Source organism: Pseudomonas sp. WS 5146, from assembly GCF_012985495.1.
GTDB classification, from domain to species: domain Bacteria; phylum Pseudomonadota; class Gammaproteobacteria; order Pseudomonadales; family Pseudomonadaceae; genus Aquipseudomonas; species Aquipseudomonas edaphica.
The window spans coordinates 1-56094 of the sequence record NZ_JAAQWL010000003.1; the positions used below are offsets into that span (position 1 = coordinate 1).

At 60.7% G+C, this 56094-nt stretch carries 54 protein-coding genes (1 of these 54 only partly in view); 22 read left to right on the forward strand and 32 right to left on the reverse strand.

What is annotated here, in order from left to right:
• Positions 1–975 precede the first annotated feature (975 nt).
• The 4 genes from aldA (at position 976) to HBO41_RS08900 (ending at position 6641) form a co-directional block, all read left to right on the forward strand.
• Positions 976–2400 (forward strand): aldehyde dehydrogenase, encoded by a 1425-nt coding sequence (gene aldA, locus HBO41_RS08885; RefSeq protein WP_169986414.1) that lies wholly within the window; start codon positions 976–978, stop codon positions 2398–2400.
• Between the two features lie 76 nt (positions 2401–2476).
• On the forward strand, positions 2477–3784 hold the full coding sequence (locus HBO41_RS08890; RefSeq protein ID WP_056860322.1) for a nitrate/nitrite transporter: 1308 nt from the start codon (positions 2477–2479) through the stop codon (positions 3782–3784).
• A gap of 1 nt (position 3785) precedes the next feature.
• On the forward strand, positions 3786–5003 hold the full coding sequence (locus HBO41_RS08895; RefSeq protein ID WP_017135452.1) for a mandelate racemase/muconate lactonizing enzyme family protein: 1218 nt from the start codon (positions 3786–3788) through the stop codon (positions 5001–5003).
• A 27-nt stretch (positions 5004–5030) separates the two neighbouring features.
• Positions 5031–6641, forward strand: a complete 1611-nt coding sequence (locus HBO41_RS08900) for a GMC family oxidoreductase (protein ID WP_099549894.1) — start codon at positions 5031–5033, stop codon at positions 6639–6641.
• A 545-nt stretch (positions 6642–7186) separates the two neighbouring features.
• Here the strand turns inward: HBO41_RS08900 and HBO41_RS08905 are convergent.
• Positions 7187–8290 carry a DSD1 family PLP-dependent enzyme gene (locus tag HBO41_RS08905; protein ID WP_099549893.1) on the reverse strand — a complete coding sequence of 368 codons (1104 nt, stop codon included), beginning with the start codon at positions 8288–8290 and terminating at the stop codon, positions 7187–7189.
• Positions 8291–8360: 70 nt separating this feature from the next.
• On the opposite strand from HBO41_RS08905, the gene HBO41_RS08910 reads away from it, so the two are divergent.
• Positions 8361–8987 (forward strand): transcriptional regulator, encoded by a 627-nt coding sequence (locus HBO41_RS08910; RefSeq protein ID WP_017135455.1) that lies wholly within the window; start codon positions 8361–8363, stop codon positions 8985–8987.
• Here HBO41_RS08910 and HBO41_RS08915 read toward each other — a convergent pair.
• Positions 8975–9355, reverse strand: coding sequence for a RidA family protein (locus HBO41_RS08915; RefSeq protein WP_017135456.1), 381 nt, complete (start codon positions 9353–9355; stop codon positions 8975–8977). The genes HBO41_RS08910 and HBO41_RS08915 overlap by 13 nt on opposite strands.
• On the reverse strand, positions 9352–10317 hold the full coding sequence (locus HBO41_RS08920) for a threo-3-hydroxy-L-aspartate ammonia-lyase (protein WP_017135457.1): 966 nt from the start codon (positions 10315–10317) through the stop codon (positions 9352–9354). Before HBO41_RS08920 ends, HBO41_RS08915 begins: the two co-directional genes overlap by 4 nt.
• Positions 10318–10490: 173 nt before the next feature.
• Between HBO41_RS08920 and HBO41_RS08925 the strand changes: the two genes are divergently transcribed.
• Both HBO41_RS08925 and HBO41_RS08930 read left to right on the forward strand, forming a co-directional pair.
• Positions 10491–11009 carry a sigma-70 family RNA polymerase sigma factor gene (locus HBO41_RS08925; RefSeq protein WP_138453395.1) on the forward strand — a complete coding sequence of 173 codons (519 nt, stop codon included), beginning with the start codon at positions 10491–10493 and terminating at the stop codon, positions 11007–11009.
• Positions 11006–11926: a FecR domain-containing protein gene (locus HBO41_RS08930; protein ID WP_169985871.1), complete on the forward strand. Its 921-nt coding sequence runs from the start codon at positions 11006–11008 to the stop codon at positions 11924–11926. Before HBO41_RS08925 ends, HBO41_RS08930 begins: the two co-directional genes overlap by 4 nt.
• 106 nt (positions 11927–12032) lie before the next feature.
• Here the strand turns inward: HBO41_RS08930 and HBO41_RS08935 are convergent, their stop codons facing one another.
• The 3 genes from HBO41_RS08935 to HBO41_RS08945 are packed head-to-tail and all read right to left on the reverse strand — an operon-like array spanning position 12033 to position 14549.
• The gene (locus HBO41_RS08935) at positions 12033–12749 is read right to left on the reverse strand and encodes an ABC transporter ATP-binding protein (protein WP_169985873.1); all 717 of its coding nucleotides are present in this window, start codon (positions 12747–12749) and stop codon (positions 12033–12035) included.
• Positions 12746–13573, reverse strand: coding sequence for an ABC transporter permease (locus tag HBO41_RS08940; RefSeq protein WP_169985875.1), 828 nt, complete (start codon positions 13571–13573; stop codon positions 12746–12748). The genes HBO41_RS08935 and HBO41_RS08940 overlap by 4 nt, the downstream gene beginning before the upstream one ends.
• Before the next feature lie 10 nt (positions 13574–13583).
• Positions 13584–14549: an aliphatic sulfonate ABC transporter substrate-binding protein gene (locus HBO41_RS08945; RefSeq protein ID WP_169985877.1), complete on the reverse strand. Its 966-nt coding sequence runs from the start codon at positions 14547–14549 to the stop codon at positions 13584–13586.
• A gap of 318 nt (positions 14550–14867) precedes the next feature.
• Here HBO41_RS08945 and HBO41_RS08950 point away from each other — a divergent pair, with 318 nt between their 5' ends.
• On the forward strand, positions 14868–15083 hold the full coding sequence (locus HBO41_RS08950; RefSeq protein WP_003173733.1) for a molybdopterin-binding protein: 216 nt from the start codon (positions 14868–14870) through the stop codon (positions 15081–15083).
• Between the two features lie 475 nt (positions 15084–15558).
• On the opposite strand, the gene HBO41_RS08955 is transcribed toward HBO41_RS08950, so the two are convergent.
• The 5 genes from HBO41_RS08955 to HBO41_RS08975 form a co-directional block, all read right to left on the reverse strand.
• Positions 15559–18909, reverse strand: coding sequence for a hypothetical protein (locus HBO41_RS08955; RefSeq protein ID WP_169985879.1), 3351 nt, complete (start codon positions 18907–18909; stop codon positions 15559–15561).
• Between the two features lie 94 nt (positions 18910–19003).
• On the reverse strand, positions 19004–20149 hold the full coding sequence (locus tag HBO41_RS08960) for a MalY/PatB family protein (protein ID WP_169985881.1): 1146 nt from the start codon (positions 20147–20149) through the stop codon (positions 19004–19006).
• A 59-nt stretch (positions 20150–20208) separates the two neighbouring features.
• Positions 20209–20802 (reverse strand): FMN-dependent NADH-azoreductase, encoded by a 594-nt coding sequence (locus tag HBO41_RS08965; protein WP_099549886.1) that lies wholly within the window; start codon positions 20800–20802, stop codon positions 20209–20211.
• Complete coding sequence (locus HBO41_RS08970; RefSeq protein WP_169985883.1) at positions 20799–21242, reverse strand: GNAT family N-acetyltransferase; 444 nt, start codon at positions 21240–21242, stop codon at positions 20799–20801. Before HBO41_RS08970 ends, HBO41_RS08965 begins: the two co-directional genes overlap by 4 nt.
• Positions 21232–21708, reverse strand: coding sequence for a carboxymuconolactone decarboxylase family protein (locus HBO41_RS08975; protein WP_099549884.1), 477 nt, complete (start codon positions 21706–21708; stop codon positions 21232–21234). The genes HBO41_RS08970 and HBO41_RS08975 overlap by 11 nt, the downstream gene beginning before the upstream one ends.
• 133 nt (positions 21709–21841) lie before the next feature.
• Here HBO41_RS08975 and HBO41_RS08980 point away from each other — a divergent pair, with 133 nt between their 5' ends.
• Complete coding sequence (locus HBO41_RS08980) at positions 21842–23209, forward strand: PLP-dependent aminotransferase family protein (RefSeq protein WP_099549903.1); 1368 nt, start codon at positions 21842–21844, stop codon at positions 23207–23209.
• A 107-nt stretch (positions 23210–23316) separates the two neighbouring features.
• On the opposite strand, the gene HBO41_RS08985 is transcribed toward HBO41_RS08980, so the two are convergent.
• The 6 genes from HBO41_RS08985 to HBO41_RS09010 all read right to left on the reverse strand — a co-directional run bounded on the left by HBO41_RS08985 (position 23317) and on the right by HBO41_RS09010 (position 29557).
• The gene (locus HBO41_RS08985) at positions 23317–24405 is read right to left on the reverse strand and encodes a nucleoside hydrolase (protein WP_099549883.1); all 1089 of its coding nucleotides are present in this window, start codon (positions 24403–24405) and stop codon (positions 23317–23319) included.
• Positions 24406–24434: 29 nt separating this feature from the next.
• Complete coding sequence (locus tag HBO41_RS08990) at positions 24435–25745, reverse strand: MFS transporter (protein ID WP_017135470.1); 1311 nt, start codon at positions 25743–25745, stop codon at positions 24435–24437.
• A gap of 278 nt (positions 25746–26023) precedes the next feature.
• Positions 26024–26656, reverse strand: coding sequence for an N-carbamoylsarcosine amidohydrolase (locus tag HBO41_RS08995; RefSeq protein ID WP_138454287.1), 633 nt, complete (start codon positions 26654–26656; stop codon positions 26024–26026).
• Positions 26657–26863: 207 nt separating this feature from the next.
• Positions 26864–27616: an Asp/Glu racemase gene (locus HBO41_RS09000; RefSeq protein ID WP_169985885.1), complete on the reverse strand. Its 753-nt coding sequence runs from the start codon at positions 27614–27616 to the stop codon at positions 26864–26866.
• A 10-nt stretch (positions 27617–27626) separates the two neighbouring features.
• Positions 27627–28427, reverse strand: coding sequence for an alpha/beta fold hydrolase (locus HBO41_RS09005; protein WP_169985887.1), 801 nt, complete (start codon positions 28425–28427; stop codon positions 27627–27629).
• Positions 28424–29557 (reverse strand): FAD-dependent monooxygenase, encoded by a 1134-nt coding sequence (locus tag HBO41_RS09010; RefSeq protein ID WP_099549879.1) that lies wholly within the window; start codon positions 29555–29557, stop codon positions 28424–28426. The genes HBO41_RS09005 and HBO41_RS09010 overlap by 4 nt, the downstream gene beginning before the upstream one ends.
• Before the next feature lie 307 nt (positions 29558–29864).
• Between HBO41_RS09010 and HBO41_RS09015 the strand changes: the two genes are divergently transcribed.
• The 5 genes from HBO41_RS09015 (at position 29865) to HBO41_RS09035 (ending at position 36362) form a co-directional block, all read left to right on the forward strand.
• A complete protein-coding gene (locus HBO41_RS09015) occupies positions 29865–30917 on the forward strand; it encodes a 2,5-dihydroxypyridine 5,6-dioxygenase (protein WP_099549878.1) in 1053 nt (350 codons plus the stop codon).
• 189 nt (positions 30918–31106) lie between these two features.
• Positions 31107–31541 carry a MarR family winged helix-turn-helix transcriptional regulator gene (locus HBO41_RS09020; protein ID WP_026013564.1) on the forward strand — a complete coding sequence of 145 codons (435 nt, stop codon included), beginning with the start codon at positions 31107–31109 and terminating at the stop codon, positions 31539–31541.
• A gap of 143 nt (positions 31542–31684) precedes the next feature.
• Positions 31685–32176 carry a (2Fe-2S)-binding protein gene (locus tag HBO41_RS09025; RefSeq protein WP_099549877.1) on the forward strand — a complete coding sequence of 164 codons (492 nt, stop codon included), beginning with the start codon at positions 31685–31687 and terminating at the stop codon, positions 32174–32176.
• Positions 32173–35694 carry a molybdopterin cofactor-binding domain-containing protein gene (locus HBO41_RS09030; protein ID WP_169985889.1) on the forward strand — a complete coding sequence of 1174 codons (3522 nt, stop codon included), beginning with the start codon at positions 32173–32175 and terminating at the stop codon, positions 35692–35694. Before HBO41_RS09025 ends, HBO41_RS09030 begins: the two co-directional genes overlap by 4 nt.
• 314 nt (positions 35695–36008) lie before the next feature.
• On the forward strand, positions 36009–36362 hold the full coding sequence (locus tag HBO41_RS09035; RefSeq protein ID WP_017135479.1) for a hypothetical protein: 354 nt from the start codon (positions 36009–36011) through the stop codon (positions 36360–36362).
• A gap of 145 nt (positions 36363–36507) precedes the next feature.
• Here HBO41_RS09035 and HBO41_RS09040 read toward each other — a convergent pair whose 3' ends face one another.
• From HBO41_RS09040 to HBO41_RS09090, 11 genes are all read right to left on the reverse strand, one after another.
• Positions 36508–37212, reverse strand: a complete 705-nt coding sequence (locus HBO41_RS09040; protein WP_169985891.1) for a YoaK family protein — start codon at positions 37210–37212, stop codon at positions 36508–36510.
• Positions 37213–37281: 69 nt separating this feature from the next.
• A complete protein-coding gene (locus HBO41_RS09045; RefSeq protein ID WP_169985893.1) occupies positions 37282–38916 on the reverse strand; it encodes an ABC-F family ATP-binding cassette domain-containing protein in 1635 nt (544 codons plus the stop codon).
• A 133-nt stretch (positions 38917–39049) separates the two neighbouring features.
• The gene (locus HBO41_RS09050; RefSeq protein ID WP_099549872.1) at positions 39050–40090 is read right to left on the reverse strand and encodes a DNA topoisomerase IB; all 1041 of its coding nucleotides are present in this window, start codon (positions 40088–40090) and stop codon (positions 39050–39052) included.
• Between the two features lie 74 nt (positions 40091–40164).
• On the reverse strand, positions 40165–41244 hold the full coding sequence (modC, locus tag HBO41_RS09055) for a molybdenum ABC transporter ATP-binding protein (RefSeq protein ID WP_169985895.1): 1080 nt from the start codon (positions 41242–41244) through the stop codon (positions 40165–40167).
• Between the two features lie 5 nt (positions 41245–41249).
• On the reverse strand, positions 41250–41936 hold the full coding sequence (gene modB, locus HBO41_RS09060; protein ID WP_169986425.1) for a molybdate ABC transporter permease subunit: 687 nt from the start codon (positions 41934–41936) through the stop codon (positions 41250–41252).
• Positions 41933–42706: a molybdate ABC transporter substrate-binding protein gene (modA, locus tag HBO41_RS09065; protein WP_262380238.1), complete on the reverse strand. Its 774-nt coding sequence runs from the start codon at positions 42704–42706 to the stop codon at positions 41933–41935. Before modA ends, modB begins: the two co-directional genes overlap by 4 nt.
• Before the next feature lie 113 nt (positions 42707–42819).
• Entirely contained in the window at positions 42820–43884 is a 1065-nt protein-coding gene (locus HBO41_RS09070) for a nitronate monooxygenase family protein (RefSeq protein WP_017135486.1), read from the reverse strand.
• A 280-nt stretch (positions 43885–44164) separates the two neighbouring features.
• Positions 44165–45217 (reverse strand): bifunctional DNA-binding transcriptional regulator/O6-methylguanine-DNA methyltransferase Ada, encoded by a 1053-nt coding sequence (gene ada / locus HBO41_RS09075; RefSeq protein ID WP_169985897.1) that lies wholly within the window; start codon positions 45215–45217, stop codon positions 44165–44167.
• 75 nt (positions 45218–45292) lie between these two features.
• Complete coding sequence (alkB, locus tag HBO41_RS09080; RefSeq protein WP_169985899.1) at positions 45293–45958, reverse strand: DNA oxidative demethylase AlkB; 666 nt, start codon at positions 45956–45958, stop codon at positions 45293–45295.
• A gap of 3 nt (positions 45959–45961) precedes the next feature.
• Positions 45962–46120 carry a hypothetical protein gene (locus HBO41_RS09085; protein WP_017135489.1) on the reverse strand — a complete coding sequence of 53 codons (159 nt, stop codon included), beginning with the start codon at positions 46118–46120 and terminating at the stop codon, positions 45962–45964.
• Between the two features lie 26 nt (positions 46121–46146).
• Positions 46147–46449, reverse strand: a complete 303-nt coding sequence (locus HBO41_RS09090) for a DUF1883 domain-containing protein (protein WP_003173824.1) — start codon at positions 46447–46449, stop codon at positions 46147–46149.
• Between the two features lie 213 nt (positions 46450–46662).
• Between HBO41_RS09090 and HBO41_RS09095 the strand changes: the two genes are divergently transcribed.
• Both HBO41_RS09095 and HBO41_RS09100 read left to right on the forward strand, forming a co-directional pair.
• Positions 46663–47013 carry a hypothetical protein gene (locus HBO41_RS09095; RefSeq protein ID WP_065929976.1) on the forward strand — a complete coding sequence of 117 codons (351 nt, stop codon included), beginning with the start codon at positions 46663–46665 and terminating at the stop codon, positions 47011–47013.
• A gap of 210 nt (positions 47014–47223) precedes the next feature.
• Complete coding sequence (locus HBO41_RS09100) at positions 47224–47454, forward strand: hypothetical protein (protein ID WP_017135491.1); 231 nt, start codon at positions 47224–47226, stop codon at positions 47452–47454.
• Positions 47455–47463: 9 nt separating this feature from the next.
• Here HBO41_RS09100 and HBO41_RS09105 read toward each other — a convergent pair whose 3' ends face one another.
• The gene (locus HBO41_RS09105; protein ID WP_017135492.1) at positions 47464–47748 is read right to left on the reverse strand and encodes a hypothetical protein; all 285 of its coding nucleotides are present in this window, start codon (positions 47746–47748) and stop codon (positions 47464–47466) included.
• Between the two features lie 144 nt (positions 47749–47892).
• Complete coding sequence (locus tag HBO41_RS09110) at positions 47893–48081, reverse strand: hypothetical protein (protein ID WP_017135493.1); 189 nt, start codon at positions 48079–48081, stop codon at positions 47893–47895.
• 308 nt (positions 48082–48389) lie between these two features.
• Here HBO41_RS09110 and galU point away from each other — a divergent pair, with 308 nt between their 5' ends.
• Both galU and gorA read left to right on the forward strand, forming a co-directional pair.
• Positions 48390–49229, forward strand: coding sequence for a UTP--glucose-1-phosphate uridylyltransferase GalU (gene galU / locus HBO41_RS09115; protein ID WP_003212579.1), 840 nt, complete (start codon positions 48390–48392; stop codon positions 49227–49229).
• 97 nt (positions 49230–49326) lie between these two features.
• Positions 49327–50685, forward strand: a complete 1359-nt coding sequence (gene gorA, locus HBO41_RS09120; protein WP_099549865.1) for a glutathione-disulfide reductase — start codon at positions 49327–49329, stop codon at positions 50683–50685.
• Here the strand turns inward: gorA and HBO41_RS09125 are convergent, their stop codons facing one another.
• A complete protein-coding gene (locus tag HBO41_RS09125) occupies positions 50686–51693 on the reverse strand; it encodes a DNA-binding protein (RefSeq protein WP_099549864.1) in 1008 nt (335 codons plus the stop codon).
• 170 nt (positions 51694–51863) lie between these two features.
• Here HBO41_RS09125 and HBO41_RS09130 point away from each other — a divergent pair, with 170 nt between their 5' ends.
• From HBO41_RS09130 to ahpF, 3 genes are all read left to right on the forward strand, one after another.
• Positions 51864–52796: a site-specific integrase gene (locus HBO41_RS09130; protein WP_017135496.1), complete on the forward strand. Its 933-nt coding sequence runs from the start codon at positions 51864–51866 to the stop codon at positions 52794–52796.
• A gap of 133 nt (positions 52797–52929) precedes the next feature.
• The gene (gene ahpC / locus HBO41_RS09135; protein ID WP_010210361.1) at positions 52930–53493 is read left to right on the forward strand and encodes an alkyl hydroperoxide reductase subunit C; all 564 of its coding nucleotides are present in this window, start codon (positions 52930–52932) and stop codon (positions 53491–53493) included.
• Between the two features lie 127 nt (positions 53494–53620).
• Positions 53621–55186 (forward strand): alkyl hydroperoxide reductase subunit F, encoded by a 1566-nt coding sequence (ahpF, locus tag HBO41_RS09140; protein WP_169985901.1) that lies wholly within the window; start codon positions 53621–53623, stop codon positions 55184–55186.
• 105 nt (positions 55187–55291) lie between these two features.
• Here the strand turns inward: ahpF and gloA are convergent, their stop codons facing one another.
• Complete coding sequence (gene gloA, locus HBO41_RS09145) at positions 55292–55813, reverse strand: lactoylglutathione lyase (protein ID WP_169985903.1); 522 nt, start codon at positions 55811–55813, stop codon at positions 55292–55294.
• A 193-nt stretch (positions 55814–56006) separates the two neighbouring features.
• Between gloA and HBO41_RS09150 the strand changes: the two genes are divergently transcribed.
• Positions 56007–56094: the 5' portion of a DUF4946 domain-containing protein gene (locus HBO41_RS09150; RefSeq protein WP_017135499.1), read on the forward strand. It continues 449 nt past the right edge of the window; only the first 88 of its 537 coding nucleotides appear in the window; its start codon is at positions 56007–56009; its stop codon lies beyond the right edge, outside the window.

Here is a 56094-nt window from a genome sequence, read left to right on the forward strand (position 1 = left end):
GCATGCCCGCAATCCGCCAGTGATTTGGGGGGCCGCCGCGATGGGCCATCCTTGGCCCAGCGCGGCTAAACCGGCATCCCTGCCGGTTTACCCCCCAAATCCCTGTCAGATTCCGGCCATCGTGTTTGACGGGGCGATTTCAGATCAAGATCAAAAGCGCAGATCAAAAGACCGCTGACTTCGTCATCGAAAAGGATGTAAGGGCCGGAGCAACTGCAACAGCAACAGCAACAGCAACAGCAACAGCAACAGCAGAGCCATACTCTGTCAAAGGTGGGAGCTGGCTTGCCTGCGATGGCATCAACTCGGTGTGCCTGATGTACCCAGGTGTCTGCATCGCAGGCAAGCCAGCTCCCACAGAAAAGCAGTTCTTCAGTGTATTCAGATAGGCTTTTGCCTTGCACTTGATCTGGCTCTTGCTTCAACCACTCAGGTCGGCTTTCAGGCCGCCGTGCTGTAGATCTTGATCTTGATCTGAGACGCCCCGTTAACCACGATGGCCGAACGCAGGCTTGAATCCGTGGGTAACCCGGCAGGACGCCGGGTTAGCCGCGCTGGGCCAAGGATGGCCCATCGCGGCGGCCCACGGATTCAAGCCGGAGTGAGGGCACACCGAGCCTAAGCGAGGTGCCGAGTGGTGGGGCACAGACCTTTTGGTTACTTTTGGGGCGTTTGCCAAAAGTGACCCGCTGTAAGAGCGGAACCAATAGAAGCCGTTACCGCAGAAATGGATATGTACACCGACAAACCGCTATCGCAGGCAAGCCAGCTCCCACAGTTGACCGTGTGCAGCTTGCCTGATCATGGCCGCTTTGGCTGTGCTTTTGCTTCAACCACTCAGGAGATATATTCCCGCTACAGACACACAAACCTTCATTTTTCGCACGTTACCCCATCCAATAAGTCGTTTGCCCGCCCCCCTAACAACGACAAAACTGCATGTCACTCGCAAAACAACAACGTTGGGCAAACCACATGCAATTCGAGCGCAATTTCTATAACGGTCAGTTCGTCGAACCCGCCAGCGACGCCCTGATCGCGGTCTACAACCCTGCCAATGAATCCCTGGTCGGCCATGTCAGCGCCGCCACCGCCGGTGAGGCCATCGCCGCCGTCGACGCCGCCGCCCGCGCCCAGAAAACCTGGGGCACGCTCACCAGCATCGAACGCGCCGAGCACCTGCGTGCCTTCGCTGATGCCCTGGACAGCCACGCCGAAGCCATCGGTACGGCTTTGGCCAGCGAGTCCGGCAAGAGCGTCACTGACGCCAGCAACGAAGCCCGCTACGCCGCGCAAATTACCCGTTACCACGCCGAATGGGCGCGCCGCATCGAAGGCGAAATCATCCCCAGCGATACCTCGGACGAAAACCTGTTCCTGCACCGCGAGCCGATTGGTGTGGTGGCCTGTCTGATCCCGTTCAACTACCCGGTCTACACGCTGTTGCGCAAGATCGCCCCGGCGCTGATCGCGGGTAATACCGTGGTGGTGCGGCCCAGCAACAACACGCCACTGTCGGCGTTTGAAATTGCCAAGGCAGTGGTGACAGCCGGTATTCCAGCCGGTGTGATCAACATCCTGACCATGAACCACGCCACCGCCGCCAGCGTCTGCACGCACAAGGCCGTCGGCCTGATCACCCTCACCGGCAGCGTGAACGCCGGGCGTATCGTGCTGGATTACTGCAAGGCCAATATCGCCAAACCATCCCTGGAATTGGGCGGCAAGACCCCGGCAATCATCGAACCGGATGCCGACCTGGAAACAGCCGCCAGCGCTATCGTTGCGTCCAAGATCACCCACTGCGGTCAGCTGTGTACGGCGGTGGAACGCGTGTATGTGCACGAAAGTATTTATGAGCCATTCCTCGCTTTGCTGAAAGCCAAGATCAGCGCGGTGAAGTTCGGTGACCGTTCCACGGACGAAAGCCTGATGGGCCCGTTGGTCAACGCCAGCTCGCAAAAGAATATCCACGCCATGGTCGAGCGCGCCGTCGCTGCCGGTGCTGTACTGGAAACAGGTGGTGTGCTGCCAGCCGGGCCGGGCCATTTCTATCCGCCGACCTTGCTCAGCGGTTGCCGCCAGGACATGGAAATCATTCAGGAAGAAATCTTCGGCCCGGTGTTGCCGGTGCTCAAGTACCGCGACATCGACGAAGCGCTGGCCATGGCCAACGACCATCAGTTCGGCCTGTCATCGGTGCTCTACACCGAGAACTACCGCACGGCAATGAAAGTGGCGAATGCCATCGAAGCCGGAGAGTTGTACGTCAATCGCACGCCGGCAGACCCGTATCAGGGTTTCCACGCCGGCTGGAAACGCTCAGGGCTGGGCGGCGATGACGGTAAGCACGGGATGCTTGAGTTTACCCAGACCCGCCTGGTGGTCATGAAGTACTGATCCACGCGCACCTGTTGCACCTTTAATAAAAACAATTATCAGGGCGCCCGCGCAGCGGGTGCCTGAGGTCCACATGATGTCCAAGCCTGCACCCGTTGCCCAGGTTTCCGTTGCCGTGCCCGCGGCAAACGACACTGCCAGCCGTTATTTCCAATTGCTGTTGCTGGTACTCGCCGCCGGCGCGATCTACCCGATCCTCTACCTGCGCCAGGTCTACCAGACCACCATGCTCGACGTGTTCCAGATCAACCACAGTCAACTGGGCTACCTGTACTCCATGCTCGGCACGATCTTTTTGCTTAGCTACCTGCCCAGCGGATGGCTGGCCGACCGTTTGCCGCCACGCTTTTTGATCTTCTTCTCGCTGGTCGCCACCGGCGCACTGGGCCTGTGGTACGCCAGCGTGCCGTCAATGACCGGCCTGATGATCATTTTCGGTTGCTGGGGCCTGACCACTGGCCTGACGTTCTGGGCCTCGGTGCTCAAGCGCGTGAAGATGATTGCTCATCAGAGTGAGCAGGGGCGGTTCTTCGGCATTCTCGATGGCGGTCGCGGGCTGGTGGAAGCCTTGCTGGCGACCGTGGCCCTGGGCCTGTTTGCCTATGCCACCGAAACTCAAAGCCAGTCGGCGGCCCAAGGCTTCAAGCACGTGGTGTACCTGTACTCGTTTATCTGTATAGCCATTGGCTGCGGGCTGGTACTGCTCAAAGATCCCAAGTCTCTGGCCGAGACGCCAGCGGTAGAGAAGGGCAAGTTCAACCTGATCGCCGACCTGACCACCCTGGTGAAAATCCCCGAGCTGTGGCTGGTGACCGCCATTGTGTTCTGCGGTTATCACATGTTCTGGGCTACCTACAGCTTCTCCGACTACTTGCAAGGCAGCGGCATGACTGCGGTGATGGCCGGCACCATCACCACCATCAAACTGTGGATGCGCCCCATCGGCGGCATCGGCGGCGGCTGGCTGGGCGACAAGTTCTCGAACATCTCGGTGCTGATCGTCGCGCTGGTGCTGGTGACCCTGGCGATGGTCGGGCTGATCGTGTTCCCGGCGCTCAACAGCCTCGGCCTGCTGATCGGCACGGTGATCTTTATCGGCCTGATGACCTATGCGATTCGCGGTCTGTACTGGGCGATTCTCGACAGCTGCGACATTCCGCTGCGAATCACCGGCCTGGCCATCGGCATCGTCTCGGTGGTGGGTTACCTGCCCGACACCTTTATCCCGCTGATCAATGGCTACCTGACCGATACCTACCCAGGCAAGGCCGGTTACAACCTGTATTTCGGCTACATCGCCTTTATCGGCGTGCTCGGGACGCTTGCGGCCCTGACGCTGCGCGCTCGAATCAACCGTAAAAAATTCAACCAGACAGGTGCCTGAGATGAAAATCGTCGCCCTTGAAACCCATATCGTTGCCGTCCCACCACCGCATATCGGTGGCATGTATTGGCTGTTCGTCAAACTCAAGACCGACTGCGGCATTGAAGGTGTCGGTGAGATTTACGCCGCCACCTTTGGTCCCAAGGCCATGCTGCCGATCATCGAGGATGTGTTCGAGCGCTACCTGCTCAACCACGACCCGCACCACATCGAGCGGTTTTTCCGCCAGGCTTATTCGAGCGGTTTCACCCAGCGCCCGGACCTGACCATGATGGGCGTGGTCAGCGGCCTGGAAATGGCGTGCTGGGACATCATCGGCAAAGCCGCCAACAAGCCGGTCTATGAGCTGCTGGGTGGCAAGGTCAACGAGCGCCTGCGTTCCTACACCTACCTGTACCCGGTCAACAGCAAGGGCGAGTACGACTACGACGACCCGGACCTGGCCGCCGAGTGCGCCATCGAGAATATGAACAAAGGCTTCACTGCCGTGAAGTTCGACCCGGCCGGCCCGTACACCGCGTACTCCGGCCACCAGATTTCGCTGGAAGTGCTGGAGCGTTGCGAGACTTTCTGCCGCAAGATCCGCGAGGCGGTGGGCGACAAGTGCGACCTGTTGTTCGGCACCCATGGGCAGATGGTGCCGTCATCGGCGATCCGCCTGGCCAAGCGTCTGGAGAAATACGACCCGCTGTGGTTCGAAGAACCGGTGCCGCCTGGCCAGGAAGACGCGATGGCCCAGGTCGCGGCCAAGACCAGCATCCCGATTGCCACCGGCGAGCGCCTGACCACCAAGTACGAGTTTTTCAAACTGCTGCAGGCCGGCGGCGCGTCGATCCTGCAAATGAACGTGGCGCGTTGCGGCGGGCTGCTGGAGGCGAAGAAGATCGCCAGCATGGCAGAAGCCTATTACGCGCAAATCGCGCCGCACTTGTACAACGGGCCGATCGGCGCGGCGGCGAGTTTCCAGCTGGCCACGTGCACGCCGAACTTCCTGATCCAGGAAAGCATCATGACCTGGGGCGGTTTCCACGCCGAAGTGCTGACCAAGCCGCTGCAATGGGAGGACGGCTACATCATCCCGTCCACCGAACCGGGCCTGGGCGTGGAGCTGAACATGGACGTGGTGCGCAAACACACGCCGTACACCGGCGAGCGTTTGCACCTGCAGATGGCGCCGACGCCAGCTGACGTCAAAGACACTTCGCCCGCCAAGGGCTGATAAAAACGACTTACGCGGTAACCGTGAATGACATATGACTACATCATCGCCGGCGCGGGTGCTGCCGGCTGCGTTCTGGCCAACCGGCTTTCCGCTTCGGGCGAATACTCGGTGTTGCTGCTGGAAGCCGGTGGCAAAGACAGTTCCTGGTGGTTCAAGATCCCGGTCGGATTCGCCAAGATGTATTACAACCCGACCTTTAACTGGATGTACTACAGCCAGCCGCAAAAACACTTGGCTGGCCGGGAAATCTATGCGCCGCGCGGCAAGGTGCAGGGCGGTTCGGGTTCGATCAACGCCATGATCTACGTGCGCGGTCAGGCCCATGACTTCAATGACTGGGCGGCCAACGGTAACGACGGTTGGGGTTTCAAGGATGTACTGCCGTACTTCCGCAAACTGGAAAATCACCCGCTGGGCGACACCGAGTACCACGGCGGCAGCGGCCCCATCAGCATCACACCGATGAAGGGCCAGACCCACCCGATTTGTGACGTGTTCCTCAAGGGCTGCGAACAGCTCGGCTACGGCCTCAGTGATGACTTCAATGGCCCCCATTTCGAAGGCGCGGGCTTGTATGACGTCAACACCCGCAATGGCGAGCGCTGCTCAAGCAGCTTTGCGCATTTGCATCCGGCGCTCAGTCGCACGAACCTGACCGTGGAGTTGCATGCACTGGTTGATCGTGTGCTGTTTGATGACCAGCAACGCGCCAGCGGGATTCGCGTGTCCCAAAAGGGCGTGGTGCGCACCTTTAAGGCACGCAAGGAAGTGATCCTTTGCGCGGGTGCCGTCGACACGCCGAAGATCCTGCAACTGTCCGGCGTGGCCGATCAGCAACTGCTGGCTGAACACGGCATCCCACTGGTCAAGCACCTGCCGGCCGTAGGTGAAAACCTGCAGGACCACTTGTGCGCCAGCTACTACTACAAGGCCAATATTCCCACCCTCAATGACGAACTCAGCTCTTTGTTCGGCCAGCTGAAACTGGGCCTGAAATACCTGTTCACTCGCAAGGGCGCGTTGGCGATGAGCGTCAACCAGGCCGGTGGTTTCTTTCGCGGCAACGACCAGCAGGCGGACCCGAACCTGCAGTTGTACTTTAACCCGCTGTCGTACCAGATTCCGAAAAACAACAAGGCCAGCCTCAAGCCCGAGCCGTATTCCGGTTTCCTGCTGTGCTTCAACCCGTGCCGGCCGACCAGTCGTGGCACCATCCGCATCGCCTCGAACAACCCGCGGGATGCGGCGTTGATCGATCCGAACTATCTGAGTACGCAAAAGGACATTGACGAAGTCATCCAGGGCAGCCGCTTGATGCGCAAGATCATGCAGGCACCTGCGCTCAAAGGCATCACGGTGGCCGAGGTGTTGCCCGGCGCGGCCGTGCAGAGCGACGAGCAGATGCTGCAATACTTCCGCGAAAACAGCGGCTCGATCTACCACCTGTGCGGCTCCTGTGCGATGGGCTCGGACCCGCAGGTGTCGGTGGTGGACAAGCGCTTGAAGGTGCACGGGTTGCACGGCTTGCGCATTGTGGACGCGTCGATTTTCCCGAATGTGACCTCGGGTAACACCCATGCAGCGGTATTGATGGTGGCGGAGAAGGGCGCCGACCTCATACTTGAGGATGCCTGAATGTGGGAGCTGGCTTGCCTGCGATAGCGAAGGTCAGCTGGCCCATTTATTACTGGAAGACCGCCATCGCAGGCAAGCCAGCTCCCACAAGGTCTGTGGCAGCCGCGTCGAGCTTGATTTGAAATACAGCCAGAATTGTGGGAGTTGGCTTGCCTGCGATAGCGTCGGGTCAGTTGGCCCATTTGCTACTGGGAGACCGCCATCGCAGGCAAGCCAGCTCCCACAGTGTCTGTGGCAGCCTCGCAGAGTTTGAATTGAAATACAGCCAGCTCCTACAGGGTCTGTGACAGCCGCGTCGAGCTTGATTTGAAATACAGCCAGAATTGTGGGAGCTGGCTTGCCTGCGATAGCGTCGGGTCAGTTGGCCCATTTGCTACTGGGAGACCGCCATCGCAGGCAAGCCAGCTCCCACAGGGTCTGTGGCAGCCTCGCAGAGTTTGAATTGAAATACAGCCAGCTCCTACAGGGTCTGTGACAGCCGCGTCGAGCTTGATTTGAAATACAGCCAGCTCCCACAGGGGCTATAGCAGCCCTTGAAAGGTCGACTACCAGCCGCGCAAGCGTTCCCAGCGTTGCACTTCACCGTTGTGCAACACGGCGTTATAGTTGCCGAACTGCGCCCCCGTGGCGCAGGCATGATTGGGCAGAATACGCAGGCGCGTACCGAGCGGAAATTGCGTCACCACATCCACGCCGCCCGCTTCGAACCGCGCCACGCCATGTTCCTGGTTGGCGCTGCTCAACAGCAAGCCGTCGATCAACTCCCCGTGCTCATTGCACACCTGGCCATAACCAAAGTCGCGTTTTTGCGCTTGCGTGCCGCGATCCCGGCTCATGGCCATCCAGCCGGCATCGGTGATGATCCAGCCTTTTTCCGCTTGATGGCCGATCACTGTGGTCAGCACGCTCAAGGCCAGTTCCTCGGTGCGGCATACGCCGATGTTGTGCATCACCAGGTCAAAAAACGCATACACACCCGCGCGCAGTTCGGTCACGCCTTCAAGGCTTACGGCCGACAACGCGGTAGGCGTGGAGCCGACACTGACCTGATCGCAGGCCATCCCGGCGGTACGGATACGTTGCGCCGCTTCAACGCAGCGTGCGCGTTCCTGTTCGGCGATGGCCTGCAACGCTTCAGGCGTATCCAGGCCGTAGCTTTCCCCTGCGTGGGTCAATACGCCGACGAGGCTGTCACCGAGCAGTCGGGCGATGTCGAGCAATAACGCGTCCTGCGGCTTGACCCCGGAACGGTGGCCGTCGCAATCAATCTCGATCATCACGGCAAAGGTTTCACCCTGCTCGCCGCCGAAATCGACGATGGCCCGGGCGCCGGCGAGGCTGTCGGTGATCAGCGTCAGCGCGCAACCCCGGCGGCGCAGCGCCAGGGCCTGGGGCAGTTTGTGCGGGGCCATGGCGACGGCGTAGAGGATGTCCTGGATGCCCAGCTCAAAGAAATATTCGGCTTCCTTGAGCGTCGATACGGTGATGCCACGGGCACCGGCCGCTATCTGCGCGGCCACCACTTCGGCGCACTTGTGGGTTTTGACATGGGGGCGCAAATGCACACCCAGGCTGTCGGCACGCTGTTGCATGCGCTGGATGTTGCGCTGCATTTTCACGCTGTCTAGCAATGCTGCTGGGGTGTCCATGGTTAACGCTCCACAAGGGCGGACAGCGTCCAAATTGACGGCCTGTCCAGGACTGGATATGTTGTCTTGCATGAAAAAGACCTCTCCCGAAGAAACCACCCTGATCAGCCAGCTCGAACAGATTGCCGAAGGCTTGAGCAAAACCTTCAGCCCGTTCTGTGAGGTCGTGCTGCACGATTTGCGCGACCCGCAGCAGGCGATCCTGGCGATCCATAACAACCTCTCCGGGCGCTCGCCGGGCGACCCGACCACCGAGTTGGGCCTGGCGCGGATTGCCGACCCCGACTACCCGCAGATCATTGCCAACTACCGCAACCAATTCAGCGATGGGCGCCAGGTCAAAAGCACCTCGATCGGCATCAAGGACACCAGTGGCAAGTACGTCGCGGCCTTGTGCATGAACGTCGATCTCTCATTGTTTCGTGGCCTGCAGGGCATGCTTGAGCAATTTGGCTCGGTCACTGGCGACACCCTTATTGAATCCCTGGAGCCGTCCGGCGCCGATGTGATTCGCACCCGCATCGACCAGTTCGCCGCACGCCTGGCCACCACCCCGCGCGCGCTCAAGGCGGCGGATCGACGGCTGTTGCTGCAAGAGCTCAAGGACTCGGGCTGCATGGACATTCGCCGGGCCATGGAGACCGTGGCCGCGCACCTGGGCGTTTCACGGGCGGCGGTCTACACCTACGCCAAGTAGCGCGCCACAGCTTCAATCTCCACCAGATAACCGTGGTGCAACTCGGGCACCGGCACCACCGCGCGGGCAGGGCGGTGCTCGCCCAGCGCGGCGGCGTAAATACGGTCGAATTGCGGCCAATGCTGAACCCCGGCCACATACACCGTGACCTTCACCAGATCCTGGGGCGAGCCGCCGGCGGCTTTCAAGATGGCCAGCAGGTTAGCCAGCGCCAACTGGGCCTGTTCGGCAAACGATGCTTCAAGGTTGTGGCGCCCCTGCGGGCTCACCGGTAATTGCCCGGAGATATACAGCGTGTCGCCGTGGCTGACGGCCTGGGAGTAATGCCCGGCGGGCGCCGAGGCGGCCTCGGTGTGGATGATGTTCATGACGCCTCGCTGAGCAACGCGGCGTAGCGCGCGATGTCGACATTGCCACCAGTGACGATAATGCCCACGCGCTGGCCCTTGAACCGCTCGCCCAGCTGGCGCAACGCCGCCAGGCCCAGGCAGCCGGTGGGTTCGACCACCATTTTCATGCGTTGCATAAAGAACTTCATCGAGGCCACCAATTGCGCGTCGGAGACGGTGAGGATGTCGGTCACCTTGTCGCGGATGATCGGGAAGGTGTAGTTGCCCAGGTGTTGGGTTTGCGCACCGTCGGCGATGGTCGCCGGGGTGTCGATGTGCACGATGCTGCCGGTCTGGAATGAACGCTGGCCGTCATTGCCTGCTTCGGGCTCAACGCCAAACAGTTGGCAATCGGGTGCCAGCGCACGGGTCGACAACGCGGTGCCCGAGAGCATGCCGCCACCGCCCAGGCCGACGAACAGGGCGTCCAGAGGGCCGGTGAATTCCAACAGTTCCTTGGCGGCCGTGCCTTGGCCGGCGAGGATGTGTGGATGGTCATACGGTGGGATCAATGTCATGCCGTGCTCAACTGCCAGGGTGCGGCCTATCTGCTCACGGTCTTCGGTGAAGCGGTCATACAGCACCACGCTGGCGCCATATTCCCGGGTCGCGGCCACTTTGGCGGCCGGCGCGTCGGTGGGCATCACGATGGTCGCCGGCATGCCGAGCAATTGGGCGGCCAGCGCAATACCCTGGGCATGGTTGCCGGAAGAGAACGCCACCACCCCGGCCTTGCGCTGGTGTGCGTCAAACTGCGACAGGGCATTAAACGCACCGCGAAACTTGAACGAGCCAGCGCGTTGCAGGTTTTCACACTTGATGAATACCTGGGCACCGGTTTCAGCGTCGAGGGTGCGTGAGGTAAACACCGGCGTTTGATGGGCAAAGCCTTGCAGGCGTTGGGCGGCGGCGACGACATCTGAATAGTCAGGCAATTGCATGGGCGTACCTCGTGGGCGGAGTTGGATAAAATATCCATATCAAGACAAATAGTAAAGACCGGCTTGTCACCCAGTGCATAAACGCAATGTTGAAAAGAGCGTGGTGATCAGCAGCGATATTAAATAGAATGAATCTCATTTGAGACTCACTCGCGCTGCGCAGGTTGCTTTTCATGACTGATGCTGTTGCCCCGACCCACACTGGCGAAATGACCCTGTCGCGTTTGTACCGCGACCATCGCAGCTGGCTCGAAAGCTGGTTGCGGCGGCGCCTGGGCAATGCCTGGGATGCGGCGGACCTGAGCCAGGACACCTTTGTGCGGGTGCTGGCCAGTGCCCAGCCGATTGCGCAGATGCAGGAGCCACGGGCGTATCTGGTGACGGTCGGCAAGCGTTTGCTGGCCAACTTTCATCAGCGCCGCAGCCTTGAGCAAGCCTATCTGAAGGCGCTGGCGAATTTGCCCGAAACCTGCGTGCCGTCGCCCGAGCAACGCTGGCTGGTGCTGGAGACCTTGCACGCTCTGGATGAGTTGCTCGACGGTTTGCCGCGGGTGGTGCGGCGCGCGTTTCTGTGGAGCCAGTTGGAAGGCCTGGGTTATCGCGAAATTGCCGAGCGGCTCGACGTCTCTGAGCGCACGGTCAAGCGCTACATGGCCCAGGCCTATGAACATTGCCTGTTGGTGGCCCTATGAGTCACGAGGTTGCGCGTGCTGCGGCGCAGTGGTTGGCGTTGTTGGAGTCCGAAGCGGCCACCGAGCGTGACCACGCCAATTTGCAGGCTTGGCGCGACAGCCACCCTCAGCACGAACAGACCTGGCAGAAAGCCCAATCGCTGCGCCAGCGCTTGCGTGACTTGCCCCAGGCCGTGGCGATGGCCAGCCTCGACCGCCCGCAACCGGGGCGACGTGCGTTGCTCAAGCGGGCCTTGGGCGTAGCGGCGCTGGTGCCGACCGCCTGGCTGATCAGCCGTCAGTTGCCCATCGAGGCATGGCGGGCTGATTTGCACACCGCCACCGGCGAGCGCAAACGCCTGCCGTTGGCCGATGGCAGCAGCTTGCAACTCAACACGGCGACGGCGGTGGATGTTGACCTGGCACAGCGGCGCATCACGCTGGTGGACGGCGAGTTGGCGCTGACGGTGCCGGTCGCGGCAGCGATCAGTGTGCACACGCGCTACGGCCAGGTAGAGGTGAGCCAGGCTGAAGTGTGCGTACGGCAATTGGCGTCCGGCTGCCGCGTGTCGGTGTTCAAGGGCGCGGTGCAGGTGCGTGATCTGGCCGGGCAATTGACGACGTTGGACAGCGGTCAGCAAGCCTCGTTAAAGCCTCGCGGGCTAAGTGCCAGGGCGGCGTTTGATGTGCAGCAACTGGGCTGGCGTGACGGTGTATTGACCGCACAGAACCAACCCTTTGGGGATTTCCTGCGTGAGCTGGAACGTTACCGCCCTGGCGTGTTGCGCTGGGACCCGAGCCTGGAAACGCTGCGGGTCACCGGCAGCTTTCGCCTGGATGACACCGACCGCATCCTCACACTGCTGGCCCAGACCCTGGGGTTTGAGGTGCGAGCGCGCACGCGGTATTGGGTGACACTCAGCCGAACCCTGGCTTGACGCTTCACGCTGGCCATCAGGCTCCTAGTGGCAGAGGCTCGCCACAACAGGTGGGCTTGGCATAACAGTCCTGCTTGCCACAGGAAGTTAATCCATTTCCAGGGACCTAAATCACATGCGCGCGCTGCAATTCGGTCAAAGACTGTGCCTTGAGCTGCGCCAGCGCCGGGTCACGCCGGTCCCTTGGGTGTGGCAGGTCGACTGCCAGTTCCCGGCGAATACTGCTCGGCCGGTTGTCCATCACCAGCACCCGGTCACTCAAGTACAGCGCCTCGTCGACATCGTGGGTCACCAGCAGCAAGGCAATCCCATGGTGCTCGGCCAGTTGCAGCAGCAAGTCCTGCAGTTTCATGCGGGTAAAGGCATCCACTGCGCTGAACGGCTCATCGAGCAATAACACCTGCGGGCGTGAATACAGCCCGCGTGCAATGGCCACGCGTTGCGCCATTCCGCCGGACAAGGCTTTGGGCAGCGCCTGGGCGAAGCCGGTGAGGCCGACTTCTGCGATCAACTGGGTAACCCAGGCCTTGTCATAGTGGTTGTCATCGCGCAAACCGATGTTCTGTTCCACCGTCAGCCAGGGCATCAGCCGTGGTTCCTGGAACACAAAGGCAACTTCGCCTTCGGGGCTGCGCAGTTCGCCCTGGAAGTCGGTCTCCAGGCCGGCGACGATGCGCAACAACGTGCTTTTGCCACAACCGCTGGGCCCGAGCAGGCTGACGGTTTCGCGCGGTTGCAGCGCCAACTGCACGTTGTTCAGCACCGTAATGCCGGCAAAGCTTTTGCGCGCCACGCGAAGCTCCAATAACGCTTGCATACTCATTGCTCCGCGCCTTCGCCTGTGAAGGTGTCGCGCCAGGCCAGGCAGCGTTTCTCCAAGGCTGCGAGCAGGCCATCGCTGAGCTTGCCCAGCAGTGCCAACACGGTAATGGCGGCCAGCACGATGTCTGGCCGTGAGGTTTCCCGACCATCGCTGAGCAAGTAACCGAGACCCTTGGTGGCCGCGATCAGTTCGGCCGCCACCAAGAACATCCACGCCAGGCTCAAGCCGCTGCGCAGCCCCGTGAACAGGCCGGGCAGGGCGGCGGGCAGCAGAATCCGGCGCACCAGGCGTGCTCGGCTGAAACCGTACATTTGCCCGACTTCCACCAGCTTGCGGTCAATATTGCGAATCGCCGCGACACCGCTGAGGTACACCGGAAAGAACGCGCCAATCGCGATCAGCACGACCTTGGAGGTTTCATCGATACCCAGCCACAGCAGCAACAGCGGCACCCAGGCCAGGCTCGGAATCGAGCGCAGCCCGGCGAAGGTCGGTTCCAGATACGCTTCGGCTTCACGGCTCAACCCCACCCAGGCGGAAAACACCAGGGCCAGGCTGGCACCGATGGCAAACCCCGCCAGTACCCGCAGCAGGCTGGCGCTGATGTGTTTCCACAACGCGCCTTCGGCCAGGTCGGTGAGGGTCACTGCGATGTCGCTGGGGGCCGGCATCTGGTAGGACGGCAGCCAGCCGATGCGTACCACGCCCTCCAGTACCAGCAGGATCAGTACCGGCAGCACCAGGCCCTTGAGCCGTTTTGGCCAGGCGCTTCGGTTGATCACCACGGGTGCCGGTAGCGGCAGTGATTGGCTTTTATCGGTCATCACGCCTCCCTTAAGGCTTGGGCAGGGTTTGGCCAAACGAAGTGTCGATCAACTGATCGATCACGGGGTCGACATCCACGCCACGACGGACTAATTCCTCGGACACCAGGATCGGCGCGGCGGCCTTGGATGACGCCACGTCCCTGGCGCTCAGCAGCGGGTTGCTCAAGTCGGTGCGCGACAATTGCAGCTTGGCCACTTCCAGCGGCAAGCCGGCTTCGTCTGCGAGCAATTTAGCGAATTCATCCGGGTGCTTCACGGCCCAATCACGCGCCTTCTCATAGGCCCCGAGGACCTTGGTGATGGTCTGCGGGTGCTGTTTGGCGTATTGCTCGGTGACGCTGATTACGCCGTAGCTGTTGAAGTCTTTATTGCGATACAGCAAGCGCGAACCGGCCTGGATTTCACTCGCAGCCATGTGTGGATCAAGGCCGGCCCAGGCGTCTACGTCGCCTTTCTCCAAGGCGGTGCGGCCGTCGGGATGTTGCAAATGCACCAGCTCCACATCATCCTTTTTCAGCCCCGCCAGTTGCAGGCTGCGCAGGGTGAACAGGTACGGGTCGGTGCCTTTGGTGGCGGCGATTTTTTTGCCTTTGAGGTCTGTGACGGTGTTGAGCGGCGAGTCTTTGCGCACCACCAGTGCGGTCCATTCAGCACGACTGTAGACGTACACCGATTTGATCGGGCTGCCATTGGCGCGGCTCAACACCGCCGACAAGCTGGCAGACGAGGCAAAGTCGATGCCGCCACTGTTGAGGTATTCCAGCGAGCGGTTGCTGCCTTGGCTCAGCACCCAGCCGACCTTGGTGTGGGGAAGCGCCTGTTCGAGCCAGCCAAAATGCTTGAGCACCAGGCTCACGGGCGAATAGTAGGCGTAATCGAGGTTGACCTGGGCGGGGTCGGTTTCGGCGGCAAAGGCCTGGGGTTGCAGGCACAGGGCGAGGGCGCAGGCACTCAATAAAGCAAAGGGTTTCATGGAACAGCTCCAGACAAGGCGTTGAGAGAAGGCTTTTCTTATATTCAGAAAATTGAAATGGCATGTTCCATCATGCTTTAAAGGAATATGCAGTCTCTGTGCCACCTTGTGCGCAGCGTCTTTACGCGGGTTTCTATGGATGCGGCTGTAGCGGGAGAGGGCAAAGTGTTGAATGGCTGTTGGCAGGCGAACACCTCATATATACCTTTATCGTATAAATAAAGACTTATATATTCCTTTTAATGTTGGTGCCGATAACGCATTTTGAGGGCCTGCGCATTCGTGCGGATTGACCCAACAGCCAAAAGGAAAGCCGACATGACCATTAAAGCGATCAACGTGCGCAACCAGTTCAAGGGCGTGATCAAGGAAATTCTGCTGGGGGAAGTGGTGTCCGAAATTGATGTGCAAACCGCGTCCGGCATCGTCACATCAGTGATCACCACCCGCTCGGTGCGTGACCTGGAATTGAAAGTGGGCAGTGAAGTGATTGCCTTTGTGAAGTCGACTGAAGTGTCGATTGCCAAGCTGTAAATGTGTTCGCAAGTGTGAGAGCTGGGGTGCCTGTGATGGGGGGCTTTTGGCGGGGTACATATCCGTTGTTGCGGTAACGGCTGCCTATGGTTCAGCTCTTACAGCGGGTCACTTTTGCAAGGACCGGAATGCCGGCCCAGTCAAAAGTAACCAAAAAGTCTTCGCCCCAACACTCGGTGCCTCGCTATGGCTCGGCATGCCCGCAATCCGCCAGTGATTTGGGGGGGGCGATTTCAGATCAAGATCAAAAGCACAGATCAAAAGACCGCTGACTTCGTCATCGAAAAGGATGTAAGGGCCACTGCAACAGCAAAGCCATACTCGGACTAATGTGGGAGCTGGCTTGTCGAATCGTCGCACCGCTGCGATGCCATCAACTCTGTGTACCTGACACACCGAGGTGTCTGCATCGCAGGCAAGCCAGCTCCCACATTAACCAGCTCCCACATCGATGTGTGGGAGCCTGCCCAATGCATCAGTTGATGTGCGGCCCACCACCGCCCGGCGGGTGCGGCTGCGGTTTGTCCGGTGGCGCATCGCTGGGCAGGTTCTTTGGCGGTGTGTTTGGGTCTTCGTAGTGCTTGTGCAAATCCCCATCCAGCCGATTGCTCGAGGAGCCGCCTTTGCTCGGCGTCTCCTCAAAGTGCTGCCATTCCGATTGCTGGAAGCGAAAGATGCTGTCATCGGTCGGCGTGTCGCGGCCGTGATAGTGGTGGATTTCGTAGTGGGCGTACTCGACTTTTTCCGCCCAGTCGTTTTGCAATAGACCGTCGTTGGCCAAGCCGCGATACCAATCGTTTTCCGCGTTGGTGGCCTTCTGCTTTTTGTTGTGGTCGACAAAGTAGCCGATGATCCCGCCCACCACCGCCAGCACCACGCCGACCAGAAACAGCGGCCCGGTCAATGCCGCTGCGGTGCCTGCGCCAAACAGTGCCGCCGCCCCGAGGACCCCGGCCGAGGCACCGAACGCGCCCCCGGCTACTTGCAGGCCACCGGCGGCCTGAGCCAGCGGGTCTTTGCTGTCGACGCCGCTCTTGATCGCCAAGGCGCCGAGCACGATATCGGCAAACCCTCCGACGATGTCCGTGGCCGGGCCGAGCACCTTGATCACGGAACCGGCGATTTTCGCAGACTTGGACGCGCCCAACTTGGCCGCACCGGCGGCAGCCAGGCCGTCGTCCAGGTGCGTGGCCAGGCCATCGGTGGCTTGCTTGACCGCCGTATCGCCTTCGCCAAACAACTTGCCGATGCCGTCGTACTGACTGTCAGGCACCGCATCCAGCGCCGCGGAGATTTCCTTGCTGACCTTGGCGTCGATCTCGCCGCCGGGGCCAAAATCCAGCATTTTGCCGGTCACGCCTTCCTTGCCCCAGATTTCCGGCAAGGTTTTGTCCAGGCCCAGGAAGTCCACCAGGCCGCCCTTGCCCAGGGTCTCGCCGATCTTGTCACCCAGGCGCACGAAGTGGCTGGAGCCACCGGCAAAACTCAGGAAGTCCTTGGCGATGCTCATGCGCTGCGCCGGGGTTTCGCCGAGTTTGCCGCCTTTGCCCACCAGTTGGTAAATCGCCGAAAACAGCGTCACACCCGCGCCAAGGGAGCCCAGGATGCCTTTGCTGTTAAGGGTGTTGAACACCTCACCGAGCATGCCGCGATCCGCTACCGCAATATAGGGTTTGCTCAGGGCCTTTTTGACGTCGGCTTCGCTGATGGTGCCGCTGTTCTTGTAGACCTCGCCGAGTTCTTCCAGGGCCTTGGTGACACCGGCCGATTTCTCCTTGCCTTGCAGCCCCTCGTTGAGGAACTTCTCCAGGGTTTCCTGGGTGCGGCGCGGCAGGTCGAGCAGGTTGCCCTTGAGCACGCCCTTGAGCAGGCCGAACAAGTCTTTGGTCGCCAGCTCCTTGTTGTCGTCGGAGATTTTGCTCGGGTCCGAGAGGATCGCATTAAGGTCGGTGGTCAAGCCGTCGGCCTGGATATTTTGCGCGGCCTTGCTGGCGGCTTCGGGGTCGAACAGCGACAGCGAGGTGAGGGTGTCACTCAAGTCCTTTTGTGCGTCGCTGGCCTTGCCCTGGTTTTGCAGGTCTTTGAGGTACAGCACGTAGTCGGGGTTGGCGGTGAGATCGAGCAGCTTCTGCTTGACCTCATCCTTGTTGGGCAACTTGTTGAGCGCGTCGTCCATTTTCGACTTGTAGTCAGCCTGGATGGTCGGGTCGTTGAACAGCTCGCCGATCTGCTTTTGCACGGCCTTGCCGTCGATGATGTCGTGCATGTCGGCCGCGCTCAGCTCGGTTTGCTTGTCATCCGACTCGCGCCAGGTGGTGTTGAACGGGCGTTTGGCTTCTTCATAGCCGGTGATGCCATGGCCATTCTGGTACGCGGCCTGGGCTTCCAGGGCGCGCACCAGCTTGGCCCGTGGGTCATCCTTGGGAATCGAGCCGTCCTTGACGCCAGCGCGGTAGGTGTCGATCAGTTGGGTGGTGGCCAACTCACTGACGCTCATGGTCGGCGACTTGTCGTCCTTGGGGTCCGAATGCACGCCGGTGTCCATGTTCAACACATCCAGGTCATCAGCCTTGGGCAGGTTGTGCTTGGTGCGGGTGTCGTCGATGGAACTGGCGCTGAAGGCTTCCCATTTGGCCAGCACGTCATCATAGAGCTGTGGGCTCAGTTCCTTGGAGACGATGACCTTGCCTTCGCTGGTTTCATAGCGGATCAGGCCGTCGCCCAGTTCATCGGGAGAGCCGAAGGTGATGTCGGTGTTTTTCAGGAAGTCATTCGGCCCGGCCAGCTTATAGCCGGCGTCTTCACTGGTGTGGATCTTGGCCCAGGTGTCGTTGGCCGTGGCCACGCTTTTGAACAGCTCGGGGCTGACGTCGGCAGACACCACCACCTTGGTGCCGTCCTGCAATTCGTAGGTGAGGACGCTGTCTTTCTGGTCGTTGTTCCAGCTGAAGTTCTTGTAGTCGTTGAGCCCGGGCACGGGCGTGTTGGCGTCGGCCAGTGCTGCACCGTTGTTCAGTTCGCCTTCAATCACGGCTTTTTTGCCGGGGTCGGAGTACACCGTATTAAGGCCCGCCAGGTAGTCGAACAACTTGGGGTTGTCTTCACGGGCGACGACGACTTTTTCGCCGTTGCTTTCGTAGCGGATCAGCCCGGGACCCACTTCGTCAACCGGGCCTACCGCAGTGCCGCCGTAGGGTGGCCATACTTCGTTGTCGGTGGCGCGACGGTAACCGGCATCTTCACTGCTGGAGAGGCCGGAGAAACTTTCATAAGCTTCCTTGGCCTTTTGGAAAGCCTCGGGGTTGTCACGCTGGCTGATCACGAACTTGCTGCCGTCCTGGGTCTCGTAGCGGATCACGCCAGGGCCGGTTTCATCGGGCGGGCCGAGGGCTTTGTAATCGGCCAATGCACCCGGCGCAGTGCCTTCGGCGCCCAGGCTCTGATAACCGGCGTTCTGGCTGGCGACCACGCCAGAGAGCGACTTGAAGTCCTGGCTGACCTGCTTGAACAGCTCCGGGCTGTCGTGCTCGCTGACGATGATCTTCTTGCCGTCCTGGGTTTCATAACGAATCAGCCCAGGACCCACTTCATCGGGCGGGCCGATGGCCTTGTAGTCGGCCAGGGCAGCAGGCGGCGTGGCGTCTTTGGCCGCGAGTTCATAACCGTCTTTTTTGCTCGCATCGAGCCCCGATGGCGACTTGTCATGGGGTTCGACTTTTTTATGGGCGCTGTTCTTGAGCAGCACAGCAAATGCTTCGCCCGATGTTGATAGAGTGCGCGGAAGGCTTTTGGGCTCGGACGAGCGATCAAGCGGCTGGGTCGACATGCCATGGAACTCCTGCTGTTGCCGGTGGGACGGGTCGGCAAAAACAGTAACAGCAGGGGTTCGGCACTCGTTGCGAAACGTTGTGAAATGCGTTTTAGCGGTGACGCAGTGCACGTTCCATGCGCTGCAAACCCTCTTCGAGCATCGATCGTGGGCAACCGAAGTTCAGGCGCACGAATTGCTGGCTGTCATCGCCGAATTCGATGCCTGCGCTCAGGCCGACCCTGGCCTGCTCCAGGAAGAACTGCTGCGGGTCGGCAAGGCCCAGGGCGCTGCAATCCAGCCAGGCCAGGTAGGTGCCTTGTGGCGCGTGCATCACCACGCCGGGCAAACGGGTTTGCACGGCGTGCAGCAGGTAGTCGCGGTTGGCTTGCAGGTACTGCACCAGCGCATCCAGCCATTCGCTGCACTGGCTGTAGGCGGCGCGGGTGGCTTCCAGGCCCAACGGGCTGACGCTGTCGACCATGCCGCAGCGGGCATTGTTGAAGCGCTCGCGCACCTCGGCATTTTGCACCACGGCAAAGCAAGTCTTCAGGCCGGCGACGTTATAGGCCTTGCTCGCCGACATCAGGGTGATGGTGCGTTGGGCGATCTCGGGGCTGAGGCTGGCGGTGGGAATATGGCGACGGCCGTCAAAGCACAGCTCGGCGTGGATTTCGTCACTGATGATCAGTGCACCGTTCTCCACGCAGGCGTTGGCCACGGCCAACAGTTCTTCACGCGCAAAGACCTTGCCCACTGGGTTGTGCGGGTTGCTCAGCAGCAGCGCACCGGCACCCTTCAGCGCCTGGCGCATGGCGGGCATGGGCGTCATGTACTCGCCGTTGATCAACTCGAACGGCACTTCGATACGCGGCAGGTTCCAGTGGCCCGGTGCCAGGCGAATCGGCCGGTAGTTGGGGGTTTGCAGCACCACGGGCTGGCCCGGCTGTACGAACGCATGCAGGGCCATATTGAAACCAGGCTCGACACCGGGCAGGAACAGCAACTCTTCAGGCTGTACGCGCCAGGCGTACTTGGCCCACAGGTCCGCGATGATGGCTTCGCGCACATCCGCGCCAGCCACGCTGTAGCCGAGCACCTGCTGGTCGAGGCGTGCGTGCAGGGCTTGCAGGACGGCGGGTGGCGCGGCGATATCCATGTCGGCGATCCACATCGGCAGAACGTCTTGCGGGTAACGGTTCCACTTGGTGCTGCCGGTGCCTTGGCGGGGGTGGATCGTGTCGAAATCAAAGCTCATGGGTGGCTCGTATCAGGGAGGCAGGTGCAGGAATGGCGCTGATTCTAGCGCCATTAATTTTATAGGCCAGTGCTGATTGCCGCCGATAGCTGCAGGTGTGCCTGTTCCACGGCCCGAGCGACCGCTTCTTCACCGCGCACCATGGCGCCCAGGTAGACGAAATCCACCGAGTGGATGCCCACCGTAGACAGGATGGTGGTCATGTAAGGCGTGAGAAAGTCCGGTTCATGCCCCTTGCGCGCATTGCCGCTGCTGACCAGCACGAAGGTGCGGCGGTCCTTGAGCAGGCCGACTTTTTCGAACTGCGCATTGATGGTAAAGCTGCGATGGATGCGCACCACATGGTCGATCCAGACCTTGAGCGCCGCCGGTACGGTGAAGTTGTGCACCGGCGTGCAGAGGATCAACAGGTCGCAGGCTTCCAGTTCGACGATCAGCTGTTCCGACAACGCCGTGGCGCTGCCACTCAAGCCGCCAGGCGTAGTGAGTGCATTCGCGTATTCACGGGTCAGCGGCGCCAGCGCCTGGCTGCCGTAGTCGCGTTCGATGACCTCTGCGCCAGGCACCAGGTCGTTGAGCAAGGCACGGGCCAGCTTGAAGGTCTGCGCGGCCTTGCCGTGGGGGCTGAAGCTAAGGAGCAGGGCGCGGGTCATTGGCTCAGGTCCTGGGAAAAGTGCATGCCTCGCGGCAGCAGGCCTTGGCGGAAATAGAAACGCTGGGCCAGGGCCATATGCAGGCCGGTGTCCAGCACCAGGTAACGATAACCGCGTGCGCGGGTTTCTTCGCGGACGCGGTCGAGCAACTGCTCGCCCAGGCGTCGGCGCTGCAAGGTGGCTTCTACCACCAGGTCATCGACGTAGATGAACTTGCCGTACAGGGTGTTTTCCGTCAGGCGGTAGCCGGCCAGGCCAATGACTTTGCCGTGTTCGCGTGCGGCCAGCAGATGATAGCCGTTCTGGCGCTGGCGTTGAACCTGCGCGGCGAAACTGGCGGCGTCGGTCAGGTGCGGGCGCAGTTGCTGCATCACGGCGAAGCTTGCGAGGCAGTCGGTCTCGGTTTCCACCAGGGCGAACTCAATGGGCTCATTGCTCATCAAGGTTCTCCAGATGGGCCTTGATCGCCTCCGGTACTTTACGAAAACTGATGGCCACGCGGTTCAAGGCGTTCATCAAGGAAATGGCCAGGGTCAGGTCGGCGACTGCCTTCTCGTTGAACACCGCTGCCACGGCGGCGTAGTCGGCATCCGGCACGTGGGTTTGCGCCACCTGGGTGACCACTTCGGCCCAGGCCAGGGCGGCTTGTTCACGCACAGTGAACAACGGCAAGGCTTCACGCCAGGCGGCCAGCAGCATGATCTTTTCCAGGCTTGCGCCTTGCTTGAGCAGGCCGCGGGAATGGGAATCCAGGCAATAGGCGCAGCCGTTGAGCTGCGAAACCCGCAGGTACACCAGTTCAATCAGTTCTTTCTCCAGGCCACAGCCATGCACATAGCTGTGCACGGTGCCCAGGGCCTTGTAACCAGCAGGGGCGGCGTTGCCGTAATCGAGACGGTGTTTCATGGGTAATCCTTGGGTTGCGTTAAGAGATGCGCCATTTTCGGTGGTGGCCGGGTTGCTCGACAGGGGCATGATTGGACAAGTGGGTTGGGACATGATCAGACTCCACCTTGTCGTCCTGCCGAGCCCCCTTGTGATGTCGTCATTGCCCAAATATCAGGAAATCTACCGCCGCTTCCGGCTGGCCATCGACCAGGGCCAACTCGGCCCCGGTGATCGGGTGCCGTCGGTGCGCAGCCTGGCGCTGGAACTCAAGATCGCCCGCGGGACCGTGGAGGCGGCTTACCAGTTGCTGGTCAGTGAGGGGTTTTTTGAGGCGCGTGGGCAGGCGGGCACCGTGATTGCGCGGACATTGCCGCAGGTGGCGATGAAGCCCCAGCCCGTCGCACCACCGCCGACATCGGCGCCGCCAGCCTTGCAAATGGGCCAGCCGGCGCTGGATGCCTTCCCGCGCAAGCTATGGGCACGGCTGGTCACCCAGCAAGTGCGCCGCACCGACGCCGACAGCCTGGCCATGGGCGATGTGCGCGGCGCCCAGGCGTTACGCGTGGCGATTGCCAGCTATCTCGCGTTGTACCGAGGCGTGGAGTGTACGCCCCAGCAGGTATTTATCTGTTCGGGGTATGCCGGCTCCCTGACGCTGTTGTGCGATGCACTGCAAATGGCCGGGCAACGTTGCTGGTACGAAGACCCGGGCTATGTGCATGCGCGGCAGTTATTGAGGCATCAAGGGGTTGAGCTGGTGCCGGTACCGGTCGACCGTGAAGGGCTGGATGTTGAGCAGGGCATCCAGCGTGATCGGCAAGCACGGCTGGCGATTGTGACGCCGGCCCACCAGAGCCCGCTGGGTGTGGCGTTGAGCCTGACGCGCCGCCAGGCCTTGCTGGCCTGGGCGCAGAAGCAGGGCAGTTGGGTGCTGGAGGATGATTACGACAGCGAGTTTCGCTACCAGGGCCAGCCATTGGCGGCGCTCAAGAGCCAGGATGTGCACGACCGAGTGATCCATGCCGGGAGCTTCAGCAAAATGCTGTTTCCGGGCTTGCGCCTGGGCTATCTGGTGGTGCCGGCAGCCTTGGTGGAGGTGTTTGGGCGCAGCGCCGAGGCCTTGCAGCAGCGCGGTGCGCAGTTGTTGCAACTGACCGCGGCGGATTTTCTCGAGCAGGGCCATTTCACCCGGCACTTGAAAAAGATGCGTCAGTTGTATGCGCTGCGAAGGGGCTTTTTGGTCGCCGCGTTACAGGCCCATTGCGCGGATTTTTTACGCGTGGATGAACAGGCCGGGGGGATTAACCTGTTGGCGCGGTTGCGGGTGCCTGTTCCGGATCAGGTAGTTGCCATGGCAGCCAATGAGGCGGGGTTGGCGGTTAACGCATTGTCAGCGTGGACTCTTGAGTCGGGAGGTGGGCAGGGGTTGTTGATGGGCTTTACCAATGTGGCGACGGCCGCACAGGCCAATGAACTGGCATTGAGGCTGCTGCAGATACTGCGGGCATGTCACCCGTAAAGTGTGGGAGCCGGCTTTTTTGGGGGCGCTTCGCACCCCAGCGCAAGCAAGCTTGCTCGCCACGGCAAGCCCGCCCACACATTTAGATCGTGTTCAGCTTTAAAACGTCAGGGTTTTACGGGGGTTGGCAAGGTTACAAGGTTGACGTAGCCATCCCAGAACTTCTGCTGATCGACACCAAACACCACCTTGGCTTTTTGCGTGCCCACCGGCGCGCCTTTTTTGTAGCCCAGCGCCCGGCCGTAGTCGGCGCCAAACGTGGCGTCCACATCCACCCACAGGTCGCGAGACTCAGTGACAATCTCCGGGCTCACCAGAAACAGCGCCGGCAAGCTGTCCCAGGTAAAGCTGTGGTAGCTCGGGTCTTTGTCGAACAGCGGCCCGAACTCGTGCTTGTAGAGATCGGCAATCGCACCTTTGTGGGCTATCACGCGCTGGTACACCGACTTGTCGAAGGTGACTTTCTCACACACATCGTTGGGGAAAATCACGTGTTCGATGGGTGAGCGCAACACAATCTTCGCGGCCTCCGGGTCGAACCACCAGTTGAATTCCGCCGCCGGCGTGGTGTTGCCCGGAATCTCCAGGGCACCGCCCATGTACACGATGCGCTTGATCAGCGGCACGATATCCGGCGCCGAGCGAATCGCCAGGGCGATGTTGGTCAGCGGGCCGACGGCCAGAATGGTCACCTGGTGCGGGTTGGCCCGCACGCTTTGCACAATGAACTGCGCGGCGGTTTCACTGCGCAGCTGGGTGTGGGTGGCCAGGCCATCCGGTGGCGCGACCAGCTGCGCGGGTGAAGTCGGGCGCGGGTTTTTGAACGCGCCCGGCCAGCCTGAACCAAACAGGGCTTTTTCTGCCTCGTAGGTGGCGTAGTCATGCAGCAACGGGTAGGCGGCGCCGGAGTAGACGCCGACCTGTTTTTCCACACCCATGCGCTCTACGGCCTTGAGGGCGTCGACCTGTTCCTGGTCGACCCAGGCATTGCCGCTGACCAGGGTCATGCCCAGCAGGTCGATGCGTTTTTGCGCGTGCAACTGCGCGAGCATGATAAAGGCCTGGCCGTCATCATTGAGCACGTTGAAGTCGGTGTCGAAGATGACTTTTTCAGGCGCGGTTTGCGCTGCCTGTGCCGTGCCGGCACACAGGCCGACGGCGACAAGCAACGCGCAGCTTTTAAGAAAACCTTGCATGGTGATTCATCCGCAAAAAATTGTTGTTATTAACGGTTCACCAGTTTCGCCGGCAAGGCGATGACCAGGAAGCTGCTGAGGATCAGGCAGCCGGCGAAAAACCACAACGCACCCGCACTGCTGCCGGTGACGTCGATGGCAACTCCCATCAACGAGTTGCTCACTAAGCCTGCGATATTCGCCACCGAACAGGCCAGGGCAAAGCCGGTCGCCGCTGCGGTGCCTTTGAGGAAGGTTGCCGGCAGGCTGAAAAACACCGGCACGGCGCCGATGATCGCGGCTGAGGCAATGGCGAACAGCAACACGGTGGCGACCACGCTGTGGGTAAAGAACGTGCTGGTGGCCATGGCCGCCGCACCGATGAAGAACGGCACGATGATGTGCCAGCGGCGTTCGCGGTGTTTGTCGGAGCTGGCGCCGATCAGCAGCATGCCCAGCAGCGCCGCAACGCTGGGCAATGCAGTCAGCACGCCGATATGGAAGGTGTCGGTCACTCCGGCATTGCGGATGAAGGTCGGCATCCAGAACCCCATGGCATAGGCGCTGAGCAGGATCGAGAAGTCGATACCGCCGAGCATCCACACTTTGAGGTTGAAGAAGCCGTCACGGAAGCTGTGCTTGCTGCCGGTGGCGCCGGCTTCGTCCTTGCGCAGTTCGCTTTCCAGCAAGGCCTTTTCTTCGTCCGACAGCCATTTGGCCTGTTGGAAGGTGTTGGGCAGCGCCCAGAAAGTCAGCACGCCGAGCAAGACGCTGGGCACCGCTTCGATCAGGAACAGCCACTGCCAGCCACGCAGGCCGCCCATGTTGTCGAAGTGGCCCATGATCCAGCCTGACAGCGGGCCGCCGATGACGCTCGACAGCGGCAGGCCGATCATGAACAGCGCGATGATGCGCCCGCGTCGGTGCGTCGGGAACCAAGTGGTCAGGTAATACAAAACCCCCGGCAAAAACCCGGCTTCGGCGGCGCCAAGCAGAAAGCGCAGGATGTAGAACTGGGTGGTGGAAGTGACCAGCATGGTGCAGGCCGAGAGCAGGCCCCAGGTGATCATGATGCGCGCGATCCAGATCTTCGCGCCCACTCGTTCGAGTACCAGGTTGCTGGGCACTTCAAAGATGATATAGCCGACGAAAAACAAGCCGGCACCCAGGCCGAACGCGGTTTCGCTGAAGTGCAACTGGTCGAGCATCTGCAACTTGGCGAAACCTATGTTGATGCGGTCCAGGTAGGCGGCCAGGTAGCAGAAACACAGGAACGGAATCAGCTTCCAGGTGATCTTGTGGTAGAGCGTGGTAACGGGGTCGGCGACCGTGGTCGCGGGCGCTGCATTCGCAATGGGCATTGGGGTGTCTCCTGGCGGTGACTTATGGTTTTTATACAGCCGCTTTTTTCCAGCACTTCGGAGTGCTGTAAAAGCGACATCCAAAGGCAGTGTCAGAAGACTGAAAGCTGCACCGGCTTTTTAATGTGGGAGCTGGCTTGCCTGCGATAGCGGTGGATCAGCAACAATTATGCTGCATGACACTCCGTCATCGCAGGCAAGCCAGCTCCCACCGTTGGGCGGGGGCGGCTCACAGTTTTGTGCAAGACCGCGCTCTATGGCGCAGTTCTTCGTAACCTTTATTGCTCCCTGAACTTGCTCATCGCCTCCTGCTTGCTCACGACATCGCCATACTTGCTGTCGATGTCGAACAGGTTGGCTGCATGGGGCGCCGGGTGTCGGTCGCCGACGCATTCGCGCACGACAATGGTGCGAAACCCATGCTGCACCGCATCCACGGCCGTGGCGCGGATGCAGCCGCTGGTGGAACAGCCGGCCAGCACCACAGTGTCGATGCCCTGGGCGTGCAGCATCGGGGCCAGGCTGCTGCCGAAGAAGGCGCTGGCGTACTGTTTGGTGATCACCACTTCATCCGCCTGGGGCAATACCTCGAGGCAGAACGCTGCGAGCGGGTTGCCCTCGACCATGTCTTTCATCACCGGGGCTTTCTTAACCCAGATACCACCATCGGCGAAATGGCCGGGATGGTAGCGGATATTAGTGTGCACCACCGTAATTGCGTGCCGGCGAGCGGTGGCCAGCAATTCGACACTTTCAGCTACGGCCACCACTACTTCGGGGGCATACAGCGGCGCGCCTTCGGTGGTGTAACCCTGCATAAAGTCGATCATCAGCAGCGCAGATTTTTTGCCGAAGCCGATGCGATTGCCCCAGACGCCCTGGTAGTTGGCGTCGGCGGATTGGTTGTTCATCTTCTCAATCCCTCATTTTTGTGTGGCGAGCGAGCGTGTTGTGGTGAGCAAGCTTGTTGTGGCGAGCGAGCTTGCTCGCGCTGGGCTGCGAAGCGGCCCCAAAAAAGCGGGAGCGCTGCGCACTCCAGCGCGAGCAAGCTCGCTCGCCACAACAAGCTCATTCACTACATAAGCTCGCTCACTACATAAGCTCATTCACCACGAGTGTCAGTAAGCGCCGGACAGCAAGGCACCGGCACCGGGCACGATAGGTTCCAGGTCCAAGGCCTTGAGCATCGCGTAGGTGGTGGCGATGGCGGCGGTGAGCACCGGTTTGCCGGTTTGCGCTTCAACCTTGGCCACCACCGGCAGCGACTGCATCTGCACGCAGGCAGAGAGCACGATCACGTCCACCCCTTCCAGGTTCATGCCGGCGACGATGGCCGGCAGGTTGGCCGGGTCGTGGCGCGCCACTTCGAGGTTGTCGGGGATCTCCAGGGCGCGCCAATCCACCACGTCAAAGCCTTCTTCGCGGATGTAGTTCACCACCAGTTCGGTCAGCGGCTTCATGTACGGCGCGACGATGGCAATGCGCTTGGCGCCCATCACTTTCAAGCCTTCGATCAAGGCGCCGGCGCTGGTGATCACCGGCGCGTTGGCGTCGTTATCGGCGGTGGCTTGACGCAGGCGCTGTTCGGAGTTGCGGTGATAACCCAGGCCCATGGCCATGATCGCCACCAGGCAGGCATAACCCAGCACGTCGACCTTGGCGTCGGACAGCTCGATGGCGCAGCGGTCGGACTCGCCGTCCATGGCCGCCAGTTCTTCCTTGCGCACCTGCTTCATGCGCATGCGGCTGGAGTGAAAGGTAAAGCGTTCGGGGCGGATCGCCTGGCGCGCGTTAAGCATCGCCGGGATCTCGGTTTCCATGGTGGTGTTCGAACTCGGCACGATCTGGCCGATACGGTAAGGCTTGAGCATGGTGGTCCCCTTATTGTTGTGTGAGGAAGCCGTCGAGGGCGGCAAAAAAGCCTTCAAGGTCATCCCACGGAATCATGTGCCCGGCGTTCGGTACACGGGCGACCTGGATAGCGGGCTGCAGGTCCTGGATTTCGGCGATGTCTTCATCCAGGATCACGCCGCCGCGCCCGGCCACCATCAACAGGGCAGGGGCCTTGAGCTTGGGCAGGTGCTGGTGGAAGTCGACCGTGTGGAAGTCATTGAAAGCACGCACGATGGCGGGCTCATAACAGGTGTGCAGCCATTCGGCGCGCAGCTGCAGTTGCTCGACGGTCCAGGTGGCGCAGAAGGCGCGCATCGCGTCAGCGTCCATGCCGACCCGCGATTGGCGGATCGAGTCGACGTACCATGGCAACTTGCTCGGGTATTCACGGCGGCCAGGCCCGGACACTGGCGGGTCGATCAGCACCACGCGGTTGACGCCCTGTGGATGCTTGGCTGCACTGTGCACGGCAAATCGCGCGCCCATGGAGTGGCCGACCAGGTGGTAGCTATCCAGCTCAAGCGCATCGGCAAACGCGCAAATGTCCTCGGCGCAGGTGTCTGCGCTGTAGTCCAATTGCGTCCCTGTGGACGACAAGCCGCGCCCGCGCACATCCAGCACGTAAGTGTCGAACCGGGTGCCAAGACGCTCAGCCACAAAACCCCAGGTAATCGCCGGGCTGGTGATGCCCGGGATCAAAATCAGCGCCGGGCCTTTGCCGCCGTAGCGCAGGTAGTGCTGGCGAATACCATTGGCTTGCACATTGGCGCCATACAGGAAGGTACTCACGCGGCCACCCCCGATTTCAGTTCCTGGGCGTACAGGTCATAACCGTAGACCCAGGCCGGGTCTTCCTGGGTGCGCAGCCAGGTGTTGGCGTTGGACACCGCTTGTACGCGGGACGCACGTTCCTTGCGGTTGGCTTCGTAGAGCTGGAAGGCGGTGCGGTAGTCGCTGATACCGGTTTCCTGCAAGCAGCGGGTGAGCATGGCCGCGTCTTCGATGGCCATGCCGGCACCCTGGGCCATATGCGGTTTCATCGGGTGGCAGGCGTCACCCAGCAACACCAGGCGGCCACGGCTCCACAGCGGCAACGGGTTACGGTTGCGCAGCGGCCATTTGGTCACGCTTTCGGTGGACTCGATCAGCGCCTGCACGGTGGGGTGGTAGCCTTTGAAGGCGTCAAACATCTCTTCGCGGCTGCTGTCGACAAACGCGCCCTGGAAGTCCCATTCGGCATGGGGCACGCCGGTCACGTAGTAGTACTCGTCACGCTTGCCGGTGGTGTAGTAGACCATCATGTGGCGGTCCTCGGTCCACCACTTGATGCAGTCTTCGAACTTCAAGTCGTACTTGGCCAACTGGTCGCCACGGATCAGCGCACGGTGCGCGACCCAGCCGCTGTACAGCGGTTTTTCCACGCCGAGCAGCTCTTCACGGATCCTGGAGTTGATGCCATCGGCGCCGATCACGATATCGGCGTAGGTCACTTCGCCGTCGGCAAAGGTCAGGCGCACTTGGGTATCGGTTTCTTCCAGGGTTTCCAGGCGCTTGTTGAAGTGCAGGGTGCCGGGTTTGAGGGTCGACATCTGCAATGCATGCAAGTCGCCACGGTGCACGGTGATGTAGGAAGCGCCGTAGCCGGTGAGTGGAATACGCGAGAGGTAGTCACCGCTTTCGCCGCAACGGCTGAACCAGTGCTCGGGGTGCGAGCCCATCAGGTCCAGCTGTTTTTCAATGCCCATGCGGCGGAAGATTTTCATGATGTTAGGCCCCATGTGGATGCCTGCACCCAAGCGGGAAAACTCCGGCGCCTGTTCATAGATATCGACATCGAAACCGGCTTGCTGCAGCAGTGTGGCCGCCGCCGCGCCGCCCAGGCCGGCACCGACGATGGCGATTTTTTGTGTGCTTCCCATGGGGCGTGAACCTCTCTCTTTTTGATTTTTGGCGGCATCTGTCCGCAAGGTTTTTAAAGTGTATACGCTCATTTTTTGAAATGGGAAGCCCACGTTCACAATTTTATTTTTTGGCCGTATTTATCCTGTGTAACGGGTTTAGGCCTTTATCTGTAGTGGTTGTGTGGTTTGGTAACGTTTTGGTGCGCTACTTGCAGTTCGTCTTCAATTCGGGTCTTATCGTTATTAATTGGCGTATACGCTATAAAAATGCACTGGAGTGAAGCGCGGTGCTTGAACTTGGTGCAGCCCCACAGGAGACAGGAAAATGCCGGTAAGCGATTGCGAACTGACCCAGATGTTTGAGCACGTGTTGAAACTCTCGAAGGTCGACCCGACCCAGAGCGTCGCCGTGCTCAAGAGCCATTACTCGGACCCGCGCACTGTGCGTGCTGCGATGGACGCGGCGCAGCGCCTGGGGGCCAAGGTGTATGCGGTGGAACTGCCGTCGTTCAACCATCCCAAAGCCATGGGCAACGACATGACCGCCTACTGCGGCGACACCGCGCTCACCGGCAATATCGCCGCCCAGCGCGCGTTGGAGGCCGCCGACCTGATCGTCGACACCATGATGCTGCTGCACTCGCCGGAGCAGGAGCAGATCCTCAAGACCGGCACGCGTATCCTGCTGGCGGTGGAACCGCCGGAAGTGCTGGCGCGCATGCTGCCCACCGAAGCCGACAAGGGGCGTGTGCTGGCGGCCGAGCAGTTGCTGAAGAAGGCGCGCTCGATCCACGTCAAGTCCCGCGCGGGCAGTGATTTCCGTGCAGCGCTGGGCCAATACCCGTCGGTCACCGAGTACGGTTTTGCCGACGAGCCTGGGCGCTGGGACCACTGGCCGAGTGGTTTCCTGTTCTCCTGGCCCAACGAAGAAACCGCCGAAGGTGTGCTGGTGCTGGATATCGGTGACATCCTGCTGCCGTTCAAGACCTACACCCGCGAGAAGATCACCCTGGAGATCGAGAAGGGCTTTATCACCAAGATCCACGGCGGTTTCGAGGCCGAGTACCTGCGCGATTACATGAAGTATTTCAATGACCCGGAGGTGTACGGCATCTCCCATATCGGCTGGGGCTTGCAGCCAAAGGCGCAGTGGACGGCCATGGGCTTGCACGACAAAAACGATGGCATGTGCATGGATGCGCGGGCGTTCTACGGCAACTTCCTGTTCTCCACCGGGCCGAATACCGAAGTGGGCGGCACGCGCAAGACGCCATGCCATATGGATATTCCGCTGCGTAATTGTGATGTGTACCTGGATGATGAGGCGGTGGTGATCGGCGGCGATGTCGTTGCACCGCAAGCGTCCCTGGCACGCTGAGTTTTCAAGTGTGGGAGCTGGCTTGCCTGCGATAACGGTCTGGCAGGCACATCACGGCTGGCTGATCCGGCGCTATCGCAGGCAAGCCAGCTCCCACAGTTTGAGCGTGCACCTTTAGTTTGAGGCTTGAGTCCGTTCACTATCCCCGCCATCATGCCGACCATCGCTAATCACTCACCGAGCCACGCCGTGCCTGATTCCTACGTTTTCTCTGAACAAGTTGGCCACCTGCTGCGCAAGGCCTACCAGCGCCACCTGGCGATTTTTCAGCAGAATGTCGGCGACTCACAACTCACCGCCGTGCAGTTCGTCACCCTGTGTGCGCTGCGCGATCACGGTGCAAGTTCCCTCACCGAACTGGTCAAGGCCACGGCCGTCGACCAGGCGACCATTCGCGGTATCGTCGAGCGGCTCAAGGCCAAGGCGCTGATTACCCTGGAACCAGACCCCCAGGACAAGCGCAAGGTGGTGGTTGACCTGTCGCCAGCCGGCGCCGAACTGGTCGCGCAAACCGCGCCGCGCGCCGCGCAGATCAGCGAGCTGACCATGAGCAACCTCAACCCCGCCGAGCGCGTGGCGGTGCTGTTTCTGCTGCGCAAGATGATCGACGACCCGCAGGAATAAACCGGCGCTGGCATCGTTTTTGCTCTGAGTTCATGTAGTAGTCACTTCACGTGCCAAGTGTGTCGCGAGGCCCCAACTCCGCGGCGCTTTTTTTTGGCTGTTTCGTGTAGTGATTGCTTCATCAACTGATACAGGCGAAGCGAATGATCAGCCCACCCATCACCGTTACCCTCAAGGTCAACGGCCACATCCGCGAAGTCAGTGCGATGGCGGATACGCCGCTGCTGCTGGTGTTGCGCAATGACTTGCAGCTTAACGGCCCCAAGTACGGCTGCGGCCTGGGCGAGTGCGGTGCGTGCACCGTGATCATCGATGGTGTGGCGGCGCGCTCGTGCGTGTTTCCGCTGGCGGGTGCAACCGGGCGCGAGATTGTCACCCTTGAAGGGCTCGGCACACGCCAGGCGCCGCACCCCGTGCAGCAAGCCTTTATCGAGGAGCAGGCGGCACAATGCGGTTATTGCCTCAACGGCATGATCATGACGGCCAAGGCGTTGCTCGACCGCAACCCCAACCCCAGCGAAGCCCAGGTGCGCAATGAGTTGTCGGGCAACCTGTGCCGCTGCGGCACCCATATCGAAATCCTGCGCGCCGTACTGCGTGCAGCGCACCTCTTGAGCGTGGAAGGCCGACCATGACTGATAATTCCCGTGACCAATGGCTGGCCAAGTCTGGCGTCTTATTGATTGTCGATGATGTACTGCCACCTTCAGGCCCGGTGGCCAAGGGCGGCACACCGACCGTGAAACCCAAGGAACTGGGGTTGTTCATTGCGGTAAACGATGACGGCCTGGTGTATGCCTTTAACGGCCATGTGGACCTGGGCACCGGCATTCGCACGTCGCTGGCGCAGATTGTGGCCGAAGAGCTGGACCTGAGCACGGAGCAGGTCAAGATGGTTCTGGGCGATACCGAGCGTGCGCCCAACCAGGGTGCAACCATCGCCAGCGCGACCTTGCAGATTTCGGCGATCCCGCTGCGCAACGCGGCCGCCGAAGCACGGCGCTTTTTGCTCGCGCGCGCAGCGGGACGCTGGGGCGTGAGCACGGGCAGCCTCAAGGTTGAAGCCGGGGTTGTCCACACTGCCGATGGGCGCACCACGACCTACGCAGAGTTGGTCAGCGGCCAGCATGACCAGTTGCGCATCAGCGGTGACGCGCCGTTAAAACCTGTTGCGGATTATCGGCTGGTCGGCAAGGGCGCCGCGCGCGTGGATATTCCCGGCAAGGCCACCGGCGAGTTGACCTATGTGCACGACATGCGCGTGCCGGACATGCTCCATGGTCGCGTGGTACGCCCGCCGTATGCGGGGCTCGACTGCGGTGAGTTTGTCGGCAACAGTTTGTTGAGTGTGGATGAAGCGTCCATCGCGCATATCCCCGGCATTGTCGCGGTGGTGGTGATTCGCGATTTTGTCGGTGTAGTGGCGATGCGCGAAGAACAGGCGATCAAGGCCGCCCACGAACTCCAGGTGCACTGGAAACCGTGGAACAACGCCTTGCCGGACATGAGCGATGTCGAGCAGGCCATTCGCGACAACCCACGGGTACGCCGCACGGTGCTCGATCAGGGCAACGTCGACGAAGCCTTGGCGGGCGCCAGCCAGCGCATGCCGCGCAGCTATTTGTGGCCGTACCAGATGCATGGTTCGATCGGGCCTTCGTGCGGCGTGGCGGACTATCAAGCAACCGGCAGCCGCGTGTGGTCGGGCAGCCAGAACCCGCACCTGCTGCGCGCAGACCTTGCGTGGTTGCTGGAATGCGACGAAGCGCTGATCGACGTGATCCGCATGGAAGCCGCCGGCTGTTACGGGCGCAACTGTGCGGACGATGTGTGCGCCGATGCCTTGCTGCTGTCGCGCGCGGTGGGCAAGCCGGTGCGCGTGCAACTGACCCGCGAACAGGAACACCTGTGGGAACCCAAGGGCACCGCGCAGTTGATGGATGTTGACGGCGGGCTCAATGCCGACGGCAGCATTGCCGCCTATGACTTTGAAACCAGCTACCCGTCCAACGGCGCGCCGACCCTGGCGCTGTTGCTGACTGGCCGCGTGGAGCCGGTGGCGGCGATGTTCGAGATGGGCGACCGCACCTCGATCCCGCCCTATGCCATCGACGATATGCGCGTGACCATCAACGACATGGCACCCATCGTGCGCGCCTCGTGGATGCGCGGCGTATCGGCGTTGCCCAACACCTTTGCGCATGAATCCTACATCGACGAACTCGCGTTTGCCGCAGGCGTCGACCCGGTGGAATACCGCCTGCGTTACCTCAAGGACGAGCGCGCCATCGAGCTGGTCAAATCCACCGCCGAACGTGCCAACTGGTCACCGCGCACGGCGCCGATGCAAACCGCCAACCAAGACCACCTGTTGCGCGGTCGCGGCTTTGCCTATGCGCGCTATATCCACAGCAAATTCCCCGGTTTCGGCGCGGCGTGGGCGGCGTGGGTGGCGGACGTGGCGATCGACAAGCACACCGGTGATGTGTCGGTGACGCGGGTGGTGATCGGCCATGACTCGGGAATGATGATCAACCCGGCGGGCGTGCAGCATCAGATCCACGGCAATGTGATCCAGTCCACCAGCCGTGTGCTCAAGGAGCGGGTGACCTTTGAGGAGTCGACGGTGGCGAGCAAGGAGTGGGGCGGCTACCCGATCTTGACCTTCCCCGAAGTGCCCAGGATCGACGTGCTGATGATGCCGCGCCAGGACCAGCCGCCCATGGGCGCCGGCGAGTCGGCTTCGGTGCCGAGTGCGGCGGCGATTGCCAATGCGATCTATGACGCCACCGGCATTCGTTTTCGCGAGCTGCCGATAACGCCCGAACGGGTATTGGCGGCGCTGAATGCAGGCAGCCTTGGCGAACCTGCCAAGTCGCCGGAAAAACGCAGGAAGTGGTGGTTCGGTGCGCTGTTTGCCACCTTGGGCGCAGTGCTGGCCACCGCTTGGCCGTTTCACCCTGAAATCGCACCGATTGCGCCGCCCGGCGCGGGCACCTGGTCCAAGGCCACCCTGGAACGCGGGCGCTTGCTGGCGGCTGTCGGCGATTGCGCGGTGTGCCATACCGCGCCGGGTGGCGCGACCAATGCCGGCGGCCTGGCGATGCAAACGCCGTTCGGCACGCTGTACAGCAGCAATATCACCCCGGACGTGAAAACCGGCATCGGCGCCTGGTCCTACCCGGCATTCGAGCGGGCGATGCGTGACGGCATTGGCCGTGACGGACGCAACCTGTACCCGGCGTTTCCCTACACGGCGTTTCGCAATATCAATGATGCCGACCTGCAGGCGTTGTATGCCTACCTGATGTCCCAGGCGCCGGTCAGCCAGGCGCCGACGCCGAATGCCATGCGCTTTCCGTTCAATATCCGACCATTGATGGCCGGCTGGAATGCACTGAATCTGCGGCGTGGTGAAATCACCCCGCAGCCTGAGCGCAGCGAGCAATGGAATCGCGGCAATTACTTGGTCAATGGCCTCGGGCACTGCGCCGCGTGCCACTCGCCGCGCAACCTGATGGGTGCGCAGAAGGGCGGCAAATCCTTTCTGGCCGGGGGCATGGTCGATGGCTGGGAGGCGCCCGCATTGACGGGCTTGTCCAAGGCACCGACGCCGTGGACCGAGGACCAGTTGTTCAACTACCTGAGCACTGGCTATTCCGATGCCCATGGCGTGGCGGCGGGCCCGATGGGGCCGGTGGTGAGTGAGTTGTCAAAGCTGCCCAAGGCCGATATTCGTGCGATGGCGGTGTACCTGGCGTCACTTAATGGCGAGGCCACTGCCGAGGTGCAAACGGTGGCGACGGCGCCGCTGCCCAACCCCAATGGCCGACGTGTATTCGAAGGCTCATGCAAAGCCTGTCATGCCGATGGCCTGGGGCCGAAGCTGTTCGGGGTGAGCCCGTCATTGGCGACCAATACCAATGTGTTCAGCGACCAGCCGGATAATTTGATCAAGGTGATTTTGCAAGGTATCAGCAGCCCGGCGACCCGGGACTTGGGGTATATGCCGGGCTTCAAGGACAGCCTGTCGAATGGCCAGGTGGCGGATCTGGTCGACTACCTGCGCGGGCAATTTGCGCCGAATGCGCCGGCGTGGAAAGGCCTGGAACAAAAGGTAGCGCACTTGCGCGCTAACCCCGGCACGCACTGACAGAACGCGGTTAAAACTGTGGGAGCTGGCTCTGCTGTTGCTGTTGATCTGGCCCTTGCATCCTTTTCGCCGGCGAAGTCAGCGGTCTCTTGATCTGCGTTTTTGATCTTGATCTGAAATCGTCCCCCCAAATCACTAAAAATAACCAGGCAAAAAAAAGCCCGCGGGAGAGCGGGCAGAAGGGATACTTCTTAAAAATGAGCCTGCCGACTATAGGTGCCAGGCGCCCCTTTTACAGTGAAACAAAATTCATGCACGCATCAGACAATCACCGGAGAGTGGTAGAGTCGCATTTTTTTCAAGGAAGCGATGGCATGCGAAAGCTGGTAATTGGCGCATTGACAGTGGCCGCACTGTCTGGCTGTGCGGGCTCGAAGATGAAGGACGCGCGCAGCGGCCAGCCCTACAAGACCCTTGCGTCGGACAAGGCCACATTGGTGGTTGCCCAATGCATCCAGTTCGGCTGGCAGGACGAGGCCGTGTTCGGCGTGGATGCCGGTGGTTTCAAAGAGCCGCTCGAAACAGGCGGTTTTACCGTCTACACCACGGGCGGTGACTACTTTGCCGATGTGCGCGTAGCCGGTGGCGGCTCCAGCGTCAAATACTATGCCGCCCAGGACACGATGCCGGCCAAGCGGCGGTTGGCCGCACTGGCCACCTGTCTGTAGGCTGTCTCCTTAGCATTTTTCGGAAATGCCCGGCGGGACAGCCGCCGGACATTGGCTTATTATTCCTCCCGCTCGCTCGACGCGATGGCTCTTTACCAGTACACGGACGTCGAGGCCTGATCGTCGAGCGGGCCTCGTTTCCTTCCTATCGCGGCATGTAGCCCAAGTGCCAGCGCCGGGGAATCTTCAGTGACACCAGCCCCAGCACGGCGGCCAATGCGCCACTCACCAGCAGCGCCTTGAGCCCGAGCTGGTGCTCCAGCACCGCGCCGATCACGGCGCCCACGAACATGCCGACCCACGGCACCAGTTGCACCCGCCAACCGTTACGCCGCTCCCCCAGTATCCAGCGCCCCAACCCGCGACCAAAACGTGAGAGCGCGCCGGTCACATAGGTCAGGCCCACCGGCAACCCGTTGACCTCTTCCACGGCCGCATTGAGCATGCCCATGGCCAGGATCGCCGCCAGCAGCGCCGGCAACGTATCGTCGAAGGGCCACAGCGCCGCGCCGCACAACAAGGCGGCGATGCACAGCAGCAAAGGCAGCGCATGCCGGCGGCTGAAGCGGCTGACCACCACCCCCAAGGCGTTGCCCAGCACAAATACCGCCACCAGCAACAGCAGGCGCCCGGTCAGGCCCAGGTCACCGGCGCTGATTGCCACCGCCAGGCGCGTGGTGTTGCCGCTCATGAATGAAACAAAATCCCCGCTGGCCATAAAGCCAATCGCATCGGTCATGCCCGCCAGCACCGACAGGCTGGCCACCAGCATCAATCCGACCCGCCCGCGCCAGCGTTGGCGATGGGCAAGCGCTGCATTGGCATAAAGCCTTTGGGACGTAGGCAACATAGGATCGGGCTCCGCGGTGAGATTATTCGGCCACTACCGTAGGACGCTTTGGCGGTGCATGCAATGACCTCAGACACTTTCCAGTCGCCAGCCGGTGTGCTGCCAGATCAAGTGGTGGGTCGGCCGGATCGCGTTAATGAACGCCTCGTCATGGGACACCGCAACAATGGCCCCGCTAAACCCGCGCAGCGCCTGTTCAAAGGCCAGTACCGATTCCAGGTCCAGATGGTTGGTGGGCTCGTCCAGCAATAGCAGTTGCGCCGGGGCATCGCGCCACAAGGCGATCGCCATGGCGGCTTTCAAGCGTTCGCCACCGCTCAGTTGGCCGGTGGGCTGGGTGACGCGCAGGGCGTCCAGTTGCAACAAGGCCAGGCGCGTGCGCAGCTCGGCTTCGGCCAGGGGCGTGTCGAGCAGGTTGAGTTGTTCGACGATGGAGCGCTCATCCATCAGCAGCGCCAGGTGCTGATCGATATACGCGGCGGGTATCGACACCGTGCAGGCGCCGCTGACCGCTTGCCATTGGCCGGCCAGCAGCTTGAGCAGCGTGGACTTGCCGCAACCGTTTGGCCCACGCACGGCCACGCGTACCGGGCCGTTCAAGTTGAGCGTCAGGTAAGTGGCTGGCTGGTGTGGGTCGAGCCACGGCAGTTGGGCATTTTCCAGGGTGAGTACGTGGCGGCCGTTGGGCAAGGCCGAGCCGGGCAGGGCGAGCAACGTGGGGGTTTCATCGACGACACGCGCATAGGCTTGGCGCACCTGCCCATCCAGCTCATTTTTATAGGCGTGGTGAGCGCTGCGCACCGTGCTGACGATTTCCGTGGCTGCGCCTTTCCAGCGGGCTTTGGTAAAGCGATCAACGTTGGCGGTTTCGGCATGCTTGCGTGAGCGTGCGGCATTGCGTTGCAGGCTGTCGTGATCCTTTTGCAGGCGCTTGCGCTCGCGGCTGCGTTGCAGGCGAGCATGCTCAAGTGCCATGGCGGCAGCGTGTTGTTCGGTATCGCGCTGCTGGCGATAGGCAGCGTAATTGCCGCCATACACACGCATGCCAAGGGGCGACAGTTCGACGATACGCGCCAGGGTATTGAGCAGCTGTCGATCATGGCTGACCACCACCAAGCCGCCGCGCCAGTTGCTCAAAACCCGCAGCAGCCACTCGCGCCCATGGCTGTCGAGGTGGTTGGTGGGCTCATCCAGTACCAGCAGATCCGGCGCGGCCAATAGCGCACCGATTACGACAACCCTGGCCAGTTGGCCGCCACTCAGTTGAGTGGCTGGGGCTTCAAAACCGAGTGCGTGTAAACCCGCGTCATCAAGTGCGGCACGCAAGCGTTCGGCAAGGTCCCAGCGATCGTCAATCAGCTCAAGGTCACCGGCCCAGGCCTCGCCTCGGGCCATGCGCTCAAGCGCGGCCAATGCCTGGGCAGTACCGGTGATCTGCGCAAGGCTTGCTCCCGGTTGCAGCGTCAGGCTCTGTGCGACGTAGGCTACGCGGGCCTTGCCATCGAGCGTCCCGCAAGAGGGCGCAAGTACGCCGGCCAGCAAGCGCGCCAGGATACTTTTGCCGCGACCATTACGGCCGACAATCCCGGTGGGTGTGTAATCAATGGACAGGGTGAGGTCGTCCAGCAAGGTTTCGCCATTGGCGAACTGGAACGACACGTGTTGCAGGGAAACCAATACGGGCAGGCGTTTGACGTCAGTCATCAGCACCTCCAAAAAAATGTCGAACAGGCCAACAAGCGCGCCAGGCGGCTCGTTGCAAATACATTTCGGAAGGCTTAGTTGTTCACGTCGGCGCTCATCCCGTGAGTCAGAAGGGACCCGCAGGCTAACTCAGCTAGGCGTGCTTGGGCAAGTCGGCGGCCAATTGCTCCAGGAACATCGCCAGCGCGACTTCTTCGGCTTTAAGGCCTTTGCGCATCCGTGGCTTGGGCAGCTTGGACAGCTCGCCCAGGCTGAAATGCTCCAACACCGCCGGGTGGATATAGCACTTGCGGCACACTGCTGGCGTATTGCCCAACTGCTTGGCAACATCCTTGACCATCGCCACCACATGCCGCTTGGCATCGGATTCGGGCTGCCATTCCAATTCGCGCAACACCGCCAGGGCCATCGCCGTGCCGGCCCAGGTACGGTAGTCCTTGGCGGTAAAATCGGCGCCGGTGAGGCTGTGCAAATAGGCATTCACGTCGTGGGAACTGACGGTGTGGCGCTCGCCGTCTTCGTCCAGGTACTGAAACAGATTCTGGCCCGGGAGTTCAAGGCAACGCTTGACCACCGTGGCCAGGCGCCGGTCCTTGACGCTGACCTGGTGCTCGACGCCACTCTTGCCGCGAAACTGGAACTGGATTTCGCTGCCCTTGATGTCCACATGGCGGTTGCGCAGGGTGGTCAGCCCGTAGGATTTGTTGTCGCGGGCATATTGGGTGTTGCCGACGCGGATCAATGTGGCGTCCAGCAGCATCACCACGGTGGCCAGGACTTTTTCACGGGTGAACCCAGGCGCGGCGATTTGCGCTTCCAATTGTTTGCGTAATTTGGGCAAGGCCTTGCCGAACTCTTGCAGGCGCGAGTATTTATCGGTGTCGCGCACTTCGCGCCAGCGGCTGTGATAGCGGTACTGCTTGCGGCCCCGCGCATCACGGCCGGTGGCTTGCAGGTGGCCGCGCGGGTCGGCGCAGATCCACACGTCGGTGTAGGCCGGTGGCACGGCCAACGCATTCAGGCGCTTGATTTCATCGGCATCGGTGATGCGCTGGCCTTTGGGGTCGACATACTGAAACGTGCCGCGCAGTTTTTTACGGCGGATGCCGGGTTGGGTGTCGTCAACATAATGCAGGTCGCGGGGCAGGTCGGCAGGCAGCGCAGAGTCGGGCATGGTGCAAGTTCCTTGGCAACAGATCAGGCCGGTATACCTGATTGACCACAGGGTTTTGCGCGCGTGCCAAATACTTACGCCAGTACCGCCACCGCCTTGATTTGCGCCCACAACACCTGGCCCGGATGCAGGTGCAGTTGGTCGCGGGAAAATCGGGTAATCCTCGCCAGCAGTGGCGTACCGCCGGCATCCAGGCGCACCAGCACGTGGGCGCTGTTGTCCGCCGCTATTTCCTGGGTGACCGTCACCGGCAAGCGGTTGAGGATGCTGCTGGCTTCTTCGGCGTGCAGGCTGAGGCTGACGTCGCGTGCTTGCACCTTGACCCGCAACGGTTTGCCCAACGCCAGCGGTGCATGAGCCACACGCATTTGCAACGGGCTGTCGGGCAATTGCAGGGTGAGCAGTTGATAGTGTTCATCGTAGGCAATCACGCTGCCATTGATGACCACGCCGGCGTCATCGCCGAGTGCCATCGGCAAGTCCAGGCGAGCCAGGGTTTCGCCAATGGGGCCGCTGGCCAGCGCCTTGCCGTCGCTTAATAGCACGATGTGATCGGCCAGGCGCGCCACTTCATCCTGGGCATGGCTGACGTACAGCACCGGAATATCCAACTCATCGTGCAGGCGTTCGAGGTAGGGCAGGATCTCGCTTTTGCGCTTGCTGTCCAGGGCCGCGAGCGGCTCATCCATCAACAACAACTGCGGGCTGGTGAGCAATGCGCGGGCGATGCCGACGCGCTGGCGTTCGCCGCCGGACAAGTGCTGCGGGTGGCGTTCAAGCAAGTGGCCGATGCCCAGCAGTTCGGCGGCCTGGGCCATGTCCACACGGCGAAGCGGGCGGGCAATACGCTTGAGGCCGAACTCCAGGTTGGCACGCACCGACAGGTGGGGAAACAGACTCGCTTCCTGGAATACATACCCCAGTGCGCGCTTATGCGGCGGCACAAACACGCCGTTACGGCTGTCTTGCCAGACCTCTTCGTTGACCTGGATAAACCCGTCTTCAGCGCGCTCAAGCCCGGCGATACAGCGCAGGCAAGTGGTCTTGCCTGAGCCGGAATGCCCGTAGAGCGCGGTCACGCCACGGCCGGGCAGGTGCAGGTCCACGTCCAGGGCGAAGCCTGGGTACTTCACGTTCAGGCGTACATCAATCATGGCGGTCAGCTCCAGCCCATCTTGGTTTTACGGCTGGAATAGAGCGCCAGCAATACGAGAAAAGCGAACACCACCATGGAGCCGGCCAGCCAGTGCGCCTGGGCATATTCCATGGCTTCGACGTGATCGTAGATCTGCACTGAGACCACGCGGGTTTTGTTGGGGATATTGCCGCCGATCATCAGCACCACGCCGAACTCACCGACGGTGTGGGCAAAGCCAAGAATCGAGGCGGTGATAAAGCCGGGGCGGGCCAGGGGCAGGATCACCGTGAAAAACGTGTCCCATGGGTTGGCACGCAGCGTCGCCGCCACTTCCAATGGGCGCGTGCCGATAGCGGAGAAGGCATTTTGCAACGGCTGCACCACAAACGGCATGGAATAGATCACCGAGCCGATCACCAGCCCGGCGAAGCTGAAGGTCAGGGTGCCCAGGCCCAGCCATTGGGTCAACTGGCCGAAGTAGCCGTTGGGACCCATGGTCAACAACAGGTAAAAGCCGATGACCGTCGGTGGCAACACCAACGGCAACGCGACAATCGCGCCTATGGGGCCGCGCCACCAGGAGTGGGTGCGCGACAGCCACAGGGCGATCGGAGTGCCGATGATCAGCAGGATCACAGTCGTCAGTGACGCCAGTTTGATGGTCAACCAGATGGCGGAAAAATCGGCACTCGACAGCGGCATATTCAGTTAGCCAGCTCGTAACCGTAGGACTTGATCACCGCAGCGGCTTTTGGCCCCTTGAGGTATTCAACCAAGGCTTTGGCGGCAGCGCTGTCCTTGCCTTTATTGAGGATGACCGCGTCTTGTTTGATCGGGTCGTGCATGGCCGCCGGCACGATCCACGCCGAACCGCTGGTGACCTTGCCGTCCTTGTAGATCTGCGACAGCGCCACAAAACCCAACTCAGCGTTGCCGGTGGACACGAACTGGTAGGCCTGGGTGATGTTCTGGCCTTCGACCAGCTTGTCCTTGACCTTCTCGGTGAGGCCTTCTTTAGCCAGCACTTGAGTGGCCGCCAGGCCGTAAGGCGCCGCTTTCGGGTTGGCGATGGACAGGTGTTTGAAGTCGTTTTTCTTCAGCACCTCGCCTTTGGCATCCACGTAACCTTCTTTGGCCGACCACAGCGCCAGGGTGCCGACCGCGTAGGTGAAGCGCGAACCTTTGACCGTATCGCCTTCGGTTTCAAGTTTTTGCGGGGTGGTGTCATCGGCGCTGAGGAACACTTCGAACGGCGCACCGTTCTTGATCTGGGTATAGAACTGGCCGGTAGCGCCGTAGGCGGCTACCAATTTGTGGCCGGTGTCTTTTTCGAAATCGGCAGCAATCGCCTGGATCGGCGCGGTGAAGTTGGCGGCGACAGCCACCTGGACTTCATCGGCGTGGGCTGAGCCAAAAGTAAAAGCGGCAATCAGGGTGGCCAGGGCAGTAGGGGCCAGGCGTGAGGCGCGGATCGTCATGAAGCAGCTCCTTGGGGGTTGTACGGCTTGTTATAGGTAGAAGGCTTTACCGCTATGTATGGGAATATATAGCGGTTGGCCATTGCCGGTACAGTGCAAAGTTGCCCCAAGTGTCAGTGGCGCTTGAGCTTGGCCAGCACCTGTTCGGCCAACTGGCGGGTCAAGTCACACGTAGAAATATCTCTACCCAGACGCAGCGCCTGGCCTGCCCACAGGTTGCTGAAGCCGGCTTCATCCTTGGCCTTGAGCGGCATCAAGGCGCCGCCGGCAGTGGGGAATGCGGGGGCAGACGGGTTGATCGCACCGAGTTCGCGCATCACCCGGTTGACGATGCCGCGCGCCGGGCGGCCGGTGAACAGGTTGGTCAGCGCGGTTTCGCTGGCCTGGGCATGGCGCAAGGCATAGTGGTGGGACACGCTGACATTGGCTTCGGGAGTAAACAGGTACGCAGTGCCGATTTGCACGGCCGAGGCACCCAGGGCCAATGCCGCGACGATGCCGCGTGCATCGCCAACGCCGCCTGCGGCGATCACCGGCACCTTCACCGCGTCGACAATTTGCGGCACCAGCGCCATCAAGCCGATTTGGGTGTCGAGGTCGTCACTGAGGAAAATCCCTCGGTGCCCACCGGCTTCAATGCCCATCGCGATGATTGCATCGCAGCCATGCTGTTCGAGCCAAATGGCTTCTTCAACGGTGGTGGCCGAGGACAGCACCTTGGCGCCGGTGGCTTTTACCCGGTCGAGCAAGGCTTTTTCCGGTAGCCCAAAGTGAAAACTCACCACCTCGGGGCGAAACTCTTCGACGACTTTGCAGGCGGCCTCGTCGAACGGCGCACGGTTGGACACCGGTGTTGGTGCATCAAAATCAGCGCCCAGCTCGCGGTAGTAGGGCTCCAGCAACGTTTTCCAACGGTGGTCACGCGCGTTATCAGCTGCTGGCGGTTGATGGCAGAAGAAATTGACGTTGATCGGGCTCGCGCTGGCCTGGCGAATGGTGTTCAAGGCATCGCGCAGTTGCTCGATGCTCAGCGCTGCGGCGGGCATCGAGCCCAAGGCGCCGGCTTGATTGGCGGCGATGACCATCGCTGTGGTGGTGGCGCCGGCCATCGGGGCCTGGATGATAGGCACGTCGATGCCCAGCAGGTCGAGAATTCGGGTGTCTGGCCAGGTGCTCATGGGATGCGTCTCCAGCGTGAATAAGACTTTGCGCTGTTTTAACAGGGCCATTGGCACCCGGCCAGTCTGTTTTATTCACTGGACGAGGGAGTAATTTCGTGCGCTGCCATGCGTCGATGGCGTGCCCCAACACCGCATGGATGCGCCCGGCGTTCGCGTTGTCGCCTGCGTGGCCTTGAAAAAACGCCTGGAACGCCGGGTACGGCGTGAGGCTGTCTTTGTGACTGACATTCGAAATGTATCAGGCTAACGATGTGGCGCTGGTGTGTATCGGTGTTCGCTAGCGTTTCACCGACTGTTCGCGCTCCAGCAGTTGCCGCTTGCGTTCTACGCCCCAGCGGTAGCCCGACAACGCCCCGTCACTGCGCACCACGCGGTGGCAGGGAATCGCCACCGCCAGGCTGTTGGCGCCACAGGCCTGGGCCACCGCGCGAAACGATTTGGGTGCGCCGATCTGCACAGCAATCTGCGCGTAGCTGGCGGTGCTGCCCACCGGGATGTCGCGCAGCGCCTGCCACACCCGTTCCTGAAAGGCGGTGCCGCGCAGGTCCAGGGGTAAATTCAACCCCAGGGCAGGGGCTTCGATAAAACCCACGACCTGGGCGATCAACTGTTCGAACTCATGATCTGCGCCGACCAGTTCGGCTTTGGGGAACTGGTCTTGCAGGTCGCGCAGTAAGGTGTCCGGGTCATCGCCCAATAAAATCGCACACACGCCGCGTTGGCTTTGCGCCACCAGAATCGCCCCAAGTGAACATTGGCCCACGGCAAACAAAATCGTGCTGTTGGTGCCGCCGGCTTTGTAGTCGCTGGGCTTCATGCCGAGCAGTCGGTTGGCTGATTCATAAAAGCGGCTGTTGGAATTAAAGCCCGCGTCATACAACGCATCGGTCACTGAATGCTCGCCCTTGAGGCCGTGGCGAACTTTGCGCGAACGCAGGGCGCTGGCATATCCCTTGGGCGTCAGGCCGGTCACCGCTTTGAATATGCGATGAAAATGGAATGAACTCAGCCCGGCGCCACTGGCGAGTGCTTCCAGGCTGGGCGCGGTTTCGGCCTGCTCGATCTGCCGGCACGCCTCGGCCACCCGTTGGGCGTGGAGGGCCGCCAATTGAGTCTGGTCGCCGGCCGCGCGTTTGCTTGGGCGATAACCCGCCGCTTCAGCCTGGGCAGGGGTGTCGAAGAATTCGATGTTCTCCGGGCGTGGCAATCGCGAGGCGCTGCTGGGGCGGCAATACACGCCGGTGGTTTTAACGCCGTAGACAAACACGGCGTCAGCCTTGGCATCACGGGCGACGATGGCGGCCCAGCGGGGGTCTTGTTCGGTGGTCATGGCCTGCACTCTTGACGGATCACGGCCAGATTAACCGCGTTGCAGATGGCCGGCACTCTGAAGCTTGCGGTCAAATTAGCCAGCGGTGCGAAAGGTCAGGTTGATGCGCTGCGGGCCCATGACCGGATGCACGCCCTCTTTAATCGGCATCACCCCATGAAAACGCAAGCGATCAACGCCGCCCCAGACCACCACGTCGCCGTGGAACAGTGAAACTTTTTGAGTTTTGCTGCTGCGCTCATGGCCGCCAAACAGGAAGATCGCCGGCAGGCCCAGAGAGACTGAAACCACAGGGGCGCTATAGGCGCGTTCGTTTTTATCCTGATGCAGGGACATCTTGGCGCCCGGCACATAGCGGTTGATCAGGCAGGCATCCGGGGCAAATGCGCTGAAGCCAGCTTCGGCTGCGGCAAGCGTGGCCAGTTCACGCAACGTTTCGGGCATAGCCGGCCAGGGCTGCTGATTGCGGGGGTCAATCGGGCTGTAGCGGTAGCCGGTGCTGTCGGTGGTCCAACCCAATGTGCCGCAACTGCTGAGTGCGGCCGACATGGTGAAGCCGCCGGGTGTGACCATTTGTCGAAACGGCGATTGGGCCAACACCCGTCGCAGTTCAGGCAGCAGGCGTTCAATCCATGGCAGGGCGAAGCCCCTGAGTACGTAGGACTCTTCGCCAATCTGCTCGCGCCCCGCCGGTTGCTGCAAGGCATCCTCAGCGAACAGATCAGCCGTCGGGCCTGGCATGGGTTACAGGGCCTTGCTCACGGTGATGTCGGTGATTTCATCGGTGGCATCGTGGATTTTTGCCAGGGCTTCTTTGGCTTCTTCAACGCTTCCCGATTGCAGCAGGGCGAATTCAAAGCGACGTTCGCCATTGAGCTTGTACTTCATAACGTATTTAGTCACAGCGGTTTTCCTGTCGAGGGTTCGGCTCAGCTCAGTTTGGTGCTGGTGCGGCGAACAATGCGAATCTTGTGGGACAACGCAGGTTTGCGGGTCACGCTGATGGCGCGGCGCGTGACCACATCCAGGGTAATGTTCCAGAACCCGGTGCTGGGTGCGGTGATTTTTGCCGGGAATTTGTCGAACGCGCCGCCGTGGTAAGTGTGGCGGCCACCGTTCTTGAAACTGCGGAAATTGGCATCGCTCATCAGGCGAATGTTGCAGGTCTGCGAGCATTCGATGACAACGATGTCGCCCTCGTTGAGGTGCTCGCGCTGGTGGATGAATTTCATGGGGGTGTCTCCAGAAGGGCTTTTTCTGAAAAATCAGAATGATACGTAGGTTAAGATAGAGTTTATCAGCCCTGACGCGATTATTATCGGGTCGTCGTCGACGACTTCGACAATTTAAAACAGTTATTTCCCAAGTTTTCAGAGATAAATCCCACATGGGCGGGAGAAATTTCCTCTCTTCGCGGTCGTAGGGTCTTTATCGGAGGTTTAAGTATGAAGTGGAGTGTGTTGGTTCTGGCCTTGGCGTTAGGTGGATGTGCTTCGGTTGCAGATATCAAGCAGACCCCGCCAACCCTGGTGGTTATTTCAGGCAAAAAACCGCCTGAATATGCTGCCTGTGTGGTCCGAAAACTGGAGGCGACGCGTCGGCCGCCGCAGATTGAGCCGCATAAGGACGGTGTACAGGTGATTGTTCCGCAGAAATTCTCGGCCGACCCATCGGCGATCTTCGAGATCGAAGAGCGCTCCAGCGGCAGCAGTATCAAGCTCTATGAAAGCATGTCAAATGTGCCGATTCGCCCAGGCGACATCAAGAAAGCCGGGGAGGATTGCATCTCCGGCTGAGCCTTTGGTTTATCCGCGTACTGAACCCGATAAAAAAGCCTGACCCTGCGGTTGCAGCGTCAGGCTTTTTTTTGCGTTTATTCGGGTGTTGTCGCTTGTAGAGGGAGTGCTGATCGGGCAGGGCATCCGTTAAACTGTCGGCCATTCAATGCAAAGATGCCGCTCAAACTTTGAGTTTGCGCGGCATTAGTCCTTCCTGGAAAGCCCGTCATGAAACGAGAACACGTCAAAGCCCGACATGCCGAAGGCCAAATATCGGCCACCCATGTTATCCAGAACCCCGCCGACCTGGGCGAGTGGATCGTATTTTTCAAGAAGAGCGGCGGCCGCAGTTACTTTCTGGTCGACGATCAGGATGAGGTTGAGTCATTCCCGCGCCTGGATGACCTGATCGAGACCTTGCGTGGCCTGGGGCTCAAGTTCGCCGAGGTTCATCTGTAGTACGCAGTATTACTTGCACACCACGACGACGCTGCGGCTCTTGAAGTTGCCTACGTCTTTGCCCAGGGTCTTGTCGCTCTCCTTGAGTGCCGGCGTACCTTCGGTGCCGACGATGCGGTAACCGGTGCCCGCACACGAAGCGTCAGCTTTTTCGTAGCAACTGGCCCATGAATTGGCCTCGCCCGAGCAGTCGATGGTCAGGCCTTGCTCGCCGTTTTTCAGGTAAGTGTCGGACGTGGTGGTGCAGCCGGTCATCAGCGCCAGGGCCGCAGTCAGTGCCAGAATCTTGTTCATGTGTTGGGTCGTCGTCGAGGGTGTAGGAGGGGCGCAGACACTGTCGTGGGGCGTTCGTAGCAAGATTATAGCGAACGGCCATCAAGGTACAGACAAACACAAAAAAGCCCCGTTGACCGGGGCTTTGTGCGCAAGCAATGACGCTTACTTTTTGTCCTTGGGGCGCTTGCTCGATGCGTGGCCGGCTTCGTCCACAAACACTTCAGCCACCGCAACGGCCATGCTTTCGCTCGCGAATACCCCGGCGACGCTGTCGCCGTGGAAGTTGATCAGGTGCCAGCCGTCCGCACGCTTGGTGATCAGGTAGCCGTTTACGCCTTTTGGTTCTGACATCTATCAATCTCGTAGTCTGGTTCAAGCCAGTAATGATAGCGCCAATTGGCCCCGAGGCGCGCAAGTTGTTGCAGGTCAGTGCCCTGCCGCGAAAAGCGTGCTAAAACCATTGAGGCGCTCGTAAGCAAAGGGGCGATGGCTGGTTATGTCGCGCCCTGAGTGAATGCTCTTCGTAGGATCAGCGGAACTTACGCGCACATTTTTTCTCTATGTTGACATCGCAACGCCAGCAGGACCCATTGTAAGGTGACTGCGGCCTGATTAGACTGCGCCGAATTCCGTACGCACAGCCCTTTGTAAGGACTTATATGATCAAGAAATGCTTGTTCCCAGCAGCCGGTTACGGCACTCGCTTCTTGCCAGCGACCAAAGCCATGCCCAAAGAGATGCTGCCGGTGGTGAACAAGCCACTGATTCAGTACGGCGTCGAAGAGGCACTGGATGCCGGCTTGAACGAAATTTCCATTGTTACCGGCCGCGGTAAGCGCGCGCTGGAAGACCACTTCGATATCAGCTACGAGCTGGAAAACCAGATCAAGGGCACCGACAAGGAAAAATACCTGGTCGGCATCCGTAAACTGCTCGACGAGTGCTCGTTCTCCTACACCCGTCAAACCCAGATGAAAGGCCTTGGCCACGCCATCCTCACTGGCCGCCCGCTGATCGGTGACGAACCGTTCGCCGTGGTGCTGGCTGATGACCTGTGCGTCAACCTGGAAGGCGACGGCGTACTGACCCAGATGGTCAAGCTGTACCAGAAATACCGCTGCACCATCGTTGCGGTTCAAGAGGTCGACCCTCAGGAAACCAACAAGTACGGCGTGATCGCCGGCGACGATATTGGTGATGGCCTGATTCGCGTGCGTGACATGGTTGAAAAACCAGCGCCGGAAGATGCGCCGTCGAACCTGGCGATTATCGGTCGTTACATCCTGACGCCGGACATCTTCAAGCTGATCGAAGAAACCGAGCCAGGCAAAGGCGGCGAGATTCAAATCACTGACGCGCTGCTCAAGCAAGCCAAAGATGGCTGCGTGATCGCCTACAAATTCAAAGGCCGTCGCTTCGACTGTGGTGGCGCTGAAGGCTACATTGAGGCCACCAACTTCTGCTACGAGCACTTCTACAAGACCGGTAAGGCTTACTGATTCACGGTAGCCCGCCCAAAAAGCCACCTTCGGGTGGCTTTTTCGTTTTTCAGCCCCATGTAAGTCGGTATGCTGGTGCCCTGCCGAGGAGAGTGAAATGGCCTACGATTTTGATCTGTATGTAATTGGCGCCGGTTCCGGCGGTGTTCGCGCGGCGCGCTTTGCCGCAGGCTTTGGCGCTAAAGTGGCGGTAGCTGAAAGCCGTTACCTGGGCGGTACCTGCGTGAACGTTGGCTGCGTGCCGAAAAAACTGCTGGTGTACGGCGCGCATTTCGCCGAAGACTTTGAGCAGGCCAGCGGTTTCGGCTGGTCGTTGGGTGAAGCGAACTTTGACTGGGCGACCCTGATCGCCAACAAAGACCGCGAAATCAACCGCCTCAATGGCATCTACCGCAACCTGCTGGTTAACAGTGGCGTGACCCTGCACGAAGGGCACGCGCGTTTGGTTGATCCGCACCAGGTGGAGATCAATGGCGAGCGCTTTACGGCCAGGCACATCCTGATCGCGACGGGCGGCTGGCCGCAGATCCCGGAAATCCCGGGCCGTGAGCACGCCATAGGCTCCAACGAGGCGTTCTTCCTCAAAGAGCTGCCCAAGCGCGTGCTGGTAGTGGGCGGCGGCTACATCGCTGTCGAGTTTGCGGGCATCTTCCATGGCTTGGGCGCGCGCACAACCTTGCTGTATCGCGGCGACCTGTTTCTGCGCGGGTTTGACGGCGCAGTGCGCACGCACCTGAAGGAAGAGCTGACCAAGCGCGGCCTCGACCTGCAATTCAATGCCGATATCGAGCGCATCGACAAACAGGCTGACGGCAGCCTCAAGGCCACCCTCAAAGACGGCCGCGTGCTCGAAGCCGATTGCGTGTTCTACGCCACCGGCCGCCGCCCGATGCTCGACAACCTGGGGCTGGAAAATACCGGCGTCAAATTGGATGAGCGCGGCTTTGTCGAAGTCGACGACCTGTACCAGACCGCCGAAGCCTCGATCCTGGCGATTGGCGATGTGATCGGGCGGGTGCAATTGACGCCCGTCGCGCTGGCCGAAGGCATGGCGGTTGCGCGTCGGCTGTTCAAGCCTGAGCAATACCGCCCGGTGGATTACGCGATGATCCCGACCGCGGTGTTCAGCCTGCCGAATATCGGCACCGTGGGCCTGAGCGAAGAAGATGCGAAGCAAAACGGCCATAACGTGCAGATCTTCGAAAGCCGCTTCCGGCCGATGAAGCTGACGTTGACCGATTGCCAGGAAAAAACCCTGATGAAGCTGGTGGTCGACGCCGACACCGACAAGGTCCTGGGCTGCCACATGGTCGGGCCGGATGCGGGTGAGATCGTCCAGGGCCTGGCGATCGCGCTCAAGGCCGGCGCGACCAAGCAACATTTCGATGAAACCATCGGCGTGCACCCTACGGCGGCGGAAGAGTTCGTCACCATGCGCACGCCTGTAGCGGGCTGATCAGGCGTCGGCGGTTGCCTCTGGCGGCGTTGCAACGACGGCCGCCAGGCGCAATGCCTCGATACTGGCCTGGGCCTTGATCAGGTCCAGTTCCAGGGTTTTGCTCACCTGCTGTTGCTCACTCAGCGCTGCCTGGCGCGCTTGACTTTCCTCTACCGCAACCCGCAAGCGCTCCTGAAGCAGGGTGCGTTCGCTTTCCATGCGGCCCAGCTGTTCGCTGAGTGTTTGCTGCTGCGCCTGTTCCTTGCGTGATTGCTCCTGCAGGGCGGTCAGTTCCTTGCTGGTCACGCGGTGCTCGATCAGTAGCCGCTCATTATCGCGATGCAGCTGGGTGATCTCATCCTGGCGCACCATCGCGCTTTGTTGCGCCTGGCGCAGCTCGGCCTGCACCTGCTGCAGCTGGCCTTCATGGCGCCGTTGCTCTTGCTCGCGTTGCTCCTTCACCGCATTGCGGTAGTGCTCAAGCGCGTCGCGGGCGTGCAAGTGTTTGTCTTCCAGCGAGCGAATCTGCTCGTCCTTGTCATTCATGCGCAACTCGTAATCGCTGCACGCCTGGCTGAGCCCCGCATTGCGAGTTTGTTCGGTTTGCAGGCTGGTGCTGGCGGTCTGCAAGGCGGCGCTTTCTTCGGCCAGTGCGGCGGCCTGGATATCCAATTGCTGCTTGAGCTGGCCGTGGGCTTCTTCAAGCGTTTGCACCTGGGCGAGCAGGGCGGCTTTTTGCTGCTCGAACTGCGCCAGTGCCGCGTCAATCGGCTCCTGGGCCTTGTCTTTAAGGCGTTGAGCCAGCCGTGCTACCAACTCGCCCAGTTCATCGTCGATGGGTGCCTGGGTGATGGTCAGCCGGGTTTCGCTGTCATCGAGTTCCTTCAAATAGCGATGAATCGTGGTTTTCGAGCCGGTATTGCCCATCTCGATGCGCACCGCGTCGATGCTCGGGTTTTCGCCACGGGCCAGGATCGCCAGGCGTGCCGTTTGAACCACTGCTTTGTTTATGCCGCCGCGCGCCATGAAGTCTCCGTCGATTTAGTACTGTGGTACATGGTATGTAGATACATACTTTATCACGAATAAAAACCCGTTTAAATTCATCATTTAACAGATGGGATATTGGCGTATTATCCCGTGTCAGAGCCGTTTTAACCGTTAATACACCCGCCAGCAGTACGAATAGGCCTTTCATGAGCGACCTGGACCGTTACCTCAACGCCGCCACCCGCGACAACACGCGGCGCAGCTATCGCGCAGCCCTCGAGCATTTCGAAGTGAGTTGGGGCGGGTTCCTGCCAGCCACCAGCGACAGCGTGGCGCGCTACCTGGTGGCCCATGCCGGGGTGCTGGCGGTCAACACCTTGAAGCTGCGGCTCTCGGCGCTGGCGCAGTGGCACACCAGCCAGGGTTTCCCGGACCCGACCAAGGCGCCGGTGGTGCGCAAGGTGCTCAAGGGCATTCGGGCGGTGCACCCGGCACGGGAGAAGCAGGCCGAACCTTTGCAGCTCAAGCACCTTGAACAGGTGGTGGCATCACTTGAGGTTGAAGCCAGGCAGGCCATTGAAGCGCGGGATCAGCCGCGCTTGCTGCGCGCCAAGCGCGACACTGCGTTGATCCTGCTGGGCTTCTGGCGCGGCTTTCGCAGCGACGAGTTATGTCGCCTGAGCATCGAACACGTGCAAGCGGTGCCCGGCGCCGGCATCAGTCTGTACCTGCCGCGCAGCAAAAGTGACCGCGACAACCTCGGCAAAACCTACCAGACGCCGGCGCTGCTGCGCTTGTGCCCGGTGCAGGCCTACAGCGACTGGCTAAGCGCCTCGGCCCTGGTGCGGGGGCCGGTGTTTCGGGGGATTGATCGCTGGGGCAACCTGGGCGAGGAGGGGCTGCACCCCAACAGCGTGATCCCTCTGCTGCGCCAGGCTCTGGAGCGCGCGGGCATTCCGGCTGATCAATACACCAGTCACTCGCTGCGCCGCGGTTTCGCCACCTGGGCCCATCGCAGTGGCTGGGACATCAAGTCGCTGATGAGTTACGTCGGCTGGAGCGACATGAAATCCGCCATGCGCTATGTTGAAGCGACACCCTTTTTGGGCATGACCTTGGCGACTCCACCGCTGCTTTGAGATTTCTTCTATTAATACAGATACCTGATAGGGAAAACCAATCGTCAGCATCAGGTTTGCCAATGAGCCACCGACGGAAAGAGTGAGTAGGATTCATCTCATCAACTTTTCAACCACTGACGGAGAGTCACCGATGCCTATCATCAACAGCCAAGTAAAACCGTTCAAAGCGACCGCCTACAAAAACGGCAACTTCGTAGACGTGTCGGACGCTGACCTGAAAGGCAAATGGTCCGTAGTCTTCTTCTACCCAGCCGACTTCACCTTCGTTTGCCCAACCGAACTGGAAGACCTGGCTGACAACTACGCCGAATTCCAGAAACTGGGCGTCGAAATCTACAGCGTGTCCACCGATACCCACTTTGCCCACGCTGCCTGGCACAACACTTCGCCAGCCATCGGCAAAATCCAGTACACCATGATCGGCGACCCAACCCTGACCATCTCGCGCAACTTCGACGTGCTGATCGAAGAAGCTGGCCTGGCAGACCGCGGCACCTTCGTGATCAACCCGGAAGGTCAGATCAAGATCGTTGAACTGAACGACGGCGGTGTTGGCCGTGACGCTTCCGAGCTGCTGCGCAAAATCAAGGCCGCTCAGTACGTCGCTGCTCACCCGGGCGAAGTCTGCCCAGCCAAGTGGAAAGAAGGCGAGGCTACTCTGGCTCCGTCCCTGGACCTGGTCGGCAAGATCTAAGTCTGTGAAACATCAAGGGCGGGTTGCCGCACCTTAAGTAAGCTGCACCGCCCTCAAAACGCCCGGGCGAGATTCGCTCGGGCGTTTTTTTGTCTGCAATAAACCGAATTAACAGGAAATCGCCCGTATGTTGGACGCCAATCTTAAAGCTCAGTTGAAGTCATACCTGGAACGGGTCACCCAGCCGATCGAGATCGTCGCCTCCCTCGACGACGGTGCGAAATCCCAGGAAATGCTTGCCCTATTGCAGGACGTAACCAGCCTCACCACGCTGATTACCCTCAAAACCGATGGCAATGATGCGCGCAAGCCGTCGTTCTCCATCAACCGCCCAGGTGCCGATATCAGCCTGCGTTTTGCCGGCATCCCCATGGGCCATGAATTCACTTCGCTGGTGCTGGCCCTGCTGCAAGTCGGTGGCCACCCGTCGAAAGCCAGTGTCGAAGTGATTGAACAGATTCGTGCCTTGAAAGGCGAGTTCAGCTTCGAGACCTACTTCTCGCTGTCGTGCCAGAACTGCCCTGACGTGGTTCAGGCGCTGAACCTGATGGCCGTGCTTAACCCGAACATCCACCACGTCGCCATCGACGGCGCGCTGTTCCAGGCTGAGGTCGATGAACGCCAGGTCATGGCAGTGCCCAGCGTGTACCTCAATGGTGTGAACTTCGGCCAGGGCCGCATGGGCCTGGAAGAGATCCTCGCCAAGCTCGACACCAGCGGTATCGAAAAGGCCGCCGAGAAAATCAGCGCCAAACAGGCCTTTGATGTGTTGGTGGTCGGTGGTGGCCCAGCCGGTTCTGCCGCAGCTATCTACGCCGCACGCAAAGGTATTCGCACCGGCGTGGCAGCTGAGCGTTTCGGCGGCCAGGTGCTGGACACTATGTCCATCGAGAACTTCATCTCCGTGCAGGAGACCGAAGGGCCGAAACTGGCCAGCGCCCTGGAGGCGCATGTGCGTCAGTACGACGTAGACATCATGAACCTGCAGCGTGCCAGCCGCCTGATCCCGGCAAAAAATGCCGGTGACTTGCACGAAATTCGCTTTGAAAGCGGTGCGACCCTCAAGTCCAAAACCGTGATTCTGGCCACCGGTGCCCGCTGGCGCGAGATGGGTGTGCCGGGCGAGCAGGAATACAAGGCCCGCGGCGTGTGCTTCTGCCCGCATTGCGACGGCCCGTTGTTCAAAGGCAAGCGTGTGGCAGTGATCGGCGGTGGTAACTCCGGCGTTGAAGCAGCCATTGACCTGGCCGGTATCGTCAGCCACGTGACCTTGCTCGAGTTCGACAGCAAGTTGCGCGCCGATGCCGTGTTGCAGCGCAAGCTCTACAGCCTGCCGAACGTGGACGTGATCACCAGCGCATTGACCAGTGAAGTCAAAGGCGATGGCCAGAAGGTCACCGGTCTGGCGTACAAGGATCGTGACAGCGGCGAGTTCAAGACCATCGACCTGGAAGGCATCTTTGTTCAGATCGGCTTGTTGCCCAACACCGACTGGCTCAAGGGCACGGTGGAATTGACCCCGCGCGGCGAGATCATCGTCGATGCGCGTGGCGAAACTTCACTGCCGGGCGTGTTTGCTGCCGGTGACGTGACGACCGTGCCGTACAAGCAGATCGTGATTGCGGTAGGCGAGGGCGCGAAGGCTTCGCTGAGTGCTTTTGATCACCTGATCCGTACCTCGGCACCCGCTTAAATCCGGCTGCGAAAATAAAAAACCCCATGAGTGATCATGGGGTTTTCTCGTTCCCACGTTCTACGTGGGAATGCATCCGGTGACGCTCCGCGTCACGCAGAACGCTTACAGCGGCGCCGGCTGAATAATCTCAACCCAGTAAGCATCCGGGTCTTTGATGAACGCCAGGCTTTTCATGCGGCCATCGCTCAGGCGCTTCTGGAAATCACAGCCCAAGGCTTCAAAACGCTCGCAAGCGGCGACAATATCCGGCACCGAAATGCAGATATGGCCAAAGCCACGCGGGTCAGTATTGCCGTTGTGGTAAGCAAAGTCGGCGTCGTTTTCGGTGCCGTGGTTGTGGGTCAGTTCGAGGATGCCAGGGATCGACTTCATCCACTGCGTGCGCGCGGCGGCGTCGGCTGGAATCTGGGCCTTGTCCACCAGGGCCAGAAAGTAGAGGCTGAATTTGGCTTCCGGGAAGTCACGCTTTTCAACCAGGGAAAAGCCCAATACGCGGGTGTAGAAGTCCAGCGATTTGGTGATGTCCTTGACCCGCAGCATGGTGTGGTTGAACACGAAGTTCGACGTGGCGGTGTCAGGTTGGGCGGTGACGCCCGGGAAAGTGTTCAGATCGTGCAGGCTCATGGGCCCTCCAGAAAAAATGGGGCAAACGCGACTCGTGACTTGAGTGGTCCCTTGGCTTGCGGCCGGCATCCGTGCCGCACCGCCATGATACGCAAGCGTTACCGGCCGAGCCAAATGAAAAAGGTTACTCAGCCCTTGCGAGCCAAGGGTGTCAGGCTCAAACTTCGACGCTTGAACCTTGGGTGTTTTCTTGATGATTGAATTTCGTAAGCCGTTGTTGAGCGCTGTATGTGTGTTGCTGGGCAGCCCCTTTGTGTTGGCGGCCGACCCGGAAATTCATT

Excerpts from the sequence above, each read along its gene's own strand:
- HBO41_RS09090 (WP_003173824.1), bottom strand. The coding sequence starts at position 46,449 with ATGAAATTCATCCACCAGCGCGAGCACCTCAACGAGGGCGACATCGTT.
- HBO41_RS08960 (WP_169985881.1), bottom strand. The coding sequence starts at position 20,149 with ATGAGCTTTGATTTCGACACGATCCACCCCCGCCAAGGCACCGGCAGC.
- HBO41_RS08975 (WP_099549884.1), bottom strand. The coding sequence starts at position 21,708 with ATGAAACACCGTCTCGATTACGGCAACGCCGCCCCTGCTGGTTACAAG.
- HBO41_RS08920 (WP_017135457.1), bottom strand. The coding sequence starts at position 10,317 with ATGCAATTGCCTGACTATTCAGATGTCGTCGCCGCCGCCCAACGCCTG.
- HBO41_RS09015 (WP_099549878.1), top strand. The coding sequence starts at position 29,865 with ATGCCGGTAAGCGATTGCGAACTGACCCAGATGTTTGAGCACGTGTTG.
- HBO41_RS08940 (WP_169985875.1), bottom strand. The coding sequence starts at position 13,573 with ATGACCGATAAAAGCCAATCACTGCCGCTACCGGCACCCGTGGTGATC.
- HBO41_RS08945 (WP_169985877.1), bottom strand. The coding sequence starts at position 14,549 with ATGAAACCCTTTGCTTTATTGAGTGCCTGCGCCCTCGCCCTGTGCCTG.
- HBO41_RS08895 (WP_017135452.1), top strand. The coding sequence starts at position 3,786 with ATGAAAATCGTCGCCCTTGAAACCCATATCGTTGCCGTCCCACCACCG.
- HBO41_RS09030 (WP_169985889.1), top strand. The coding sequence starts at position 32,173 with ATGACTGATAATTCCCGTGACCAATGGCTGGCCAAGTCTGGCGTCTTA.
- HBO41_RS08925 (WP_138453395.1), top strand. The coding sequence starts at position 10,491 with ATGACTGATGCTGTTGCCCCGACCCACACTGGCGAAATGACCCTGTCG.
- HBO41_RS09040 (WP_169985891.1), bottom strand. The coding sequence starts at position 37,212 with ATGTTGCCTACGTCCCAAAGGCTTTATGCCAATGCAGCGCTTGCCCAT.
- galU (WP_003212579.1), top strand. The coding sequence starts at position 48,390 with ATGATCAAGAAATGCTTGTTCCCAGCAGCCGGTTACGGCACTCGCTTC.
- ahpF (WP_169985901.1), top strand. The coding sequence starts at position 53,621 with ATGTTGGACGCCAATCTTAAAGCTCAGTTGAAGTCATACCTGGAACGG.
- HBO41_RS09035 (WP_017135479.1), top strand. The coding sequence starts at position 36,009 with ATGCGAAAGCTGGTAATTGGCGCATTGACAGTGGCCGCACTGTCTGGC.
- HBO41_RS09130 (WP_017135496.1), top strand. The coding sequence starts at position 51,864 with ATGAGCGACCTGGACCGTTACCTCAACGCCGCCACCCGCGACAACACG.
- modA (WP_262380238.1), bottom strand. The coding sequence starts at position 42,706 with ATGACGATCCGCGCCTCACGCCTGGCCCCTACTGCCCTGGCCACCCTG.
- HBO41_RS08950 (WP_003173733.1), top strand. The coding sequence starts at position 14,868 with ATGACCATTAAAGCGATCAACGTGCGCAACCAGTTCAAGGGCGTGATC.
- modC (WP_169985895.1), bottom strand. The coding sequence starts at position 41,244 with ATGATTGATGTACGCCTGAACGTGAAGTACCCAGGCTTCGCCCTGGAC.
- HBO41_RS08970 (WP_169985883.1), bottom strand. The coding sequence starts at position 21,242 with ATGAGCAATGAGCCCATTGAGTTCGCCCTGGTGGAAACCGAGACCGAC.
- HBO41_RS08985 (WP_099549883.1), bottom strand. The coding sequence starts at position 24,405 with ATGCAAGGTTTTCTTAAAAGCTGCGCGTTGCTTGTCGCCGTCGGCCTG.
- gorA (WP_099549865.1), top strand. The coding sequence starts at position 49,327 with ATGGCCTACGATTTTGATCTGTATGTAATTGGCGCCGGTTCCGGCGGT.
- HBO41_RS09070 (WP_017135486.1), bottom strand. The coding sequence starts at position 43,884 with ATGAGCACCTGGCCAGACACCCGAATTCTCGACCTGCTGGGCATCGAC.
- HBO41_RS08935 (WP_169985873.1), bottom strand. The coding sequence starts at position 12,749 with ATGAGTATGCAAGCGTTATTGGAGCTTCGCGTGGCGCGCAAAAGCTTT.
- HBO41_RS08915 (WP_017135456.1), bottom strand. The coding sequence starts at position 9,355 with ATGAACATCATCCACACCGAGGCCGCCTCGGCGCCCGCCGGGCATTAC.
- HBO41_RS09050 (WP_099549872.1), bottom strand. The coding sequence starts at position 40,090 with ATGCCCGACTCTGCGCTGCCTGCCGACCTGCCCCGCGACCTGCATTAT.
- HBO41_RS09045 (WP_169985893.1), bottom strand. The coding sequence starts at position 38,916 with ATGACTGACGTCAAACGCCTGCCCGTATTGGTTTCCCTGCAACACGTG.
- HBO41_RS09100 (WP_017135491.1), top strand. The coding sequence starts at position 47,224 with ATGAAACGAGAACACGTCAAAGCCCGACATGCCGAAGGCCAAATATCG.
- HBO41_RS08905 (WP_099549893.1), bottom strand. The coding sequence starts at position 8,290 with ATGGACACCCCAGCAGCATTGCTAGACAGCGTGAAAATGCAGCGCAAC.
- HBO41_RS08965 (WP_099549886.1), bottom strand. The coding sequence starts at position 20,802 with ATGACCCGCGCCCTGCTCCTTAGCTTCAGCCCCCACGGCAAGGCCGCG.
- HBO41_RS08900 (WP_099549894.1), top strand. The coding sequence starts at position 5,031 with ATGACATATGACTACATCATCGCCGGCGCGGGTGCTGCCGGCTGCGTT.
- HBO41_RS08990 (WP_017135470.1), bottom strand. The coding sequence starts at position 25,745 with ATGCCCATTGCGAATGCAGCGCCCGCGACCACGGTCGCCGACCCCGTT.
- HBO41_RS09095 (WP_065929976.1), top strand. The coding sequence starts at position 46,663 with ATGAAGTGGAGTGTGTTGGTTCTGGCCTTGGCGTTAGGTGGATGTGCT.
- HBO41_RS08930 (WP_169985871.1), top strand. The coding sequence starts at position 11,006 with ATGAGTCACGAGGTTGCGCGTGCTGCGGCGCAGTGGTTGGCGTTGTTG.
- aldA (WP_169986414.1), top strand. The coding sequence starts at position 976 with ATGCAATTCGAGCGCAATTTCTATAACGGTCAGTTCGTCGAACCCGCC.
- HBO41_RS09125 (WP_099549864.1), bottom strand. The coding sequence starts at position 51,693 with ATGGCGCGCGGCGGCATAAACAAAGCAGTGGTTCAAACGGCACGCCTG.
- HBO41_RS08890 (WP_056860322.1), top strand. The coding sequence starts at position 2,477 with ATGTCCAAGCCTGCACCCGTTGCCCAGGTTTCCGTTGCCGTGCCCGCG.
- ada (WP_169985897.1), bottom strand. The coding sequence starts at position 45,217 with ATGACCACCGAACAAGACCCCCGCTGGGCCGCCATCGTCGCCCGTGAT.
- HBO41_RS09000 (WP_169985885.1), bottom strand. The coding sequence starts at position 27,616 with ATGCTCAAGCCTTACCGTATCGGCCAGATCGTGCCGAGTTCGAACACC.
- ahpC (WP_010210361.1), top strand. The coding sequence starts at position 52,930 with ATGCCTATCATCAACAGCCAAGTAAAACCGTTCAAAGCGACCGCCTAC.
- HBO41_RS09025 (WP_099549877.1), top strand. The coding sequence starts at position 31,685 with ATGATCAGCCCACCCATCACCGTTACCCTCAAGGTCAACGGCCACATC.
- HBO41_RS08980 (WP_099549903.1), top strand. The coding sequence starts at position 21,842 with ATGTCGTCATTGCCCAAATATCAGGAAATCTACCGCCGCTTCCGGCTG.
- gloA (WP_169985903.1), bottom strand. The coding sequence starts at position 55,813 with ATGAGCCTGCACGATCTGAACACTTTCCCGGGCGTCACCGCCCAACCT.
- HBO41_RS09110 (WP_017135493.1), bottom strand. The coding sequence starts at position 48,081 with ATGTCAGAACCAAAAGGCGTAAACGGCTACCTGATCACCAAGCGTGCG.
- HBO41_RS08995 (WP_138454287.1), bottom strand. The coding sequence starts at position 26,656 with ATGAACAACCAATCCGCCGACGCCAACTACCAGGGCGTCTGGGGCAAT.
- HBO41_RS09010 (WP_099549879.1), bottom strand. The coding sequence starts at position 29,557 with ATGGGAAGCACACAAAAAATCGCCATCGTCGGTGCCGGCCTGGGCGGC.
- HBO41_RS09105 (WP_017135492.1), bottom strand. The coding sequence starts at position 47,748 with ATGAACAAGATTCTGGCACTGACTGCGGCCCTGGCGCTGATGACCGGC.
- alkB (WP_169985899.1), bottom strand. The coding sequence starts at position 45,958 with ATGCCAGGCCCGACGGCTGATCTGTTCGCTGAGGATGCCTTGCAGCAA.
- HBO41_RS08955 (WP_169985879.1), bottom strand. The coding sequence starts at position 18,909 with ATGTCGACCCAGCCGCTTGATCGCTCGTCCGAGCCCAAAAGCCTTCCG.
- HBO41_RS08910 (WP_017135455.1), top strand. The coding sequence starts at position 8,361 with ATGAAAAAGACCTCTCCCGAAGAAACCACCCTGATCAGCCAGCTCGAA.